Origin of the sequence: Roseovarius maritimus (assembly GCF_043355895.2) — a bacterium.
Taxonomy (GTDB): Bacteria; Pseudomonadota; Alphaproteobacteria; order Rhodobacterales; family Rhodobacteraceae; genus Roseovarius; species Roseovarius maritimus.
Genome location: NZ_JBHFPF020000012.1, coordinates 1 through 57,671, shown reverse-complemented (window position 1 = coordinate 57,671; position 57,671 = coordinate 1). Strand labels below are relative to the sequence as shown.

The 57,671-nt window shown below is 55.7% G+C and carries 45 protein-coding genes and 6 pseudogenes (1 of these 51 running past the window's edge); 26 read left to right on the top strand and 25 right to left on the bottom strand.

All coding sequences use genetic code 11. The features are described 5' to 3' along the window. The 7 genes in view from ACEWPM_RS17045 to rfbH are tightly spaced (at most 58 nt apart) and all read right to left on the bottom strand, a layout consistent with a single transcriptional unit that may run on beyond the window. Positions 1-536, bottom strand: partial view of a glycosyltransferase gene (locus ACEWPM_RS17045; protein WP_393963856.1) — the 5' portion only. The gene continues 454 nt to the left of window position 1, outside the view; only the first 536 of its 990 coding nucleotides appear in the window; its start codon is at positions 534-536; its stop codon lies beyond the left edge, outside the window. Positions 537-594: 58 nt separating this feature from the next. Continuing rightward, positions 595-2,073, bottom strand: a complete 1,479-nt coding sequence (locus ACEWPM_RS17040; protein WP_393963855.1) for a lipopolysaccharide biosynthesis protein — start codon at positions 2,071-2,073, stop codon at positions 595-597. Further along, positions 2,070-2,627 carry a dTDP-4-dehydrorhamnose 3,5-epimerase family protein gene (locus ACEWPM_RS17035; protein WP_393963854.1) on the bottom strand — a complete coding sequence of 186 codons (558 nt, stop codon included), beginning with the start codon at positions 2,625-2,627 and terminating at the stop codon, positions 2,070-2,072. Before ACEWPM_RS17035 ends, ACEWPM_RS17040 begins: the two co-directional genes overlap by 4 nt. Then, entirely contained in the window at positions 2,627-3,547 is a 921-nt protein-coding gene (locus tag ACEWPM_RS17030) for an NAD-dependent epimerase/dehydratase family protein (RefSeq protein ID WP_393963853.1), read from the bottom strand. The genes ACEWPM_RS17035 and ACEWPM_RS17030 overlap by 1 nt, the downstream gene beginning before the upstream one ends. Then, a complete protein-coding gene (gene rfbG / locus ACEWPM_RS17025; protein WP_393963852.1) occupies positions 3,534-4,562 on the bottom strand; it encodes a CDP-glucose 4,6-dehydratase in 1,029 nt (342 codons plus the stop codon). Before rfbG ends, ACEWPM_RS17030 begins: the two co-directional genes overlap by 14 nt. Positions 4,563-4,612: 50 nt before the next feature. Then, entirely contained in the window at positions 4,613-5,383 is a 771-nt protein-coding gene (rfbF, locus tag ACEWPM_RS17020) for a glucose-1-phosphate cytidylyltransferase (RefSeq protein WP_393963851.1), read from the bottom strand. Continuing rightward, positions 5,380-6,696, bottom strand: coding sequence for a lipopolysaccharide biosynthesis protein RfbH (rfbH, locus tag ACEWPM_RS17015; RefSeq protein ID WP_393963850.1), 1,317 nt, complete (start codon positions 6,694-6,696; stop codon positions 5,380-5,382). The genes rfbF and rfbH overlap by 4 nt, the downstream gene beginning before the upstream one ends. A 688-nt stretch (positions 6,697-7,384) precedes the next feature. On the opposite strand from rfbH, the gene nusG reads away from it, so the two are divergent. From nusG to ACEWPM_RS16975, 8 genes are all read left to right on the top strand, one after another. Continuing rightward, complete coding sequence (gene nusG, locus ACEWPM_RS17010; protein WP_393963849.1) at positions 7,385-7,915, top strand: transcription termination/antitermination protein NusG; 531 nt, start codon at positions 7,385-7,387, stop codon at positions 7,913-7,915. A 341-nt stretch (positions 7,916-8,256) separates the two neighbouring features. Continuing rightward, positions 8,257-9,345 (top strand): MraY family glycosyltransferase, encoded by a 1,089-nt coding sequence (locus tag ACEWPM_RS17005; RefSeq protein WP_393963848.1) that lies wholly within the window; start codon positions 8,257-8,259, stop codon positions 9,343-9,345. A gap of 105 nt (positions 9,346-9,450) precedes the next feature. Continuing rightward, positions 9,451-11,565, top strand: coding sequence for a YjbH domain-containing protein (locus ACEWPM_RS17000; protein WP_393963847.1), 2,115 nt, complete (start codon positions 9,451-9,453; stop codon positions 11,563-11,565). Continuing rightward, positions 11,562-12,194 (top strand): YjbF family lipoprotein, encoded by a 633-nt coding sequence (locus ACEWPM_RS16995; RefSeq protein ID WP_393963846.1) that lies wholly within the window; start codon positions 11,562-11,564, stop codon positions 12,192-12,194. Before ACEWPM_RS17000 ends, ACEWPM_RS16995 begins: the two co-directional genes overlap by 4 nt. 655 nt (positions 12,195-12,849) lie before the next feature. Further along, positions 12,850-13,098: a hypothetical protein gene (locus tag ACEWPM_RS16990; protein WP_393963845.1), complete on the top strand. Its 249-nt coding sequence runs from the start codon at positions 12,850-12,852 to the stop codon at positions 13,096-13,098. Then, entirely contained in the window at positions 13,095-14,486 is a 1,392-nt protein-coding gene (locus ACEWPM_RS16985; protein ID WP_393963844.1) for a polysaccharide biosynthesis/export family protein, read from the top strand. The genes ACEWPM_RS16990 and ACEWPM_RS16985 overlap by 4 nt, the downstream gene beginning before the upstream one ends. Before the next feature lie 831 nt (positions 14,487-15,317). Then, complete coding sequence (locus ACEWPM_RS16980) at positions 15,318-16,034, top strand: metallophosphoesterase (protein WP_393963843.1); 717 nt, start codon at positions 15,318-15,320, stop codon at positions 16,032-16,034. A gap of 225 nt (positions 16,035-16,259) precedes the next feature. Continuing rightward, positions 16,260-18,371, top strand: a complete 2,112-nt coding sequence (locus ACEWPM_RS16975) for a GumC family protein (protein WP_393963869.1) — start codon at positions 16,260-16,262, stop codon at positions 18,369-18,371. A gap of 246 nt (positions 18,372-18,617) precedes the next feature. Here the strand turns inward: ACEWPM_RS16975 and ACEWPM_RS16970 are convergent, their stop codons facing one another. Both ACEWPM_RS16970 and ACEWPM_RS16965 read right to left on the bottom strand, forming a co-directional pair. Continuing rightward, a complete protein-coding gene (locus ACEWPM_RS16970) occupies positions 18,618-19,535 on the bottom strand; it encodes an SEL1-like repeat protein (protein WP_393963842.1) in 918 nt (305 codons plus the stop codon). A gap of 1,233 nt (positions 19,536-20,768) precedes the next feature. Then, positions 20,769-21,706, bottom strand: a protein-coding gene (locus tag ACEWPM_RS16965; RefSeq protein WP_393963868.1) for an IS630 family transposase whose coding sequence is annotated in 2 segments (ribosomal slippage) — positions 20,769-21,383 and positions 21,386-21,706 — 936 coding nt in all. Because the reading frame shifts where the segments join, the coding sequence is not laid out codon by codon here. A 1,301-nt stretch (positions 21,707-23,007) separates the two neighbouring features. On the opposite strand from ACEWPM_RS16965, the gene ACEWPM_RS16960 reads away from it, so the two are divergent. Further along, positions 23,008-24,237 carry a response regulator gene (locus ACEWPM_RS16960; protein WP_393963841.1) on the top strand — a complete coding sequence of 410 codons (1,230 nt, stop codon included), beginning with the start codon at positions 23,008-23,010 and terminating at the stop codon, positions 24,235-24,237. A gap of 195 nt (positions 24,238-24,432) precedes the next feature. On the opposite strand, the gene ACEWPM_RS16955 is transcribed toward ACEWPM_RS16960, so the two are convergent. The 5 genes and pseudogenes from ACEWPM_RS16955 to ACEWPM_RS16935 all read right to left on the bottom strand — a co-directional run. After that, on the bottom strand, positions 24,433-29,577 hold the full coding sequence (locus ACEWPM_RS16955) for a RecQ family ATP-dependent DNA helicase (protein ID WP_393963867.1): 5,145 nt from the start codon (positions 29,575-29,577) through the stop codon (positions 24,433-24,435). Between the two features lie 196 nt (positions 29,578-29,773). After that, positions 29,774-29,935, bottom strand: coding sequence for a hypothetical protein (locus ACEWPM_RS16950; RefSeq protein WP_393963870.1), 162 nt, complete (start codon positions 29,933-29,935; stop codon positions 29,774-29,776). 9 nt (positions 29,936-29,944) lie between these two features. After that, positions 29,945-29,992 (bottom strand): annotated as a pseudogene (locus tag ACEWPM_RS16945) (hypothetical protein); the annotation flags it as partial. A 17-nt stretch (positions 29,993-30,009) separates the two neighbouring features. Continuing rightward, the gene (locus ACEWPM_RS16940; protein ID WP_393963866.1) at positions 30,010-30,720 is read right to left on the bottom strand and encodes an IS110 family transposase; all 711 of its coding nucleotides are present in this window, start codon (positions 30,718-30,720) and stop codon (positions 30,010-30,012) included. After that, a pseudogene (locus ACEWPM_RS16935) lies at positions 30,704-31,039 on the bottom strand (transposase); the annotation flags it as partial. The gene ACEWPM_RS16940 and the pseudogene ACEWPM_RS16935, both read right to left, overlap by 17 nt. Before the next feature lie 50 nt (positions 31,040-31,089). Here ACEWPM_RS16935 and ACEWPM_RS16930 point away from each other — a divergent pair. Then, positions 31,090-32,241 (top strand): magnesium transporter, encoded by a 1,152-nt coding sequence (locus tag ACEWPM_RS16930; RefSeq protein ID WP_393963840.1) that lies wholly within the window; start codon positions 31,090-31,092, stop codon positions 32,239-32,241. A gap of 107 nt (positions 32,242-32,348) precedes the next feature. Here the strand turns inward: ACEWPM_RS16930 and ACEWPM_RS16925 are convergent, their stop codons facing one another. Beyond that, positions 32,349-32,492 carry a hypothetical protein gene (locus ACEWPM_RS16925; RefSeq protein WP_393963839.1) on the bottom strand — a complete coding sequence of 48 codons (144 nt, stop codon included), beginning with the start codon at positions 32,490-32,492 and terminating at the stop codon, positions 32,349-32,351. Here ACEWPM_RS16925 and ACEWPM_RS16920 point away from each other — a divergent pair. Beyond that, positions 32,491-33,217, top strand: a pseudogene (locus ACEWPM_RS16920) (tyrosine-type recombinase/integrase). The gene ACEWPM_RS16925 and the pseudogene ACEWPM_RS16920 overlap by 2 nt on opposite strands. Before the next feature lie 153 nt (positions 33,218-33,370). Here ACEWPM_RS16920 and ACEWPM_RS16915 read toward each other — a convergent pair. From ACEWPM_RS16915 to ACEWPM_RS16905, 3 genes are all read right to left on the bottom strand, one after another. After that, positions 33,371-33,736 (bottom strand): formate/nitrite transporter family protein, encoded by a 366-nt coding sequence (locus ACEWPM_RS16915; protein ID WP_393963990.1) that lies wholly within the window; start codon positions 33,734-33,736, stop codon positions 33,371-33,373. Continuing rightward, entirely contained in the window at positions 33,646-33,939 is a 294-nt protein-coding gene (locus ACEWPM_RS16910; protein ID WP_420768038.1) for a formate/nitrite transporter family protein, read from the bottom strand. The genes ACEWPM_RS16915 and ACEWPM_RS16910 overlap by 91 nt, the downstream gene beginning before the upstream one ends. 338 nt (positions 33,940-34,277) lie before the next feature. Further along, on the bottom strand, positions 34,278-34,976 hold the full coding sequence (locus ACEWPM_RS16905; protein WP_393963992.1) for an outer membrane beta-barrel protein: 699 nt from the start codon (positions 34,974-34,976) through the stop codon (positions 34,278-34,280). A gap of 312 nt (positions 34,977-35,288) precedes the next feature. On the opposite strand from ACEWPM_RS16905, the gene ACEWPM_RS16900 reads away from it, so the two are divergent. From ACEWPM_RS16900 to ACEWPM_RS16880, 5 genes are all read left to right on the top strand, one after another. Next, on the top strand, positions 35,289-35,618 hold the full coding sequence (locus tag ACEWPM_RS16900) for a hypothetical protein (RefSeq protein ID WP_393963993.1): 330 nt from the start codon (positions 35,289-35,291) through the stop codon (positions 35,616-35,618). Continuing rightward, positions 35,599-36,621 carry a PAS domain S-box protein gene (locus ACEWPM_RS16895; protein WP_393963994.1) on the top strand — a complete coding sequence of 341 codons (1,023 nt, stop codon included), beginning with the start codon at positions 35,599-35,601 and terminating at the stop codon, positions 36,619-36,621. Before ACEWPM_RS16900 ends, ACEWPM_RS16895 begins: the two co-directional genes overlap by 20 nt. Positions 36,622-36,868: 247 nt before the next feature. Beyond that, positions 36,869-37,111 (top strand): helix-turn-helix domain-containing protein, encoded by a 243-nt coding sequence (locus tag ACEWPM_RS16890; protein WP_393963995.1) that lies wholly within the window; start codon positions 36,869-36,871, stop codon positions 37,109-37,111. Positions 37,112-37,187: 76 nt separating this feature from the next. Beyond that, positions 37,188-38,909, top strand: a complete 1,722-nt coding sequence (locus ACEWPM_RS16885; protein ID WP_393963996.1) for a SulP family inorganic anion transporter — start codon at positions 37,188-37,190, stop codon at positions 38,907-38,909. After that, the gene (locus ACEWPM_RS16880) at positions 38,909-39,172 is read left to right on the top strand and encodes a winged helix-turn-helix transcriptional regulator (protein ID WP_393963997.1); all 264 of its coding nucleotides are present in this window, start codon (positions 38,909-38,911) and stop codon (positions 39,170-39,172) included. Before ACEWPM_RS16885 ends, ACEWPM_RS16880 begins: the two co-directional genes overlap by 1 nt. A gap of 252 nt (positions 39,173-39,424) precedes the next feature. On the opposite strand, the gene ACEWPM_RS16875 is transcribed toward ACEWPM_RS16880, so the two are convergent. Then, positions 39,425-40,102, bottom strand: coding sequence for an SOS response-associated peptidase (locus ACEWPM_RS16875; protein ID WP_393963998.1), 678 nt, complete (start codon positions 40,100-40,102; stop codon positions 39,425-39,427). Between the two features lie 567 nt (positions 40,103-40,669). Continuing rightward, a pseudogene (locus ACEWPM_RS16870) lies at positions 40,670-40,867 on the bottom strand (IS3 family transposase); the annotation flags it as partial. 818 nt (positions 40,868-41,685) lie between these two features. Here ACEWPM_RS16870 and ACEWPM_RS16865 point away from each other — a divergent pair. The 6 genes from ACEWPM_RS16865 to ACEWPM_RS16840 all read left to right on the top strand — a co-directional run bounded on the left by ACEWPM_RS16865 (position 41,686) and on the right by ACEWPM_RS16840 (position 47,218). Then, on the top strand, positions 41,686-42,342 hold the full coding sequence (locus ACEWPM_RS16865; protein ID WP_393963999.1) for a hypothetical protein: 657 nt from the start codon (positions 41,686-41,688) through the stop codon (positions 42,340-42,342). A gap of 603 nt (positions 42,343-42,945) precedes the next feature. Next, a complete protein-coding gene (locus ACEWPM_RS16860) occupies positions 42,946-44,247 on the top strand; it encodes a hypothetical protein (RefSeq protein ID WP_393964000.1) in 1,302 nt (433 codons plus the stop codon). Between the two features lie 85 nt (positions 44,248-44,332). Next, complete coding sequence (locus ACEWPM_RS16855) at positions 44,333-44,821, top strand: tyrosine-type recombinase/integrase (protein WP_393964001.1); 489 nt, start codon at positions 44,333-44,335, stop codon at positions 44,819-44,821. Between the two features lie 517 nt (positions 44,822-45,338). After that, the gene (locus ACEWPM_RS16850; protein WP_393964002.1) at positions 45,339-46,013 is read left to right on the top strand and encodes a hypothetical protein; all 675 of its coding nucleotides are present in this window, start codon (positions 45,339-45,341) and stop codon (positions 46,011-46,013) included. Positions 46,014-46,061: 48 nt separating this feature from the next. Beyond that, positions 46,062-46,307, top strand: a complete 246-nt coding sequence (locus ACEWPM_RS16845; protein ID WP_393964003.1) for a hypothetical protein — start codon at positions 46,062-46,064, stop codon at positions 46,305-46,307. Between the two features lie 107 nt (positions 46,308-46,414). After that, positions 46,415-47,218, top strand: coding sequence for a hypothetical protein (locus ACEWPM_RS16840; RefSeq protein ID WP_393964004.1), 804 nt, complete (start codon positions 46,415-46,417; stop codon positions 47,216-47,218). Between the two features lie 46 nt (positions 47,219-47,264). On the opposite strand, the gene ACEWPM_RS16835 is transcribed toward ACEWPM_RS16840, so the two are convergent. Both ACEWPM_RS16835 and ACEWPM_RS16830 read right to left on the bottom strand, forming a co-directional pair. Continuing rightward, on the bottom strand, positions 47,265-49,073 hold the full coding sequence (locus ACEWPM_RS16835; protein ID WP_420768037.1) for a hypothetical protein: 1,809 nt from the start codon (positions 49,071-49,073) through the stop codon (positions 47,265-47,267). Between the two features lie 68 nt (positions 49,074-49,141). Beyond that, positions 49,142-50,554: a hypothetical protein gene (locus ACEWPM_RS16830; protein WP_420768036.1), complete on the bottom strand. Its 1,413-nt coding sequence runs from the start codon at positions 50,552-50,554 to the stop codon at positions 49,142-49,144. Positions 50,555-50,728: 174 nt separating this feature from the next. Between ACEWPM_RS16830 and ACEWPM_RS16825 the strand changes: the two are divergent. Further along, a pseudogene (locus ACEWPM_RS16825) lies at positions 50,729-51,166 on the top strand (IS66 family transposase); the annotation flags it as partial. 2 nt (positions 51,167-51,168) lie between these two features. Beyond that, positions 51,169-51,390 (top strand): hypothetical protein, encoded by a 222-nt coding sequence (locus tag ACEWPM_RS16820; protein WP_393964006.1) that lies wholly within the window; start codon positions 51,169-51,171, stop codon positions 51,388-51,390. Between the two features lie 218 nt (positions 51,391-51,608). Here ACEWPM_RS16820 and ACEWPM_RS16815 read toward each other — a convergent pair whose 3' ends face one another. The 3 genes and pseudogenes from ACEWPM_RS16815 to ACEWPM_RS16805 form a co-directional block, all read right to left on the bottom strand. Further along, the gene (locus ACEWPM_RS16815; RefSeq protein WP_393964007.1) at positions 51,609-52,004 is read right to left on the bottom strand and encodes a bacteriohemerythrin; all 396 of its coding nucleotides are present in this window, start codon (positions 52,002-52,004) and stop codon (positions 51,609-51,611) included. Between the two features lie 263 nt (positions 52,005-52,267). Beyond that, positions 52,268-52,360: pseudogene (locus tag ACEWPM_RS16810) on the bottom strand (transposase); the annotation flags it as partial. Between the two features lie 716 nt (positions 52,361-53,076). Beyond that, positions 53,077-55,485, bottom strand: a complete 2,409-nt coding sequence (locus ACEWPM_RS16805; protein ID WP_393964008.1) for a hypothetical protein — start codon at positions 55,483-55,485, stop codon at positions 53,077-53,079. 65 nt (positions 55,486-55,550) lie between these two features. Here ACEWPM_RS16805 and ACEWPM_RS16800 point away from each other — a divergent pair, with 65 nt between their 5' ends. Both ACEWPM_RS16800 and ACEWPM_RS16795 read left to right on the top strand, forming a co-directional pair. Beyond that, a complete protein-coding gene (locus tag ACEWPM_RS16800; RefSeq protein WP_393964009.1) occupies positions 55,551-55,715 on the top strand; it encodes a hypothetical protein in 165 nt (54 codons plus the stop codon). Positions 55,716-56,378: 663 nt separating this feature from the next. Then, positions 56,379-57,659, top strand: a complete 1,281-nt coding sequence (locus ACEWPM_RS16795; protein WP_393964010.1) for a hypothetical protein — start codon at positions 56,379-56,381, stop codon at positions 57,657-57,659. Positions 57,660-57,671: the final 12 nt, after the last annotated feature.

Here is a 57,671-nt window from a genome sequence, read left to right as displayed (position 1 = left end):
AGTTCTTCTTGGAACCTATAACTTGAGGGGATGACCTTGCGGTTGTATATTACGGTGGGGCAGATCACACTCATCTTGCCGTTGAGAAACCTGGTAAAGAATTCGTTGCCAGACATCTCTGAGGGCAAATCCAGAGTTCGGTGGAACTGTCGCTTGCCATCTCTGTTGATGATCGTTGCTGCCGAATGAAGAAACGCTGCGCCTTCCGCCCTAGCTATCATGGGAACGGTCGTTGCTAGGAATTCCGGGGTCAACTCGTCGTCGTCGTGTAGGATCAGGAGGTACGGCGCATCACCCAACATCAACGCCCGGTTCCAGTTGCCGACCATGCCGAGGTTTGATGGATTGCGTATGTATGTAACCCCCCGGCTTTTAAACTCAGCGCATGCTTCTTCGGTGTCATCGGTCGAGCAATTGTCAAGCACGTAAAGGTTGAACCCGCCCATGGTCTGTGCCAACGCGCTCTCGATCGCTAACCGAAGCTGACCGGACCGGTTGTATGTCGGGATCACGATATCGATGGTGTTGTTGTCCATGGTCATCACTCTTTCTGTCGCCGCGGGGCGATGGCGCTGTAGGAACGGTGTCGACGTATCACGTATGGTTGCGCACTAGGGACAATAAAGTCGGCGAATAGGAAAGGGCTAGCGCGGCGATGGCGGGCACGAGCATTTCATATGATGTCGGGGTCAAGAACAGTGCGTGGGCCAGAACCTTCGCCAAAAAGAAGGTCGCGGCGATCCAGGCAATTGTGGCAAACGCGCGCAACACCAAACGGATCCGACCGATCCCAAGTACCCGCATGGTGACAGGAAACACGATCACGAGGGGAATGACCTGGCTCGCTGTCCAAACTACGCTCATGCCTAGCGGCCCATAGGTCGGAAGCGTTAGGAGCCCGCCGACCAGGATGGTGCCTGCCATCAAAGCGGTGGACAGGACCGAAATCGACGTTTGGCCGACGGCGTTAGCAAGATTGATCGTGATTGTGCCGTAGATCGACATCGCATAGCCGGCGGACAGCACAGCGAGGAAGGGGTAGACCTCGGCGGCGGTGACGGGATCCAGCCAGAGTGACAGGTAAGTCTTGCCAAAAACTAATAGCGAGAAGATCAGAGGCAGAAACAGGATGCCCACCTTGTCGAAGGCTGCGTTGATAGTTGCGCGAATGGCCGCCTTATCGCTGCGGCTGAAAAGCTTGGCGACGGATTGGATGTAGGGGATCGTGGCCGCGGAGAGAAAATCGGAAATCTTCCCCACCACTTGGAAGGCGATGTAGTAGTGGGCGAAATTTACCACAACCCCAGTGGAGGCGACCAGGATCTTATCGGTGTAGGACGAGACCTTGTTGAAAATGTCGATCGCGAAAACGCTAAACGAATAGTGCAGGATGGCTTTCATAAGCGATGCGTTTTTCGGGATCGCAATCCGAACTCGATTCGGGAAATGTACGACGTAGGCCAGCATCACTACGTGAGCAAAAGTGGACAGCGCTACGACCAAGATCAGCGCTAGAAGTGTTTCTTTAAACAGCGTAACTGCAGCGATGGATGCGCCCCAACGCAACATGTCGAAGGCCACGGTCGTGTTGTAGGCGAACCGGAAGCGTTCCAGCGCATACATGACGCTGACGTAGAGCGAGCGGGCCACGAACAACAACGAGGTGGCCAAAGCGAGGTAGTAGATCGTTCGATTGGACGTCGTCGCCTCAATTCCCATCAGCCATAAGATAGGGTCGGATAGCAACAGACCAATGCCCACGAAGAACAGGCAAAAGACCGCCGTCAGAATAAAGATTACGCTGAAGACTTCGCTCACGTCCTCTGCGAGCGACATCGAAACGAAACGCAGTGTGGACTTGGTAATCCCCAGATCCGCCATAGCAAAATATATGATGAGGATCGAGAAGATGCCGAACAGACCGTAGGTTTCCAGGCCCGCCTGCCAAATAATCACTGGGATCGCTAGGAACTGCAAAACCGCCGTCGCGATCTTAACTGCGATCCCGCCGAACACCCTAAGGTCGAGAAGTGTTGCGTGGGACTCGGCCGCGGTTCGCAGTTTGGGCCTCAAATAATCCTCTCCCAGTCGCTGGGAGGTGAGAATTTGGCGAAGGGTGGATGCTGGGTATCGCGTGCCGATAGTATCGGGGCTTCGTTGGGCCAGTCGAAGGCGAAGCTGTTCCACAGAATGCCCTTGTCGTTTTCCGGGCTGTGGCCCGTTTCGACGAGGTAAAGCAGCGCGCTGTCGTCCGCCTTCGCGTAAAAGCCGTGGGCGATCCCCTTGGGTAGCAGAACAGCGTTCTGGCCGTCGGGCGCAAGCTCAACTGCGACGGTCTCACCATAGGTTGCGCCTGGCCGGAGGTCGAGCAGCACGTCAGTGACCTTGCCGCCCAGGCAGACCACCACCTTGGCATGGTCATCGGGTGGGAGCTGGAAATGCATGCCGCGCAGAACCCCCTTGGCCGAGGTCGTGAGATAGATCTCTTGGGGCAGGTAACCCGGTAAATACATTCCGAAGCCACCAGCGTGAAACAGCTTCTGAAAGCTGCCGCGAGAGTCTTCAAATGTTGTCAGCCGTGCGGAGAAACAGCCGGGCAGCGCAAGTGGGGTGGCATCAAGCTTCATCACGCCTCACAGAAGTAGTCTCTTAGACCGTCATCGAGTGAGATGCGCGGGTGCCAGTTGGGTAGCCGTGGTGCGGTCTCCCAGACGTCGCGCAAGGCGGGATCCTCTTCGGCCATGTCCTTGAACTGCACTGAGAGCTCCGGGGCTATACCATCCTTGAGACGCGCCGTAAGTGCGCCGAGCTTAACCGTCTCGCTGCCCAGCAAGAAGGCGGTCTTGACCGTGTGGAGGGGCAGGTCTTCCGTATGCAAAGCGGCTGCGAGTAGGCCCTCTTGTACGTCGGCTATGTGCAGCAGATTGATCGGCTGCGCCCAAGATCGCAACAGTGCCGCTTGGCCACCGAGCCAGCGGCACTTCAACATCGGTAGGAGCTTGGAGCGGGTATCGTTGCCGCCGTAGGTATCGTTCAGCTTGAGGTTGATGGCGCGGAACGGTGCCTCGCTCGCATAGCTTTCGAGGCTCTTGGCGTTGAAGGCCTTGAGCTGAGCGTAAAGATTCGCTGGCCTCTCGGCGCCGGTGGCGGAGTATTCCCAGCTGGTGCCTATATTGACGATTCGACTGTGGCCGGACAACTTCAACGTCTCAAAAATTAGGAGCGGAAACTCGAGATTACCTGCGACCAAGGGAGGAATATCGGTGGCCACATGACGGCTGACAAAATGGCCCGCGATATTGAGGATCACCGGATTATTGAGTCGAGTGATCTGCTCGGCTAGGTCTTCCGCCCCGATCCATGGCGTTGCGGTGTCTGCGTCCGGCGTCCTGGGTGGGGCCGTGCCGGGACGAGGGATAAGGTAAGGCCGAATACCCGCCGCCCGCAGGGTGGCCAACAGATGGCTTCCAACATAGCCACTGAAGCCAGTCAGGCAAACGGTCGAGTCGGCCAAGCCGTCAGGAACGGTAGGCTTATAGTCTGACATAGCTGTCGATCTGCTCCTTGGTCAGTGCCCGCAACGCATTCGGTGACGGGTTCATATATGCCTTACGATACCAGTCCGCGGTCCACTTAATTGTGGTCTTGAGGTCGAGGACCGGCTGCCAACCGAGGGTTTCGTTGGTCTCGGCGCAATCGAGGTCCAGCGTGGCCGCTTCCTTCCAGTCCTGTTCTGAGTTCGAGATTTCGACCGACGCTGCATCACCCCAAGCCTCGGCGAACATTTTGGCTAGTGTCCCCACCGACTGGTGGTTGCGGTCGCTGGGGCCAAAGTTCCAAGGGCCTTCGAAGGCTCGATCCAGCACCATTGCCTCAATCAGCATCATATAACCATAGAGAGGCTCGACGACGTGCTGCCAGGGCCTGGTCGCGAGCGGGTTGCGCAAGACTAGCGGCGCGCCGCGAGAAAACGCACGCGCGCCGTCTGGCAGCAACCGGTCGATCGACCAGTCGCCACCGCCGACCACGTTGCCGGCGCGCGCTGAGGCCAGAACCGGCCCGTCAGATGAATTGAAGTAAGACGCAGCATAAGCTCCCACCACGATCTCTGTACCAGCCTTGGAGGCGGAGTAGGGGTCATGCCCGCCGAGCGGATCGGTGATCCGAAAGGCGCGGTTCTCGTCGTTGTTTCGGTAGCATTTGTCAGATGAGATCACTAGGACGGCGAGGTTTCCTCCTAACTCGCGGCAAACCTCGAGTAAGTTGACGACTCCCATCACGTTGGTCGCGAAGGTGCCCACAGGATCACGGTACCCGGTTGATACTATCGGCTGCGCGGCCAAGTGCAAAACGACCTCGGGACGGGACGCGATCATCGCATCGCGCAGTGCAACGGGGTCGCGGATGTCACCGATAACACTGTTCATCAAGCAGTCGAGCTGCAACAGCGAATAGAGGGCTGGATCTGTCTCGGGTGCGAGGGCGAAGCCGGTGACTTCAGCTCCTAACTCGCTCAGCCAAAAAGCTAGCCACGCGCCCTTGAAACCCGTGTGACCTGTCATGAAGACGCGCTTTCCGCGCCAGAATTCGGGGCTGACTCGACGCCTTTCCACTACGATCTCCAAGGCGGGTTACCGCTGTCCCAGAGACTTTCGAGATACAATTTATCGCGGAGCGTATCCATCGGTTGCCAGAAACCACCGTGATCCCAGGCCTGCAACTCGCCATCGGCGGCGAGCCGGCGCATCGGGTCCTGCTCCCAGACAGTCTCATCGTCCTTTATGTAGTCTCTTACTTTCGGATTTAGGACAAAGAAGCCTCCGTTGATGCGGTACTGGTCCGAGGCGATCTTTTCGCGAAAGCCCGTTACACGGTTCTCACCGTCGATGTCGAGAACGCCGAACCGGCCCGGTGGAGTAACCGCAGTCACAGTGGCAAGCTTGCCGTGGGCTTTGTGGAAGGCGATTGAGGCTGAAATGTCGACGTTGCTCAGGCCGTCGCCATAGGTCAAGCAGAACGGCTCGTCTGGGGAGACGTGCCCTATCGCGCGCTTAATCCGACCCCCGGTCAATGTGTCTCTGCCGGTATCGACCAGTGTGACCCGCCAATCCTCAGCTCGGTGCTTGTGCACCTCCACTTCTTGAGTGGCCAGATTTACTGTGAAGTCTGACAGCGACGCGGCATACTCGAGAAAGAATTTCCTGACATATTCAGCCTTGTAGCCAAGGCAGACGACAAACTCGTTAATGCCATGCCGGGAGTAGTGGCTCATTATGTGCCACATGATAGGACGCCCACCAATTTCGACCATCGGTTTGGGCCGAACGTCCGTTTCTTCAGCCAGGCGGGTGCCAAACCCACCAGCTAGGATCATTGCTTTCATTTTAGATTTTCCCGGATTACGGCCCCTAAGGTCTCCACCATGTAGTCAAGCATTCCTTCGGTGATCCCCGGCCAGACACCGATCCAGAAACTATCACGCATCGTCTTGTCAGTGTTGTCGAGATTTCCGACCACGCGATGGTCGATATTTTTGAAGGCAGGTTGGCGCAGCAAGTTACCGGCAAAGAGAAGCCGCGTACCGACCTTCCTTTTTTCTAACTCTTTTACGATCGTAGTACGATCAAGACCTGCTCCATCGCGCAATGTCATGAGGTATCCGAACCACGACGGCTCAGAGTTCGGTGTAGCTTCAGGCAGATGCAGATACTCTTCGAGTCCTGCCGCTTTGATCCGACGCGTGAGGCCATTGAAATTTGCATTACGTTTGGAGATGAACATATCAAGCTTGGCGAGCTGGCTACAGCCAATTGCTGCCTGCATGTCAGACACCTTCAGGTTATATCCGATGTGAGAATAAATGTACTTGTGATCATAGCCCTTTGGCAGATCGCCAAGTTCCCACTCGAAGCGTTTGCCGCATGTGTTGTCGCATCCGGGTTTGCAGTAACAGTCGCGCCCCCAATCGCGGAAACTCTCTGTGATCCGGGCCAAGCGAATGCTGTCCATCAGCACGGCGCCGCCTTCACCCATAGTTATGTGGTGCGCCGGGTAGAAGCTCAGAGTAGCCAAGTCACCGAATGTGCCGACACCTTTGCCGTCAATCTTCGCGCCGAAGGCGTCACAGCAGTCTTCAACCAAATAGAGGTCGTGCTCGCGGCACAGCTCTGCAATGCGGACCGCGTCGAAGGGATTGCCTAGGGAGTGCGCGATCATGATCCCCCGGGTTTTGGGCCCGATGGCTGCCTCAATTCTGTTGACGTCTATATTATGGGTCGCCAGATCGATATCCACGCATACCGGAACACAGCCAAATTGTACTATTGGCGCGACGGTGGTCGGAAAACCTGCTGCAACCGTAATGATTTCATCGCCTGGCCGAATTCTCTTTTCGCCCAGTTTCCACGAGGTGAGCGTAGAAAACGCAAGGAGATTGGCTGCGGAGCCAGACACTGTAAGCTTCGACATTTTACGGCCGAACTTCTCGGCTAGTTTGCTTTCGAATTCATCCGCATACCTACCAGCCGTGAGCCACATATCCAAAGCGGCGTCGATCAGATTAACACCATCTTGGGCGTCCAGAACTTTGCCGGAGGGTGGAATGTATGTTTCTCCTGGCACGAACTCTTTTGGTGCAAGTGTCTGCTCCAGGTACTCGCGGCTCGTTTGCAGAATCTGGTTTCGATCTATGTTCACAGAGGTCTCCAATTTTTAATGCCTTTGTCATAAGAGCTTTTCAGAAAAGCCCATCAAGCGCTTTTTTCGATCTTCCACAAACGCTAGAATCCAAGCGCATGCCGTTTAGGTATTTTACCAACTTGGAGTCGATAGCTGTGGTCACCCAAGCGGTAAGAGGGAAAGCTATCACCTTGTCATTTCTGAATCCTTAATACGCCAAATTTTCATAAACAACATTGGATTTAGAGAGCTTTTACAGGGATGCTCACCGCTACATGATGCCCCCGATAACACAGAGCCCAAACCTTCAAATGCCCGATAACGTTTACTCCCGGGGCCATTCAGCGCCGATGCCGGTCAGGACGGGCTCCCCCGCGTCACAAGAGGCCGAAACCCCAAAGCTCACTTCCCAAAACTCGGCCAGAGTACCGCAATGACATGCGTACCTGCCGAGGCATCCGATCATCCTGACATTCGCGCAGGCTCACGCATGGCCACTCAAGCGGTTTTGAGCGGGTCACCCGTTCGGCGCCGTGTTTTTCAACGACACCCAACGGTCACGCGGGCACCCGTAGCTGACAATATGCAGCGTTGAAAGCCGAATTTTTTAATGTGTGCTCGGCACGAAGTTGCGCGCAAGGGTTGCGCCGAACCGATGACTTGACCATCTGTGGCTCAGTCACATTCCTCCAAGGGTGGTTTCTCCATGACCTCCGATCACTCGACTCAAGACATGATAGCCGATTGGCATCTGTTGCTGTGCAAGCCCAACCAGAATCATATCGCGTTCAGGCATCTCTCTCGCCTGGACGTGGATCTCTTCATGCCGCAGCACATGGTGGAGCGCCGGTGGCGGGGGCAGATTCGGATCGAGCAGCGCCCCGTTTTCGCCGGATATATCTTCTTCAGCAAAAACGGGGCGGGGGTGCACTGGTCCCAGCTTCGCTCAACGCCAGGCGTGTCGCAGCTTGTCGGTTTCGGGCAAAACGGTCCGGCCTGCGTGCCGGGAGAAATCGTTCGTGGCCTCATGCGGCGCTGTGACGAATTTGGTGTCTTGCAAGCGGATAACGATCTGGTCGCAGGCGATGACATCCGCATCACAAGCGGGCCGTTTGCAGACTTCGTAACGACGATCGAGCACATAGATGACGAGAAAAGGATCCACGTTCTGTTGGACCTTCTGGGCGCCCATACAAGGGTGACGCTGGACCGTCAGCGCGTTGTGCGGCAAGAGTGAAGGCCTGCGCTGACATGTGGAGCGACAAGTCCGCCACTCCCTTTCCATGATAAAAACTGGCCATGAAAACATCACCGAACCGCTTGCCATATAAAATAATCTGTGAGATGACACTTCATGGTTGTGATTGCATAAGACGTCAGTACGAAGAGCAAGTCTCGCGCGCTACTGATCGCTCAGCAGTGGCGATTTCGTTACTAAGTGGCGCGACTTTTCGCATGTGGATCGAGCGGTGGCCGCACGATTCACTCAAAAAAGCACCAGAACGTTTCAACGTCGCCCTCCGGGCTGTGCGAAATGCAGCGGCAGTGGTGTAGGGCTAAAGTGATGGTGGTTTTCGAATGATCTATCTTACTCCTGCGGCTGTCGCATTTTTAGCAAGCTTTGTCATCGCTGTGCTGATCGTCGCGACGGAAAAATTGCATGGATATCTCAGCCATGACCACGATCCCGGCGTTCAGAAGCTTCATCAGAAACCTGTTCCGCGAATTGGCGGCCTGTCTCTTGTGATTGGATTTGTTGCTGGCGGTTTGGCGTTGGTGCCAGACGCATTTCACTTGTGGCTGCTGACATGTGTTGCTGCTGTTCCCGCTTTGGGATCAGGTTTGATAGAGGACATCACTAAAAGAGTAAGCGCCAAATGGCGTCTTTTGGCAACGCTCTGCGCGGGCCTTATCTTCATTGCATTGACCGGTTACTACATAGACCACACGGATGTTTTGGGTCTGGATTGGATGCTGGCCTACAAATGGTTTGCCATTCCCTTCACAGTCATCGTGATTGCGGGAGTTGCCAATGCCTTCAATATTATTGACGGGGTCAATGGTTTATCATCCGGCACCGCCTTGATTATTCTAACCGGGTTTGCCGCTGTTGCGGCATTAGAAGGGGATGCGACGATTCTCTCCCTCTGCTTGGTGTCAATCGGCGCTCTGAGCGGTTTTTTCCTGCTCAACTTTCCTTTTGGTAAAATCTTTCTCGGCGATGGCGGCGCCTACATGACGGGCTTCCTTCTGGTGGTTATTGCGCTGATGCTGCCTCTTCGCAATTCGGAGCTCTCGCCTCTCATCGGTATCATGGCCCTGTCCTATCCCATCATCGAAATGCTGGTCTCAATACGGCGCCGTATGGTGAGGCGGAATGCTCACCCCGGCAAGCCCGATCGGTTGCATCTCCATAGCCTTGTCTACCGGGGTCATGCCAGAAGGATCGCGGCACAGGCTGCGCCTTTGGAAAAGCTGCGTAACCCCATCACAGCGGCGCTCGTGTGGCCACTTCCGTGCATTGCCGTGTGCTTGATGCTCGTGTCGCGCACGAATTCTGCGGGCATCCTTGTGAGCCTCGCGATCGTCTTTATACTTTATATTCTGACCTATCGGCGCGTCGCTCTGATGCGGCGGGCTGCGGGGCGCCGGCAAACCGCCGCCTGACATCACGTGCGCTGATGTGGCTGAAAAATGACGTGCTCTCTCAAAAAGGAATGGGCACATATGCTAGGGATGCCTTCGAGCGAAAAGCAGGCTAAGCAAGGCATCATGGCAGTCAGTATCCATAAAGCGCTTCAACCAACCGTCGCGGTCATAGTTTTTTCCATTACGCCGTCGCTCTCGAAGTCAGAGGCCGATATTGCCACCGGATATAACAGCTACGGCTATCCCGGCATGATCGACATGCCAGTTGCCACCAGTCGACCCGACGGAGAACTTGCCTTCACGACGAGCAATTTCTCTGGGCAGACCCGCAATACGCTGACTTTCCAAATGTTGCCGCGCCTGTCAGGCAGTTTTCGCTACTCGGTCCTGGAGGAGTATGGCGGTGGAGGCACGCTCTATGACCGCAGCTTCTCAGTGCACTACCGTTTCATCGACGAAATTGAAGGCGGCTGGCGTCCGTCAGTTGCCATCGGGCTCAATGACTTTCTCGGGACGGGTGTCTACTCCTCGGAATATGTCGTGGCCACCAAAACCCTGACGCCGCGCCTGCGGTTCAGCGCTGGTATTGGCTGGGGCCGTCTTGGCACAAGTGGAGGCTTCACCAACCCCCTGTCGATCTTTGGCGAGTCCCTCAAGACCCGCCCGTCGCGAGACTTTGCGTTGGGCGGAGAAATCGAAGCCGATCAATTCTTTCGCGGTGACGCAGCCTTCTTCGGGGGCCTCGAATGGCAGGCCACGGATCGGCTCAAGCTCACGGCAGAATATTCTTCTGACGCGTATCCGCAGGAGAGCCGCTCCGCTGTTGATCTGGCCTCCCAAATGAACTTTGGGGCAACTTACGCGGTTCACCCGGGTGTCGATTTATCTTTGCGCTACCTCTACGGCAACGAGATCGGCATTCAGCTCACCGCAGCCTTGAACCCCAAAGATCCGCCCTTCCTAGGCGGATTTGAGCCGGCGCCACCGCCAGTTCTTCCACGAACATCTGCTGCGCAACTCTCCTGGTCGGAAATCATCGCGTCGCGTGACACCCTGACTGAAAAGGTGAGTGAAGCTTTATCAGGACAAGGAATACGCCTGCACGGGCTCGATCTCGATGGGGCCTCGGCGCGGCTCGAAATAGAGAACACGGCCTATCTGCAGGAAGCGCAGGCCGTGGGCCGGAGCGCGCGCGTTCTATCGCGCCAGATGCCGTCGCGCATCACCGCCTTCAACATCGTGGTTGTCACGGGCGGTATGCCCGTCTCCGAGGTGCGGATTAGCCGCAGTGATATGGAAGACCTCGAGCATGAGCTTGACGGAAGCTGGCAAAGCTTTGCCCGTGCGGCTATCGCGTCCCCCTCGGCTAGAACCTCGCCCACAAAGGACCGTTATCCTCGGTTCGACTGGTCGCTCTCGCCTTATCTGATGCCAAGTCTTTTCGATCCTGACAATCCAGTCAGAGCCGATTTCGGAGCTCACCTGTCAGCGACCGTCGAACCTACAGCCGGCTTGGAGTTTTCAGGTGCTCTGCGCAAGAAAATCGTAGGCAATCTTGATGAGGCAACACGCAAATCAAACTCTGCATTGCCGCGCGTGCGCAGTGAGTTCCCTCTTTATGACAAGGCAGGCGATCCGACGATCCCCTATTTGACCGCCGCTTACTACTTCAAGCCAGGGCGTGATTATTACGGCCGTGTGACCGCTGGGTATCTGGAGAGGATGTTTGGCGGAGTTTCCACGGAAGTGCTCTGGAAACCCGATGACAGCCGTTTCGCGTTGGGCGTCGAAGTGAACTATGCCCAAAAACGCGACTTCGATCAATTGTTCGGTTTCCAGGATTATGGCGTGACCACCGGGCATGTGTCAGCCTACTGGGACATGGGCAACGGATTTCAGGCGCAGGTTGATACCGGGCGCTACCTTGCCGGAGATTGGGGCGCGACCTTCTCGCTCGACCGGGAATTCAATAACGGTTGGAAAATTGGAGCATTCGCGACGTTGACCGATGTCCCATTCAGTACTTTCGGTGAAGGCTCGTTTGATAAAGGAATCAGGCTGACCGTCCCGATCACATGGCTTACCGGTGAGCCCAACAAATCAAGCTATAGCACAACGATACGCCCCCTTACACGCGATGGCGGCGCGCGGCTCAATGTTGGAGGACGGCTCTACGATCGCGTTCGGCCCCTCCAGAAACCTGCTCTACAGGACGGGTGGGGGAGATTCTGGCGATGACAACAACCGACAGGAAATTCCTCAAAGCCCTATCGCTTATCATGGCCTCGTTCGCACTTCTTTTTCCAAGCGCTTGTGACCGTTTGACTGACGGCTTGGGCGTAACGGGCCAGGTTGAGAAAGTTGCGCCCAAACCGATTGGTTCTAAGCGACTGCGCGTTACCTTGCCCAACCTTGGGACACAGGCAACGCTGGCTCCCATAACACAGCGACAGGATGTGACTGTCTGGCAGACCTTGGATGGGATCACCCTGGCGTTTCGGGATGGGGTTGTGATCCAGACAAGAGGGCTGGGCAATGATTTGATGTCCAGCGATGTTTCAGAAAATCTTGATATGCTCGGTGGCACTAAGGTTAATGCCTATTATCCACATATCCGATCATATCTTGACGGAGAAGATCGGTTGGTTTTTCAAGGCTATCAGTGCCGCCAACTCGGTCGCCAAACCCACCAGGTAATGGTTGGAGGCAGATCATTGCCTGCCAAGCAGGTTGGGGAGACTTGTAAGTCTCAAAATCACGAGTTCTCGAATACGTATTGGCTGGATCAAGGTGGGCTTGTCATCAAATCTCGTCAATGGGTAAGCTCGAACGTCGGATATATGGAAACCGAATACACCGTCTGGTAGCCATCTGATGATCCGATGATGTGACCGCGCTTCGATGAGGACAATTTGTCAAGGTGCATTTCAGGGGTTTCTCAAGGAAGGGTGGTCATGTGGGAGATCATCACGGTCGAACTCGATCTGGCGAAGAATGAGTTGCAAGCGCTTGGGGGCAATTCCTCCGGCTGGGACATGCTGCGCGAAAATCTGTGACGGCCGCAGGCTCATGAGGTTTCGGATGGCTGTTTCTTGCGGCTTTGCGATAGACGTCAGTGACGGTGCGCATTCCTCGGCCAGTGAGATAGACAAACTCGGCCATGTGCTGGGGGTCATTCCGCCGGACTAAATCAAGCCTTTCGTGAAGCAGAGATAAACGGTGCCGCGGATGCCGAGGCGATCGGCGAGTCCATGCTGCATTCGATGACCTGCATCAAGCCTGTGAAGAGCTAAGGAATGCAGGGCGCGGCGATCCGGTGCCGCGGGCACGGACTTCTGATCCGACCGCGGATGCAAGCAGTTTGATGAGGCATTCGCCGATCTATGGGCCGGGTTAATAAGCAACGGCTATCACTCCCTTTGAATTGGATGCTTTAATTGGTGCAAGTCATGTGATATTTGCGCATTATCCTAAAAGCCAGCAGAGTAAATCGGCGGCGCGAGGCAGTAAGAAGAGTGGTCTATGAAAACTCGGAGCCGAGACTCCGCCCGGCTGGGCTTGTGGGTGTTTGCATCGGTCTGTACCTTGGGCAGTCTCTCGCCCGGTGCGGCGTTGGCAGCCTCCTCAGACATGGGTGTAGGCGGCTCAGCGGGCGAATTCGTGGATGCCGATGCGTTTCTGCCAGCCTCCATGGAGCAGGTGGTGACGCTCTTTAGCGCTTTCCAAATGATCGAGCATGGCAAGATCTGGATGTCGGGGAACACAACATGAAGACCAGCAAAGCTACGTTTCGAGGCCATGCAATGATGCGTTTTACTCTCTTGGCGGCGCTCGCTCTCCCCTCAGCATGCGGGGTCATCTATACCAGCCCAAAAGTCAGCAGCGCCGCTGGCTCGAATATGGATGTTCGAGAGATCGAACTTACCCCTGAAAGCATTCTACTGGCCAACCGGGCCCCGTACAGCCCACGGGATTTGCCTGACGAATTCTTTAGTGTTGCTTCCGGGCGCCAGGGCCCCGGGCTTGGCGCCTTGCCAAATCCGCCATCGATACCCGATGAGAACCCGACGCGTCTCGAACTGCGACTCCCGCCTGAGACGCCTTCGCAACCGTACCGTCTCGGCGTTGGTGATGTCGTTCTTTTGGCGACAAAGAGTGTTGGGACAAGCGTGGAGGCATTAAGCGGACTTCTCGCTGCAGAACAGCAGCGTCAAGGCTATACGATTTCTGATAATGGAACAATTTCCATTCCAGATATCGGCCGCGTCGATATTGCCGGCCTTACCTTGCAGGAAGCTCAAGACCGTATCTTTAAATTTCTCCTCGACAATCAGGTGGATCCTGCGTTCTCTCTGGAGGTGGCGGAGTTCAACTCGCAACGCGTTACTGTCGGCGGCGCAGTTCGCAGCGCTGCACGTGTGCCTATTACTCTTACCGCGCTCAGTTTGGACGAGGCATTAGCTGCGACAGGTGGTGAAGTTATCCCTGATGAACAATACGCTTCTATTCGCATCTACCGCGATGGAAGTCTGTATCAAATACCCTATGAGGACTATCTTTCCCGCCCTGACTTTCAAACCCTGCGGCTCAAGGCGGGTGACGCAATATTCGTGGATACGACCTATAGCGTTGATCGGGCCTTCGAATTTTACCGGCAAGAAATAGACGTAATTCGTCTGCGTAATAGTGCGAGAGTTGAGTCCCTTGCGCTAATGGAAGCGGAGGTCGCGCTGCGTCGTGGCATGCTGGAAGAAAGGCGCTCAAACTTCCAAGCGAGAGAAAGCCTTGGGGCTGAGGGCCGTGACTATGTCTACCTCACAGGGGAAGTGCGTGAGCAAAGCCGAGTTCCCCTTCCGTATGAACAGCATGCAACGCTCGCCGATGTCATCTACGGGAATAGCGGGTTCCGGACGGAGACGGGTAATCCAGCACATATCTATGTTTTACGTTCTTCGGCCAACCCCTCAGAATTCGGAGCGGTGACTGCCTGGCATCTAGACGCGGGAAACGCGGTGAACCTTACGCTAGCCACAAAGATGCAAATGCGGCCAAATGATATTGTTTTCATAGAAGAACAGCCAATCACCAAGTGGAGCCGAGTGGTTCAGCAAATCGTGCCGTCTATCCTCACTACAGCGACAGTTGCTGCCGCTAATTGATGATTTGCTAGTCCTATCTCCCTCGAAAGAGTCCTGAGACAGGTGTAATATCTGTCAACTTATCAACGATGAATGGGTCCCGGCGAAGTGACGGAGCTCTGACAGACTGGTTTAAGTTCCAGGTAGGAATTAGGCGTAGCGCGGCGACAAATTGGACTGCCCCATTGGTCCAAGTTAATTGCTGCTGAATGATTGACCGACCTATCGAGAGGGCACTCTCAGCTGTTGGGCGCCTGGGCGCGGGAGCACGATGTTTTCGACGGTAAGGTGTCAGAAATGGCCTCCGGCGAAACCTGCCTGTAAGGCCATGGCCAATGGTTTTTTGACCCTGCGATTGTAAGTTTCGGATGGTCACTTGTCCCACGGTGAGACGGGCGAAGGGCTGAGCCGGTATGCTCTCGCTTTCGCGCAGCGGTTTCCCGAACAAGACATTAAGCTGCCTGTTTATTGGTTTTCGCTGGCCCGACGCCCGCAATCCCTAGTTGGAAACGCGCCCACGGTCAGCGTCCATGAAGAGTGAAGGGGTGGCTCGGAATGTTCACGATTTCGTGGATTTTCCCGTGGCCTCGACTATGCAGTAAGATTTCACAATCAGAAAATCCTGCTTCTTTTCCACTAGTTGGCCGAAAAGCGTGTCAATGCGCGCCATTTCGCAACTGTAGCAGGCACATTGGCTTTTGGCTTGTGGATGATCAGAGCGCAGCGTATCCAAGCTGGGGTATGCATCCGACGACTGCGAGCTCTAACTCGCCTTAAAGGTGAGCTATGTTAAATTTCTTAACCCGGATCATAGCGGGCACACCGACCCAGACAGCGCGAAAGAGCCCTCGCTTGCCGCCAGCGCCGACTGAGCCGTTCCTTGCGATTGGTGATGTGCATGGTCGAGCAGATCTTCTTATCGAATTGGATAGACTTATTGAGATTGATCATTCCGATTGGCCTGTCGTCTTCCTTGGCGATTACATCGATAGGGGAGAAGAAAGTTGCCAGGTTCTAAAGCTCTTGATGTCAGCTACGGCCGACGTCGATTACTCCGTTACGTGCCTAATGGGTAATCATGAACGAATGCTACTGGATTTCCTTGATGAACCATCACGTTATGCTCGAAGATGGTTACATAACGGTGGCTTGCAAACCCTGGCCAGCTTCGGTGTCGCACTACCTATTGGCAGCCTCGAGGAACCAGAAGAGCTCGAGCTGTTGCGTGACCACCTTGCCACAGCTATGGGGCCGGAGATGATTGAATGGATGAGCGCTCTCCCTCTTGCGTGGCATAGCGGTAATGTCTGGGCAGTCCATGCTGGCGCATCTCCAACCTGTCCAATGGATGAGCAGGACACAGATGTGTTATTGTGGGGACATCGGGAATTCTCGCATCAGGTGCGCGTGGACGGCCAATGGATAGTCCATGGCCATTCTATTGTGGACGGGCCGCAGGTCCACCAAGGCCGAATTTCCGTCGATACCGGAGCTTACGCCACGGGAGTCTTGACGGCGGCTGCCATCACACATGACGGCATAACATTCCTTCAAACCGGCGGTATGTGATCGGGGCTCGAAAGAGACACTAAATGATACAGCCTCCCTATGGCCTTGCCAGCCCAGATGCGCTAACTGCGCTGTACCAAAAAGCTCCACGGAAGCTTATTCTTCAATTTGGGAGTGTATCGAAGAAAAATAATTCTTCGCTGCAGCGATAGCACAAAAATTAAAGATAGGTTCAATGCATCTATGAAGCGGCCGGAGGTAAATACGGGAGTGTCCAGAGTGGATATGCGACAAATGGAAGTCGATGGCAATGAAGATGAAGTCGATTTGATGGAGCTTCTACGCGCTCTCTGGATTGGCAAGTGGACTATCTTGCTTTCCATGTTGATCGCAACCTTAATGGGCGCCTTTTACGTTTTTGGGTGGGCTGAGCCAAAGTACACATCCACAGCGCAGATGACATTGGAGATGCGCTCTAAGCAAGTGGTGGATATCGAAAGTGTGATATCCGGTGTCTCCACCGAACAAGCCGCGCTCAATACTGAGCTTGAGATCATTCTGTCCCGTAGGGTTTTAGGAGACCTTGTGGATGAGCTTGACCTGGTGAATGACCCAGAATTTAATTCCCAGCTCAATCCTCCCTCACTTATCGGTCAAGTCAAAGGCTTTGCCGCCAAACTCATTGCGCCAGCAGACAGCGAACAAGAAGAAGCAACGCCAAAGTCACCTCGTGACCAAGTGATCAATAGGGTGAGGGGTGTTCTTTCTGCCTCCGTCAAGCGCGATACTTATGTTTTTTCTATCAGTGCCACCACTAAAGATCCTGATCAGTCAAAGAAAATAGTTAACGCGCTCGCTGATATTTACATAAATGAACAGATAGCGGTGAAGTTCGAGGCTACTGAAAAAGCGGTCGCGTGGTTGTCGACACGTGTTACTGAACTTGAACAAGATTTGCGTGAAAAAGAAGAAGAGCTTAAGCGTCTCAGGGCTGAGACCGAACTGACTAATCCTGAAGCACTAGACGGCCTTAACCTCCAAGCCAAGGATCTGCGCGACCGACTACAGGAAATGCGGAATGAAGCTGAGAAAATAGAAATAAATCAGACGCGGATGCGTGAACTTCTGGATGCGGGTGAGCTCTTAGAAGTAGCGCAGATGACGCAAGACCCCACGTTGCTCCGGGCAGCGCGCTTGATGCGTGATGGTGATACCGAAGCTAGTGAAGTCTTTGATCAGCGGTTCGATTTACTCATGCAGAGCTCTACGAATGAGCGAGAACGTATGGCCAGTCAAATTGCAGCGTTGTCCGAATCTTATCAAAAGCTTCAGTCACGCATCGACCGTCAGTCCACCGACTTGGTGAGGATTCAAGAAGCGCAGCGGGAGGTCGAAACGACGCGCACCCTTTACGAAACATTCTTGACGCGGCTCAAGGAGACATCCGTCCAGAGGGGCTTGCAGCAAGCCGATAGTCGTGTCTTGTCCGACGCGATTTCGGGCGAGCAAGTGGCTCCACGTACATCTAGGATGCTTGCACTATTTATGATTTTGGGCGGTTTGGTTGGTGCCGCGATAATTCTTCTTAAGAATATTTTGAACAATGTTTTTCGCACGCCTGAGGATCTGGAGGCAAGCACCGGAATTTCAGTGTTGGGCCAGATTCCCAAAATGCCAATTAAATCACGTGACCGTTTGATTCCATATTTGAAAGAAAAGCCAACTTCAGCTGCGGCTGAAGCTGTTCGCAACCTCCGTACATCTATACTTCTTTCAAATATTGACTCGCCTCCTAAAGTCATAATGCTTACGTCATCGCTTCCCAATGAAGGTAAAACAACTCAGGCTATTGCTCTGACGCAGAACTTAGCTGGATTGGGCAAGAAAGTCCTATTGATGGAGGCCGATATCCGTAGGCGCACCTTCTCTAACTATTTTCAGTCACAGCCAGCCGGTGGTTTGATTTCAGCTCTATCTGGTGAGGCAGCACTCAATGAGATTGTTTTCTATGATGAGGAGCTTAAAGCTGATGTGCTGATGGGGGAGGCCACCAGTATCAATGCCGCGGATGTATTCTCCTCGGATCGCTTCAGTGAGCTTCTAGGGAAGGCTCGCGAAGTGTACGATTTCGTAATAATCGACACGCCGCCAGTCTTGGTTGTTCCCGATGCGCGAGTAGTCGGGCAGCATGTCGATGCCATATTACTTGCGGTGGCCTGGGACAGCACGCATCGCAGTCAGGTTATGGCGGCCTTGCGCGAGATCGACTCGGTGAACCTGCGTGTTGCAGGGCTGATTCTGTCACAGATCGACCCCAAAGGTATGCGCCGATACGGCTATGGTGGGAAACACGGGTCCTACTCGGCTTATGGCAAGGGCTATTATGATGCCGAATGATAGCTTCTAAGCCTACGATCTTATTACATTCGACTGTTGGGCTTTTCCGATCTAAGCCACGATCCTCCCTTGCGTTTATAAAACTGAGCTACTCCCCCTAGGTTGAAGCAGGCCCGAGATCAAACGGGATATACATACGTGCCTTAGGTCACAGATGGGTCCGGCGCTCCAGAAACCCGCTTGTGATCGGGTTTCGATCCAGTTTCAGGATAAAGCTAGTCGATACGCTATGTCACGCTTGAGGAGTCAATCACAGTTTTTGTAGCCAGAAGACATGCACATTCTTGCCTGATCTGTTGCTTTAGAAATCTGTTCGGAAGTCATCCTAGTTTCTACGTTATCGCGGCTCTTCAGTGCATCATCATGGCCATTAGCGCCCGCTATGTTGAACCACATATGCGCAAGTTCAACATCTTTCTCCACTTCTTCGCCATACGCATACATCCAGCCTAAGTTGTTCTGGGCGCCAGAGTCGCCTTGTATAGCGGCTGATCGATACCATCGCACAGCTTCAGCTTTGTCCTTCAGCACACCCTCGCCATTGGCGTACAACAGTCCGAGTTTGGCCTGAGATCGCGGATGTCCCTGTTCGGCAGCAGTGCGGTACCATCGCACTGCTTCAGCGGAGTCCTTCACAACGCCCAATCCATTTTCATACATGATACCGAGGTCAAATTGGGCAAGGGCATTGCCCTGGACGGCTGCCAGGTGAGACCATTGTGCAGCTTCGGCTCTATCCTTGGGTTGTCCCACGCCGTTGGCGTAAATGATGCCGAGGTCAAACTGAGCGAGGGCATTGCCCTGTTCGGTTGCGAGGCGATACCATCGCGCAGCTTCAGCGCTGTCCCGCAGCACACCGGTGCCGTTGGCGTACATGGTACCTAGGTTAAACTGGGCAAGAGCATTTCCCTGATCGGCAGCCAAACGATACCAGCGTACAGCTTCCTCGGCATCTTTTGTTACCCCCTTGCCGATCTCATACATGACTCCAAGGTTGAACTGGGCGAGGGCATTGCCTTTGTTGGCTAGTGGCTGCCATGCACTCAACGCGGCCGCGTAGTCTCCTGCATGAGCCGCATCTAAACCTTGCTGCAAATCTGCGGCGCGTGCAGAAAAACTTGAAAACGCAACTACAATAAGCGCGACAGATAAACGTTTACCCATAGAACAACCTCTGACGGGATGGCCTCAAAGGTTAAACTGCATTATTGGGGCTGCCCGCACAACCTGCTCTTCTATCTTTTGCCGAGCGCGTGGATTGACGATCACAAGAGGTGAGTAGGTCCTTCTAATGGGCTGCTATCTGGACAACATCTGAATCGGGTGAAACTGGCCGCTCTGGAACAGGAGGCTTTGTGCCTAAAAGGTATAAATGCTGGCTTCCCAGCTCGCCACATTATCCGAGACTGGATTGCCTTTCGTAACACAGACCGCCGTCACTTAGCGCTCATCGGCTGACGCAGGACGACGCATATTGATCAGGCTTGGAGCAACGACACTCAGCGTCGAAGCAAAAACTGCGGCATCGTAGAAACGCTTTGAAGCTGTTGGCAAAGGCGGGCATACGTTATCGAGCAGGCTCCCGGCTGAGTGCGCTCAGCCAATAGGAAACTCATTGTCAGAAATGTCAAATCTGCTCAGACAGCATTGAGACCGAGGTGCCAGTGGGGCAAATCATAAAATTGACAGCAACAGTGGAACGAGCGGCATCGAAAAAAGCCGCTGGTTCCACTGCTCTTTAGCCAGGATGTGGCCGAGAACTCGCAGGAAATTAATGGATTTATATAGCCACTAGTTTGTGCCAGTCGTGCCAGTCGTGGTGGTCGTTGCCCCGGAGGAACCACCGCCGCCGCCAGCGAGCGCAATTGCAACCAAAAGCAAGCCGCCACCTGCCGCGGCAAGTCCGCCAGTTCCTAGCCCGCCAGCCATACCGTTGGGATCGGTAACCGCTACTCGAGGGCATTGAACGTTCAAAATACGTCCAGTTTGATCAAATTCGGCAGATACTACGTTTGCGCCCGCGCAAGCGTTTATTCGCGTAGCATATTGCATCGCGGTTTCGGAAGGCAGAGGCTGAATAGTCGTCTGCTGCTGTGCACCTGCAGAGGATGCGACCGCCAAGCTGGCGGCGAACGCCAGCACTGATACCTTGGATACTTTAGGCGTCTTCATGATAGTTCACCTCACTCGTCGTTTTGACAGGCTTTGAGCCTAGTTGAGAGTTCAACACTACGCATGAGCATATCAGAGTTGTTAGGCATCATCTAGCCGCATATCATTACGTGAAATAGATTGATCGGACTCCGCAAACTCAACCGTTCGAAGCTGGGGTTTTACACTGCGTGGTCCGACTGTGAGCGATACCTGAACCGCGACTCTTGTTAAAGCGTCCCGCCTTTAACCTGCGACATATCCGGCAGCTGTGAAGTAGTTCCAGCACTCGTCGGGTGAGTAGAGGCCGTAAATTTCGGCAATTGCGTTGAACATGTCGGTGAAGGTGCGTGCGCCGATCCGGCCCAGGTGTGCTTTGAGCTTGGAGAATGCCATCTCAATCGGGTTGAGATCAGGACTGTAGGGCGGCAGGAACAAGAACCAGCATCCTGCCCTGTGCATCGCCTTCGCCGCTTCGGCGTTTTTGTGGGTGGCGAGAGTGTCCAGGATGACGACGGTTCCGGGGGAAAGTTCCGGCACCAGCACCTTTTCAACGTAAGCGGCGAAGGCGGCGCCATCCATGGCCCCTTTGATCACCCAAGGGGCGATCATCGCATCGGCACTCAGTCCAGCTATGAAAGTCTGGGTGCCCCATGAGCCAAACGGGGCATCCATGATCAGGCGGTTTCCACAAGGGGCCCATCCCCGTTGCCTTGTCAAGTTTGCCTTCACCGATGTTTCATCAATAAAGACAACGCGTTCCGGGTGCTTCGATACGGCTGGAATACGGTGCTTGAACCAGTCTTCGCGCTGCCGCCTTACCTTGGCACGGCGGTGTTCGGTGGCGACCAGTGACTTTTTTTATACGTGTAGCCCAGCTTGCGAAGGAATTTACCGATGGCGTTGGGGTGCGCCTGAACGCGCGTTGCGTCAAACAGAGCTGCACTCAGCTCGGGCATCGTGATGTCGCCATCTTGCTCGATAATTTCGGCAAAGAAATCCAGATGCGGGTCCAGCTTGCCCTTGCCTTTCGGTCGACCTTGCGGAGCCGCCTCCGCACGGCCCGTCTGGCGGATCGCAAGCGCCCATCTCGCTCCCGTGGCTGGCGAGAGTTTCAAGCGCAATGCCGCCGCGCGACCGCTTAACCCTTCCTCAATATATCGCTGAAACCGCCCCGTCAGCAGCCTCGGCCAAGGTCGCTGACGGGGCCAGCATAACAAAGTGGAGATACAGAAGGGTCAGGGTAGGGGCCGAGTGCGCACCGACTTTGATCCGTCGTCTGCGAACCTCCCGAGATCGAAGCACGGCAAGGAACTGGGTTGGTTAAAGCAGACCGCTAGAGGTAACTTACCAACTCCGTCGAACCGAAAGCTGTCCGCCGCTATAGTGGTTCGAGGCCGGTCGATGGGGTGGGTTCATCAGTTGGGTGGGGCTGGACGTCAAACGTTCGCCAACGCGGTCCGAGATCAAGGTAGAAGACGCCAAATCGTGCAGCCGAGCAAAGAGCGTGAACTCACCGCGAATTCATACCAGACCCTGAAAAACCTGCCTGTAGGGATACAGCTGAGGCACTGGCTATCCGTTAGTCACGTAAAACTACCTAATACGATCATCATTGCAGAAATGCAGACAAGCCGCAACGCGTATAGGCGGCGGCGGCGATCGCGCAGGGTTCGCTGAGATGGTGGATCGAGTACGAAGTCTGGCTGATCTCCATTATGTTGCCAATGCAGAACCGAACCTGGCACTTCCGACTTGGATATGAGGCTGTTCTGTACTTTCATCGAAGCGGGCTCATTCCGTTTGGCAACACAAACTTGATAGCGAAATTTCTATTGGAGGTCTTGGTGAAACTGATGCGGAAACAAAGTGTTGATGCCACATTTTAGTCAAGATTGGTAAATTACCACCTTCTGCCTTGACGAGCAGTTACTTGAAAAACCTAAGGACTAGGCCTGCGGCACATGAGCAAGTATCAGCGGTCTGACAACGCCGGTCGGACATTGGATACGCGGTTCAGCGTAAGGCCATTTATGATTTTTTCGGCTTCCTAGACGGCCCAGCTGTTCTGTGGACATGTCATCCAAACATCGCATTCACAGGCTGTATTTAATTCCGAAAATTCAGCGGTTTGTGCTCTCCGCAGCAAACCTTGGATCGAACCGACGCCACGAGTATCTTACGGCCCATAATTGATATTGTTTCCGCGCTTTTTAAGCAGATCCATGAGGATTTGACTTGAAAAGCAAATGTAGGGCACCGCCGCCAAGTAGCTGATCTCCAGCGGTTCTGTTACGGGTGCCGCAAGTTGTCATAATTGTCAAAATTTCACCTTAAAATTGTGCCTTTTCTTCCATATAGCCCTGTCAAACAGGAGTCTGAACTTACAAAGTTCCTGCCGAAAGCTTAGCCACCGCGAAATTGATGATCCATCTAGTCGCAGTCGTCTCCTGGCTTTTTTAAGGAAACCGTTGGGAATAACAACATGTTAGCTGGGTATATTCTGCTAGGAGCTTTTGTAGGTTCGCTCGCATCCATTGCTGCCGTTGTAGTTGGAGCACCGTTGTGGCTGGCGTTCGCCGTTTATGCCTTGGTCGGCGCCACCTCAGTAATTCTACTGGCCCTTGCTCGGATGTGGTTAAGCGCTGTCGCTAGTCACGAAAAGGCTCCCTCTGATGCAATGAATGATAGTAGATCGGGAGGTTGGCTCACAACCGATACTTTGCCAAAGCAGCAGAATACAGGTATAAGGGAGTTGACCAATATTCTCGTGGTCGATGACGACCCTTTCATCCTTGAGATCGTGCCGAAAATCACTGCGGAAGCCGGTTTTCGGAAAGTTTCAGCTGCCGCATCAGGTGAAGAGGCGTTGAGATTGCTGGCCAATCCCAACATGATTTTCGATTGCCTCCTGCTGGACGTCAACATGCCGGGCATGGATGGCATTGAACTTTGTAGCCGCGTTCGTCAAATACCTCAGTATCGCGATACACCGGTCGTTATGCTCACAGCGAAAAGGGATATACAAAGAATGAGTGACGCGTACCGAGCCGGTGCGACAGACTATTCTACAAAGCCATTCGTCATCAGTGAACTATCTACCCGCTTACGACTAATTGAAAAAAGCAGCCACCTGCAACGAGCCTCCAGCCGTGTCGAGGAAGAAGGCCCAGGGCACGATTTGAGCAGAGTACGCAGCTCGGGCTTGAAAGCGTCGGAAGTACAACGACTTGAAGCTGTTAAGGGCCTCATAGATCAAGTAGCGTTCTACAATTACTTGACCCAGCTGCCGCGTTTGCAAGCAACCGATATTCAAGTTTTTGCAGTAAGTATAGATTGTATCGAGTTAAAGCGGACTCAATCCTTATCCAAGGACTTCGTTCCACTATTGCAGAGTGTTGCATTAACGACGGCTGATTGTCTCGGAGTCGATCAAACTCTTATGGCTTACACCGAAGATGGAACCCTTTTAATTGCTCTAAATTCTTCAAGTTTACTACCTCCAGTTATTATTGAAAAAAATATTGAAAAGTCACTTAACAGAAGTATTTCTGATCGTAGCAAACTTTTAGGCCTATCGGTCGGAGGGCCGATAAGACTTCAAGATAACAAAGCAAATCGCGCCAGATCAGCTATTGATCACGCAGTTGGCCTGGCAAAAAAGAGGGTGGAGGATAAACATGGAGTAGCGGCTCCAAGGCTTGTTAAAAAATAGCTCCTGAAGCGCTATCAATTTGGTAGGTATGAAACTGGATATCCTTTAAAAAACTGCTCTCAAAACTCATAGATCGGTGTCGCATGGGGATGGAGCGCCGGTCCTGATCTCATGCAAACAGTTCATCTAGGCGAGGGAAGTAACCGCCCATAGCCGTCCTATATTGCAAGTGCGGCGAACGACCGCTTAACCAACCTACTTGCCGTTCTGATTTTTTCTGAAATCCCTTTCAGCCCCCTTGATCTCTTCGAAGACCAGTTCAGGCACAACGACCTCCCAATTCGCGCGTTTCAGCAGATGATGAAAACGCTCATCGGCATCCTCTTTGCGCCAATGTATGATGGCCGCGATCTCGCCGGTGACGAATTTCGTGCCGATCGGTGGCGCGAATGCTTTTGACATCCGCCCGAGGGGCCGCCCTTGAACATCTTCGATCTGCCAGCGATCCCCGACACTGGAGAGCCTGACTGGCGCGCCGACCTGTGCTTCGGCGATCGCGTTATGAACAACGTGCCGATCACCTTGGCGTCCTGCGAAAGACAGGTCGACCATCTTCATTTCGGGCGATTGAAAGAACCGGCGCGGGCCGGGGACTGTCGCGAGGTCGGGCACCACGTGCCGCGTGACCACGGAAGTCGACGCGGTGGGAAGATATTCGTGATTGTCGTTGCTCATGACGACCAAATTGCGCCGCGCACGTGTCATGGCAACATAGAACAATCGCCTCGGCGCGTCCTGATCTTCGTTTCGCGAGGGCCGTTCCCAACCGCCATCCATGATCACGACATCGTCGAATTCGAGGCCTTTGGCTCGGTGCGCCGTCAACAATTTGAGGCCGCGCTGCTCGCCCCATGAATCCTTCGACCATTCAGCAAACCATTCGATCACGTCAGGGTTCGGGAGCGCTTTCCCGTCAACTTCGCGCGCAAGCTGGCCAAGTCCCTCGCCGATCCGGTCGGTCCAACGGCTTGCGGGTATCGTGTTCAGGGTTGCGGTCAGGTCGTCCAAGCCGACCATGGTTCCGTCCCTCTCGCGCAGGCCACCGATAAACGCCTGCATCTCACGGGTGCGCCACACACTTGGCAGGTTCTCGTTCGCCATTTCGACGGGAATTCCATGCGCCTCGGCAAAGTCGCGAACCGCCAAAAGCTTACGCCAGTCACGAGAAACGATTGCTGCCCCCTTCCAGCTCCACTCTGAGATCAATTTTGACAGGCGGATCATCTCGCCCACCGCCGCAAGGGCCTGTGCGTCATTTCCAGCCGGGCAGCCAAGGATTTGGACCCGCCCCTGTGCAACCGGGTCGAGGCTTTCCATGATACCCCCGGCCGGGTCCTTTTGCCGCGATTGGTCGACGGTAATCCCATGCTCTGTCTTCATACGTTCCCGAGATCCTTCGATCACGGCGTTCGCTGCGTTGATGATGTTCTTGGACGAGCGGTAATTGTCGGTCAGAAAGACCGGCTTGGCTGAATAATCCTGTTCGAATTGCCGAATGTGGCGCACCGATGCACCGGCAAATGCATAGATATTCTGGTCGTCATCGCCGACCGCGAACAGGCTGATCCGTTGATCGGGATCGTCGATGCTGCGACCGGCCACCGCAGCGATCAAGGCGTATTCCTCGGGCCCCACGTCCTGATATTCGTCCACGAGAATCCAGCGGAACCCTTGGATCAAGGTCTCTCGCAAGGCTTCGGCCTCGACTTTGTCCAGCCCGTCGCCACGCAACAGATGTGCCGCATCGGTCAGAAGTGTCTTGAAATCCGGCTCATCGACACCTGCGTGTCCGGCGAAACTCGCGCCAACCAACCGCATGGCCAAGGCATGGATGGTCAAGACCGTCACGAAGCGAGCATCTTCGCCGATCAGTCGACGCAAGCGTTCCCGGATCTCGGCGGCCGCGTGACGATTGTAGGCGAGCACCAGAATACCGTTTGGATCTTCGCGCTTGATTCTGACCAGATAGGCGACACGATGGACCAGCACGCGTGTCTTGCCCGATCCGGGCCCCGCGAGCACAAGCACATTGGTCTGTTCACGGTCGTCACGCACGATCTGCTCTTGTGTCGTATTCCCCAGATTGTCGACAATCTCAGCATAGGACTGGGGCGTTGCCTGCCGTCTGAACTCCGAAATTCTCCCCGGCATCCAAGCTTTCATGAAGTCGGACTGCTCCATCGCGAAATAGTCATGCGCGAGCCGCTGCGCCTGATCGATATCGTCGATGCCTTTGGTCGCATAGGCCGCCATCACGTGAGTCTGGACAGTCTGTTCGCTGTAGTGGTCTTCGAGCGGCGCGAAATGCTGGGTGGTAAAGCCGCCGCCTTTCGGATTGATGTACAGTGTCATGGCCGAGCGGAATACGGACAATCCCTTGCCCAGAGTCACCACCTGCTGTTCGTGCAGCCACAGAAGCGCGCGGTCCATGAGTTTCGACGGGTCATTCACTGACGCGCGCAAGAGCGCATCGCTGTTGATCGCTGCAAGAAGGTCGCCAAGCGTGGTCTCGACAGGAATATCCTTCCCTTGGAGGCCTGCCTGAACCTCGTCGATCAAGTATGACACCAAACGTTCCGCCGCCTGCCGGCGCAGCTGAGCGGTCTGTTCGATTACCGCCCATGATCTTTGCAGTCGCACCATGAGACTGCCTTTGGAGGCCTTGCGCAGGCCGATATTGCCTTTGCCGCCATCCATGTCGCGGCCATCCTGCGAAATCCCGCGGAGCAAACCCTCGACAATATCGGGCCGCACGGAGGCGTGTCCCTGCTCTCGCAGGGCCTGCGCCACCGAGGCCAGATGACACGGCCAAGCCTCGCCGATCTCCGCGTCTGGCGCTTGCTCTCTCATGATCGCGATCAGGTCGGCTTCCAAGCAGGATGCCGCCTCGAACCGTTTCGGCGAGGCATTCTTGATACGCACATGCACGAAGATTGTGATGTTTGTATCATCCTTTGCTATCCCCAGGGCCTCGAGATCCGCCAAGGCCTTGCGCACGCCCGACACCGTCAGGCCACTGACCCCGCAAAGCTCGTCCGTGGTGATGCCCTCTTCCTGCGGCGCGTTGATGATGTGCTGCACGATGGCGGCCAGATCCTCGCGCCGCCGCTCGGTAATCTCGGCGGAGGCAAGGATCTCGCGGACCTCCTGCATGCTCTTTATCCGGAGCGAGGCGGGAAACACCTGCACCCGGTTTTCTTCGCGGTTCAGAAGGTGCGCCTCTTCCAGCCAGGCGACGGCCGTCTTTACCCGCGTATCGTCGGTATTGCTGTCTCGCTGGAAATCCCGGTCTTTCTCCTCGTGGACAATCTCACCCGGCGTAGCAACGATCTCACCACCTTTTCCGGTCCTTGCATCAAGGCGCCGAAGCGCTTTGAGGATCGCACCGATTTCGTGCCGCGCAAGCCGTGACCGCGCGCTGAGGCTGAACTGACGATCGACGTCTTCGGTGTTATAGAGAAGGACGCAATTTGCAGGCGCGCGGTCCCGTCCGGCGCGCCCTGCCTCCTGCAGGTAGTTTTCCAGCGACCCCGGCACGTCCCCGTGAACCACCAGACGGATGTCCGGCTTGTCGACCCCCATACCAAAAGCGTTGGTGGCCGCGATAACGCGCAGATTGCCGACACGGAAATCCTCCTGGATCTCACGTTTGTCATCGGCGCTGAGGCCGGCATGATACCGTTCGGCAGCGATGCCCTGTTGTTTCAAGAACTCCGCCACGCGCTCGGTAGCGTTTCGGGTCGCACAATAGACGACCGCCCCCGACACGCCCTCGCGCGGAAGCTGGGCCTCGATCGTATCGAGGATATCGGTCATCTTGGTGGCGCGCTGCGTTGGCAGCACCTGGAAGCTCAGGTTCGACCGAGATGCGCCACCGTCGATCAAGGCCAGCTCGGACCCCAACCGCTCTTTGAAATGACTGCGGATGTCCTGCACGACGTCCGGCTTTGCCGTTGCCGTCAAGCAAAGCACCGGAGCAGGTTCGTCGTCTGAGCTTTCCTTTATGAACCGCGAAACGTATCGATAGTCGGGTCGGAAATCCTGGCCCCACTTCGACACGCAATGCGCCTCGTCCAGCACCCACAGCCCCACCTCGCGCTGTGCCAGAACGGACCGAACTGTTGTGCTGCGCAGTTGCTCGGGCGAGATCAACAGGATCGCTGCATCCCCAAGCCGAACCTTGTCGAGCGCATCCTGACGCTCGGGCAAAGACAATAGCCCGTTAACCGTAACCGCCAAGGAAATTCCGGCCCGCACCAAGCCCTGAACCTGGTCTGCCATGAGCGCCACGAGCGGCGATATGACGACGGTCAAGGCCCCGGTCTTGTCGAACCGAGACAGCGCGGGGATCTGATAGCAGATGGATTTGCCTGTGCCCGTCGGCAGAATGCCCAACAGGTTGCCGCCGTCCATGGCCGTCGCCACGATCTTTTCCTGAAGCGGACGTCCGTCCTCGTCGACCGGTTCCGGGCGAAAACTCGGAAAGCCGAACCAGCGTTCGAGGGCACGGGTGGGATCGTTGTGCTCTGCGCAATAGCCACAGTGCGGATCACGACAATTCGTGTCCCTCAGGTCTTTGACGAGCCGGGCTGCGTCCCGGAACTGCGCCCGCACCCAGGGTGGCATGACAGAATCCCCGCCAGCCACCGAAATCCAGGCAAGAGCATATGCCATCGGCCAGCCCAGCCCAGTGTCCGAGAGTCGCTCGAGCACGGCCTCCACCTGGGCGCCGCAGGCTGCCTCTTTTAGCAGCGCCCGAAGAGCCCCGTGCGCTTCGGCTTCGGTCGGGATGGACGCTCCACGCAGATCGCTGAACAACCGATCGAACCCGTCGCTCCCTGGCCCTCGGCAACATAGCCAGTGATAGGCCAGCATCATCTCTGGCGACGACGTGTTCAGCGATGAAAGGGCGTCGATCTGGTTGCGAAGGACCTCGAATACAAGACGCGCGTCAAACTCGGGATCGTTGACGTGACCACTTTGAAGCCGCCCATCATGATAGTGTTTGACCAGACGGTGATAAGGATTGCGCGGAAAAGCCAAAGGGTTGAGCCACAGCGTGTCGATTGGTCCGTCCGCGAGCTTTGCGAAGCGCGGCGACACCGCCATGAGATGCGGTAAGTCGTGGCGCATGACATTGTGCCCGATGACATGCGCGAACCCAGCGCAGAACAGGTCGAGCTTTTCAAGCGCAACCCTCGGATCACCTTTCCGATGAACGATCCCCTTTCCTTCACCTTCCGGCACGGCGGCGAAGGCGAATATCCGGGCTTCTTTGGGATCGACCTCTAAATCAATCGACAGACAGCGCGACAAGATTTCGGATTGGTCCCGCGGCATTTGAATACCTTTATTGGTCGGCGGAGCAGCCTTTGATTTTTCAGGCTGCTGTGGTCGACCGCGGGCAAGGGCTTTCGATATGCCTCGGGAAATTATGTTTTTCATACTGGCAGGTTTATTCCCAAGGAGTGAGATCTTCAGTAACCATTTGACCAAAGATGTTCTCTCGATGCCATGCCAGATTTGCCGGGTGCGGTCAGTTTCTCTCGTCTTCGGGCATCCAGAATTTTCCATCCGGACGCAAAAGCCGGTCGACGACGTCACCGGGCACTTTGTTGCGCGACACGAGGATTGTCTCGCCGTCATCGGCGACCGAGATCAGCCCACGATCGAACATCCAATGCAATGTACCTGACATCGCCAGCCCGTTTCTCACGGAATCGCTGTTGTTGTGTTCGACGGGGCGGATAGGCATCTTAGCAACTGTATTTCTCAGGCGGCCTGATTGGTCCATTTCAGACGAGATTTGCAAAGCGCGTTCGCGATTGTGACGAGCTTTCGAGCAACTGCTGTGATGACAACCTTATGTGGTTTTCCGGCGGCGCGAAGACGGTCAGCAGAAATCTTCAAGATTGGGTTGTGATGGCTGGCGACGGGGCCGATTCCGGGAACGGAACGCAGGATTCCGGCAGTCGTAGCCAGTTCATCATCAGAGGCCATGGCCTGCTCAATCTGCACCTCCAACTCTGCAACCTGGCGATCCAGAAGGTCTTTCAACTCAGCGTCCATGGCATCAAACATATCTGCCGATCCCAGCTTCCCATGCGCCTTAGTCTGCGCCAGAAGCCGTTTGCGTGTCTCGACCAGCTGCCCACGCTTTGACGTCAAGGCCCTGAGAAATCGCAGCTTTTCATGTGGCAAGACGCGTCCCGCATCCGGTCGAAACATCATGAACCGCGCGATGAGCTCCGCGTCGATCTGATCCGTCTTGGCCCGCGTGCCCCGGCTCGCAGCGAATGCTTTGATCTGGGCGGGTGGCAACTGCCGGGTCGCGATCCCGGCAATATCGAGGGTGGACCACAACCGCCATTCCCGCCCGCCAGTGGCCTCGAAGCAAACTAGTGCGTCTAGTTCAAGAGCGAGTTGAGCGACTTGCTCGTGACCTTCAACCTTGTTCGGCGACCGCGCCCCTTTTTTTAGCAGTTATGCTGGTCGCCGTTCGATGTGCCTTCAGATATGTCGCGTCGATCATCACGGTCGTCTTCTCACCGTGTTCCGCAGCCAACCCCGCCATGATCCGCGCGAAGATCCCTTTCTCGCTCCAACGCTTCCAACGGCTGTAGAGTGTCTTGTGCGGACCATAGGCGGCAGGGGCATCCCGCCACCTTAACCCGTTGCGGTTGATGAAGATAATCCCGCTCAAAACCCGCTTGTCGTCGACCCTAGGCTTACCGTGCGACTTCGGAAAGTAGGGTTTCAGACGCGCCATCTGCGCGTCCGTCAGCCAGAAAAGATCGCTCATGTCACCGCTCCGTTTTCAGAGCCCTGAATCATGCAGCGCTTGAGAAATCAATGCATCCTGAGTCTAAGCCGTCGATCGCTGCGCATTGTTTGAACGACCGCTCGTGGACTTGCCGCCATTCGCTGCTCGGGAGCGGAGGCATTGACGGTTTCCCTCAGTGTCGTTCTCAGCGATGGTTGGCTGGTGGTTTTGGCCAAGCAAACAAGGGAACCCAAATGACAGCTTCTGTCGAAATACACGCCGCCTACCGTCGCGAAGCCGCCGCGGCTCACATGGTGACCAACATTCCTCGCGCAAAATTCGACACGCCCGTGGATCGGGTGATCGAGGCCCTTCGGGGGCATCTCTACGATTGCGCTGATACGGTATTTGTCACAGATAGCGCGGACAAACTGATGGGCATTGTTCGGATCAACAACCTGTTTGAAGACGGGGCCAAGCGGATTGGCGACATCATGGAGGAGCGGCACGAGGCCGTGCGTCCCGGCGACGATCAGGAAGACATCGCTCAACTCGCGATACAGCTCAACATGATTGCGGTTCCCGTAGTCGACGATCTCGGCCAACTGATCGGCGCTGTCCCGCCCGAGGCGCTCTTTCGTATCCTGCGCGAAGAACACATGGAGGACCTGCAGCGCCTCGCAGGCATTACCATCCATGAATACGGCGCAGAGGCGGCGCTCGACGCCTCGATCATGAATCGGTTTGCGCGCCGGATGCCTTGGCTGATCTTTGGCCTCTTTGCCTCGTCGCTTATCACTCTGGTTATGATCGGATTTGAGCATACGCTTTCGCAAAACGTCGCGGCTGCGTTCTTTGTCCCCGCGCTGGTCTACATTGCGGGCGCAATCGGCACTCAGGCCGTGTCGGTTTCGGTCCGCAGCCTTTCTATGCAAAAAATTGCCATTGGTCCGCTCTTGCTAGATGAACTGGTCATCGGCCTCGGTATCGGAGCCGTTTTGGGTCTTTTGGCAGCGGCGGCGGTTCTGGCGTTCTTCGGCCAACTGCCTCTGGCGATTGCTGTCGGGCTATCTGTTCTGGGTGGCGGTGCGGTTTCTGCCCTCACGGGCTTCTCTCTTCCATGGGCCTTCATGCGGCTGGGGTTTGATCCCGCGCTTGGCTCAGGACCAATCTGTACCATCATACAGGATGCCGCCAGCCTAGCCCTGTACTTCGTACTGGTGACCGCTCTGGTCCTTTGAGTTCGATGGGATGGCAAGCGCGAGTCGGCTCTAACTACTATATAATGTGGCAAGTTTGAGCTTGGAGCTGTCGTCTTTGCAGTCATTGGCGCGATTTGCCGCATCGGTCATTTTGGGTTCGAAGCGGTCATGCGGCGGTGCGGCAGGCCCGGCACGCCGTGATCGTTCCGCAGCGTAGTGGATTTGCTATGCTCGGCCGTCGGCATGGTGCCGAAGACGAGGCAGGCGTGGTGGATTGGAGGAACCACCATGCCGACTACAAACCTGCCAGCCATCCGCGCCTGCCGTCCCGCTTGGCACAAGGGCCGCATCGTCGGCCAGAAGCGTCCGCTCGAACCGAAGCATGTATGGGCGATCCGGGTCCGCCTCGAGATCGCACAGCGGACTCGCGAGCTGGCGCTTTTCAATCTCGCCATCGATGTAACCGCCGGACGTAATCTCCCCAAAAGCGCCGTTTGAAAATTCCCCGAAACGTGAGCGGTGTCGCCAATTTCCGGACCTTTTATATCCGGAAATTGGCGACACCGCGGGATGCTGGCCTGATGCCCCAAACAGAGGAATGGGGGCGTGCAGATGCAGGGACTGAGGGAGATCGTCCAGGGCAAAACCCGGACGCCGATCAGCTTCGAGATCACTGAGGGGACGTGAGTGAAAAGCCATCGCGACTTGGCTCGAGGCTCCGCTGATGGTCGGGTCGGAGCATCTCTGGCCGGGGCGCTTTCACGAATATCAGCATATTTCGACAAGGCAATACGCTCGCCTCCTGCGGGACTGGGTGACTTCAATCGGTCTCGAGCCGAGCGCCTATGGCACCCACTCCATGCGGCGGACCAAGGTGGCGCAGATATATCGCAAAGCTGGCAACCTCCGTGCGGTGCAGCTACTGCTCGGCCACACGAAGATGGATAGCACGGCGCGCTACCTCTGCGTTGAGCTCGAAGATGCGCTCGCCATCCCGGAAGTGGTGGAGCTCTGAGCAGCAAGGCCGGACGGTAGGGGCCGGCCCATTACAGCCACTCATCGCTGTCTTCTGCAGAGCAGTGCAGCCTTCCCAGAGCAGACGTTGATCGAAGGCGCAGCATTTGGGCATCGATAGCCGCCCTGCCGAAAAGAAGCAGATGTCGTTCTGTCAGCGACTGCATCTGCCGAGGTAAGCAAAGTGATATGCCAGCGCGACGCCGCCCGCGCCCCCTACAATATTCCCTAAGGTGACCCACATCATGTTACCCAATGCATCTATCACCGACACTTTGGATGCGGCCAACCATTCCTGAGGAAAGAAATACATATTTGCAATAGAGTGTTCAAGGCCCAGCAATACGAAGGCACTGATTGGCCAGAGGATTGCCAAAATCTTGCCGGTTACCGTGCGCGCAGCAAAAGATAGCCAAATCGCAAGACACACTAACGCATTACACAAAGCGCCGCGCATAAAGGCCTCAAACGGCAGCAAAGACGCCTTCGCGAGAGGGATTTTTGCTGCGACGACGCCCATTGGGCCATCCAGAAGGCCGGTGGAGCCGAAAGCAATAGAAGCCCAAATGCGCCCACAAAGTTTCCGGCATAGACCACGGCCCAACTTCGCAGCAGCTGGCGCATGGAGATTTTCCTCTCAACAGCCGCCGTCACCATCAGCGCATTTCCGGTAAATAATTCCGCTCCGCCAACGATAACCAGACTTAGGCCCAGTGATAACACGACGCCACCAAGCAGCCGCACGGGTCCAAATGTAGGGCCGAAGGGGTTAAACCCGACTGGATCGGACCCCGGCAATCGCCTTGTATATCAGTGCCTAACGTGACACGCGCTCAATCCGGCTGTCCAGCGTGTGTACCGGATTGTGCTGCAAAAGATTGGCTTACGCAAAAACTCCGCTGAAAACGTCAAGAAAAAAAACCTATTGTCACAGGCGGCATTTGCGTTCCGTGAAAGACCGGCACCGAGAAAAGAAGCGCTTCATCGGACAAGTCTCGTATTAAGCGCTTCGGATCGACCCAGAATACTGAACCGATCCGCCGCGCAACCTACCGCATCGCTCACCAGCGCTTTTCAATCCCAATTGAAACTGTTGTCATATCCATGCCAAGGTCGACCGGAGCGGGAACGTCAGAGATGATAGAGCCGGAACCGGCTGAGAGGTTATAATACGCAACTTCACCACGCAGCGCCCAGCCTGACTGCAGCATTTTCTGAACACCCGCAGCGACTGTCCAGCCATCAACCCCTGCGCTGTTGTCCCGAAAAACCGGTCCGCCAGCATTTCTCGCGTCAGCTTTGGCATTTCCGAACGCGTAACCGGCGGCCCCGTATACCAAAAAGTCGTTGAGCGTGCGGCCATAGCGGCCCCGCACCGACCCGAAGTCTTCCAATTTGGATGAGCAAGTAAATGCTGGGTTCGGACATTCTGTCGATCCGGTGATATCCGAGAAATTGTATGACAGATCGAAACCAAAGACGTTCGCACCGGACTGGAAATCGTAGCCGCCATAAATACCTCCAAAGGTCCCGTCTATGCTATGGTCGGCTGTATTAGAGTTGTTAAGGAATTTGAAATCAGTGTTGCCAAAGCCGCCGCCAAATTGCGCTCCGACGAACGGACCCGACCAATCGACCAACGCCGAAGCAATGACCGGCGTGGGCGTCGGGGCTGGCTCTATATTACCCGCCAAAGCGGCGCTTGCGCTTACAGAAGCCAAGGTGCCTATTATGGCGCTTGCACTTTTGATAGACATCATTGTTCCTACTCATTTTGTTTCTTGTGGGTATTTGTAGGCGTTACAAACTAAAACTCTGTCCCGCCCCGTCCGTTTGGAGGGGGATCAGATTAAAATAGCCATATTTCACAAATTCTCTTAGATTTGACGTCCTTTTGCACTAAAATCTGAGGCCCCGAAATTGACCGTTGATGAACTGCAGGTACCCCCAGTGGGCTAGCATGGTCGTGGTCAGGATCGTGTTTAGCCATGCCGCACCAGTCGCGCGACCCCATCGTGATCGGCACCGCCTTGGTGCAGCAGTTATAATCGGTCGTCAGCCGCAACACCCCGTTGACCAAGCCGATCGTGCTCTCGGTCACCAAATTCAACGCGGGCTCGGTTTATAATGTGGTCCCAGACGATGTCACCATCGCGGGCACGATCCGCTATTTCCACCAAGACGTGATCGACATAGCCGAGGCGCGGATGCGCGAACTCTGCGCCGGGATGGCCACGGCTTATGGCATCGAGATCGAGGTCGACATTCGCATGACCTCATCGGCACGCTCAGTTCCGCGCTTTCTTGCGTCGTCGCTTGTGGCTTGTGGCTTGCGCCAATCAAAGGGAATTGCCTTAATCATTGCGGATTGGATATGCTGTGATGATCATGACACAGAGTGAATCTTCAGAACTCGACGCTCCAGAAAGCCTTCAACAGCACCTCGCCGCGATCGTCGAGGGGTCGGATGATGCGATCATCACGAAGGGGCTCGACAGCATCATCCGGAGTTGGAACCCGGGCGCGGAACGGCTTTTCGGATACACCGCCGAGGAGGCTATCGGTCGGTCGATTACGTTGATCTTCCCTGATGACCGCATGGACGAAGAAGCCGGTTTCATCGCTCGGCTGCGTCGGGGTGAGCGGATCTCGAACCTGGAGACGGTCCGGAAGCGCAAGGACGGAAGGCTCGTGCCGATCTCGCTCACCGTTTCCCCGGTGCGCAATGCCAACGACAAAATCATCGGCGCGTCGAAGATCGCAAGGGATATTACCCTGCAACGCCAAGCCGCAGAAAGGCAGCAGCTCCTTCTTTCCGAGATGCGCCATCGGGTCGGAAATTCCTTCGCGGTGGCCGGCGGGCTTCTGTCCATCGCCGCGCGGCAGGCGGACAGCGTCCAGGAGCTTGTCACAGTAACGCGCCAACGCCTCCATGCATTGGCCTCGGTCCATGCGCGCGCCGTTGATGATCCCGCTGGAGCAAGGCCGGAGGGCACTGCTCTGGTCCAACTCGTCAACTCGATCCTGGAACCCTTCAGCGGGGGCGCTTCCGTGACACTGAATGTGCCGGAGCTCAACGTCTGCCCGGCCGCCATCACGCCCCTGTCGCTGGTCATTTTTGAGCTGGCGACCAATGCCGTCAAATACGGAGGCCTCTCTGAAGCAGGAGACGGCGTCGCGATCCGGGCGGAGCAGCATGGCGATCGGCTGATTGTTCGGTGGACGGAAGACTGCGCCACCAAGCCCGCGTCTGGCGAACCCGGTCACGTGGGTTTCGGGACGCACATGTGCCAGAACACGGTTGGCTCGTCGCTCGCAGGGAAATTCTCCAGGGACTTCAGCCCGAACGGCATGACAGCGACGCTGGACCTCGACCTGAGAGCCGTGACGGGCTTGCAGGCGTAGGAGCCCCAACTGGCCTCGCTGGGGAAGTGCGCCGAAGTATTATGAGGCTGGACAGGCTTGGTGACGCGCGTCCCGGCTCAATGAAATGAAGCGGGGGTCAGATCAATGGTTTGCACTGGTTTTTTTGAGACTTTCGAACCTTTCAAGCGTCGGTCGCCGCAGAACGAAGATGTTTGAAACATCAAAGATAATCCTCTAAGTATCGTTTATAACATTTCAGATAGGCGCTATGATCACAGGCCCACAGATGCGCGCGGCGCGCGCCCTTCTCGGCATTGACCAGAAGACGCTGGCCCAACTGGCGGGACTTTCCGTCCCGACGATCCAGCGCATGGAAGCCGGCAGCGGCAATGTGCGCGGCGTCGTGGAAAGCTTGACTAAAGTCGTCACAGCACTCGAGCACGCCGGCATCGAGCTGATCGGAGAAGGCTCCGTCAGCACTGCTATCGGGCGCGGTGTGCGTCTGAAAGCTCCTCCGCCAGAACCCTGATCCTTATACCCGCGACGGCGACCGCCGACACCAAGCCGACGATCCCGCCGCTTCCTTCCCAAAGGTGCGGCCACACATGAAAAACACGACAACCGGGCAGAGCGACGCTCCCAGGTTCTCCGAACTGTTCACCCCCAAGCTCGTCACCGTCCTGCGCGAAGGCTATGGCCCGGTGCAGTTGCAGGCCGATGCGATTGCCGGACTGACCGTGGCCATCGTTGCGCTGCCGCTCTCAATGGCCATCGCCATAGCGTCGGGCGCGACGCCGGCACAGGGACTTTACACCGCCATTGTCGGCGGCTTCTTGGTTTCGCTTCTGGGTGGATCGCGCTTCCAGATCGGCGGCCCGGCCGGAGCCTTCATTGTTCTGGTCGCCGCGACCGTGACACAGCACGGAATGGAGGGGCTGATCCTCGCCACCTTCCTCTCGGGGCTGATGCTGACCGCGGCAGGACTTTTGAGGCTTGGCGCCTTCATAAAGTTCATCCCCTATCCGGTCACGGTGGGGTTCACCGCCGGGATCGCCGTGATTATCTTCGCCAGTCAGGTCAGGGAGTTGTTCGGCCTGGTGCTGGAGAATGAACCAGGCGAACTTCTGGAAAAGGTCCCGGCTCTCTGGGCCGCACGGTCGAGCCTGACGCCAGCCGCGGTCGGCCTTTCTGCTGCAACGATCGCCGTGATCCTCGGTTTGCGACGCTGGCGCCCGCACTGGCCGGGAATGCTGATCGCCGTCGGGTTTGCCGCCACTGCGACCGCCATGCTCTCGTTGCCGGTGCAGACCATCGGCACAAGGTTCGGCGGCATCCCGTCGACGCTTCCGGCGCCCAGCCTGCCTTCACTCTCGATGGAGACCATCCTCGCGGTCCTGCCGGCCGCAATCTCCTTCACCTTGCTGGGTGCCATCGAGTCGTTGCTGTCTGCCGTCGTAGCGGACGGCATGACCGGCCGCCGCCACCGGTCGAATTGCGAACTCGTGGCGCAGGGTGCGGCTAACATCGGATCGTCCCTCTTTGGCGGGTTCTGCGTGACCGGCACGATCGCGCGAACCGCGACAAATGTGCGGGCCGGCGCGCATGGTCCGGTGGCCGGTATGCTACACGCCGCGTTTCTGCTCTTGTTCATGCTGATCGCCGCACCGCTCGCCTCATACATTCCACTTGCCGCGCTCGCCGGTGTGCTGGCCGTCGTTGCCTGGAACATGATCGAGAAATCGGCCATCACGATTCTCGTCCGCTCGAGCTGGGGGGAGGCGACGGTTCTGGGCGCCACCTTCTTCCTGACCATTTTCCGCGATCTGGCCGAGGCCATCGTGGTCGGCGTCGCCCTCGGCTCGGTCCTCTTCATTCATCGCATGAGCCGCACGACAGATGTTGAGGCAGACAGCGCCTTCGTCGCTCGCGACGAGGCCGACACCGCCCACCCGCGCGGAAACTACGATGAAGAGCAGGCCCAGAACCCCGACGTCGTCATCTACCGGATCACCGGTGCGCTGTTCTTCGGCGCGGCCGCCTCCATCGGCTCCGTGCTCGATCGCATCCAGGATATCCACAAGGCGCTGATCGTCGATTTCTCGTCCGTGCCTTTCCTCGATTCTACCGGGGCCAACATGATCGAGGGGCTGGCCCACAAGGCGCAGAATCGGGGTGTCGCGCTGTGGCTAACGGGGGCAAGCCGAGAGATCCAGCATGTCTTCGCCACCCACGGCCTGGAGCCCCCAACGGTCCACTACGCCACAACGATCGACGAGGCAGTTGCGGAGGTGCGCGATGCCGCCGTAACCGAGCGGGAGGCCACTTGATGCCCGGAACCAGCAGGGTAGCAAGTCGCCCGGCACGGCGCCGGAACGGTCCGGCCGAGGCCCGGCTGCGCTATGTTCTGAAGGCTCTCGAGCGTCCGCGAACCCAGGCGGAGTTGCGGGATGCGCTCGGGATGAGCAACAGCGGTATCCTCCATCTTCTGCGGCGGATGGAGCGCGACGGACTGGTTCGTCCCGCCGAACGGGTCGCGTGGACACGGATCTGGGAGCGCGCAGTCACGTCGACGACGGATGGACGTCGATGAGGCCAGAAGCTAAGATTTCCCGGGCTGAGAACATTGGTTGGCTCAACAATATCCGGCATTACGCCCTCGGACGAGGGATACGGTCATCCCGCAGGTCAGGGCTCGCGCGGGTTTCGATATGGGTATGGCCGCATCGAGCTGAGGAGCGGTCATTCGAGAGGCCTCGTTTGAATGACTTCTAAGGGCCGATCCAGTTCTTTTATCCGTTAAGGCATGGATGGCCTTCTTTGCGGAGACCCGTGACCCAAGCATTCAGTCTGCGCCTTCGTCGGACCGAAGATCAGTCCCCTCCTGCACAATCCTCATCCTTTCCGCCGGGTACGGCTGAAGCAGCATATGCGCCTCTTCGGCGTTGCCGTGGAGCCAAGTGTCGTAGCTTTCGGCATCGAGGATAACGGGCATCCGTGACGGGTGAACCGGCCTGACGATCTCATTGGGCGTCGTCGTGACGAAGGTGTAGGTCTCGGCGCGCTCCGGTCCTTCCTTGGTTTCGTACCGTGACAACTGCCACATGCCAGCGAAGGCAAAGGGCGGGCGCGGTTCCTCGCCCTTCAAGGCAAACCAGTGATACGTTGCCGGGTTGCGTCCCTTCGCTTCACAAAAGCTCGACGCGGGCACCAGGCAGCGACGATTGATGAAGCTGTCCTTCCACAGCCCCGCGGTACTGAGCTTGTCATCGCGGGCATTGTTCCAAGCGCTTGGCTTAATGATCGCGCCGGTTTTTTTCGACTTCTTCGTCGTTCGAAAGCCCCAAGGCAGGCTGACCAACTCTCGCTCTCCATCGTCGGTTAGACGAACCACCGGACCATCATAGTTTGGGTAAATTGCGGTCAGCGGCTCGGCATTGCCAAGCTGGTCGTGATCCGGCGCCACCTGAAAGAGCTGGCGCATGGCCTGTTGCGCGGTAGTGTTCGAGTAGAGATTGCACATGTGGATAAGCTATAGCTGAAATGTGGTATCGGGCCAGATTTTTTCGAGCCAAAGCGATGCTTGGCAAATGCTACAAGGTAACCAGGGTCTGCTTCGAGCCCACTTTGAACGATGCTGCATTGTGTATGAATGGCTGCCATCACCAGTGAGGTAAAAAAACTCTCAACGACTGTCTGGATTTTGACGTTAAACTACGTCGCTTCTTCGGCGTTCACGGGCCGGAGGAAAATTGACAGACTCAGCAGGGAAAAGACGAACTCGTAGACCTCCCACTTGCGATCCATGTCGACGGAGAGCATCACCAGACTGGCGATTATGGTCAGGAGTACATGTCGCCTTCCTGGCACCGGAACGGATAGGATGCGAGCAACTCTCTGCACCCATCCGGCCCGAGGATAGAGCAGAGGGAAAACAGCGAGTAGAGCAGCAGGACCAGTGTCAACGCGGGACCGAACAGTGTCTTCGTAAGTTGTTTTCCACCTACCACTAGATTGTGTCCGTCGTCATATAAAATGGGACATCAGAGCGGATTGAGCAGTGGAGGCTCTGGCTCGTTCGTGTGATTGATTATGCGGCTTGTTTCTGGTGTTGCAAGCGGCGCTGTCGGATTGTCTGTTTCTTGATCTTCTCCCTTTCCCTGAGAATGGCTTTATCGCGGCCGAAGTAGACGTCGGCGGGTGTGACGTTGTTCAGAATCTCGTGGTATCGTTGGTTGTTGTAATATTCGACGAAGGCCCCGATCTGCTGCTCGAGATCGCCGGACAGCGCTGACGAGTTGTCATAGTATCCCATCTCCTCCGCCACTCAGACTAATGTCGTAATTAGTTATATAAATGAGTCACTTAAATGTGGCGCGGAACTTCCAATCACACACATTAACCACACACACTGGCCACACTCAAAAACCCTTCCATCACTGGTTTGGCGTTTTCACCAATCCTTGCTCTCCACATGATTTGCTGACGGTGCTAAGCGACGGGATGGTCAGGAGCACTAGCGAGCCAGGTTTGAGCAATCTTCGGCTTACCTTGCTTTCACTCAGGGAGACGATGAGCCAAGTGGTAGCTAGAACCCGGAGCTGAAGGTTACTATGGCGGAATGGGGAAAGGACACCCCCGTTGCGGGCTTGCAGGGTATCTCAATCGCCTTTTCCCATTTCTGTCACATAAGGACTGCCTTGGTGGGCGCACATCTTATCTCTCACGCGGATGACGTGCCTACGAGTTTTCTGTTCACTGAATAGGAGCTAACGTTGTAAGCTTTGAGGCTAAGCTTGGGAGTGAAGATCATGTACTCAAATGAGTAATCCGCGTCCATTTATAGGACCAAATGGTCAATCACGTGACGGTAGGTTAAGTAGGCGTGCGTTCTTGTATGGAGCGGGAAACATTTCGATGTTTTGTCTGTTAGGATCAAGTTCTGCACAGGCGACCGGATTTCAACCGTTTTCGACGAGGGTTATTCTATCCGGCCACTCATTAACCGATCCAATCGTGCCGGTTTTGAGAACTATGGTCGCTGCCGCAGGTCAGCACGAGGCTCGCGACAGTATTATAGACCGTTCGACTATCCCAGGCAGCCCAATGGACTGGCGCTGGAACCATCGAAATGAATATATGCCAGATGCTCGTCATGACATTGCGGATTATGACTTGCTAGTAATCACCGAGCGTGCATCCCTCTCAAATACTGTGCTGTGGCACGACTCTGAAAACATGGCCTTACGATGGTTCACCCATGCATGGACCGAGGGCAGTGATGGCGCTGGGGCCGAGACCATCCTCTATGCTACTTGGATAAATAACGACAGTGGGCCGGAATTCGACAATCCGTACAATGATCCAGAAGGACATCTAACGTTTCGTGAACGTTTGCCTCTGGAGATGGCACGCTGGCAGGCTATTGCGGATCACGTCAACGCCAACCGCCCGACCGGATCGCCACGGATGCGAGTCATTCCGGGTCCTTTAATTATGGCCGCCGTGCATGATGCTATCGATACCGGGCAGGCGCCGGGACTTGATAGAATAGAGGACCTCTTTTCAGACACGATTCATTTGAATGGACAGGGTGCTTATTTAATCGCCCTAGCGCATCTTGACGTAATCTACGGTTATGATTCTCGAGATTTGCCAAGCGGTCTCGGTCGACTTGAGGTGCCGTCACCCGCTACAGCAGCCTGGATGAAACAACTGGTCCATGATGTTCTGCGAGGCTATCCAGACGCTGGTAGAAGCTGAAACTTTCGTAAAAGTAATAAATGGGCTGCCGTCCTCTGTCGGCCGCTTTTTTCTTGCTGTTAGCTGATTGGATCCAACGATGTTGAGCCAGTACCCTCGTGCGAACTTGTTAGTTTGCATAACGAATTTTTAATAAAACAGCGCTTCTTAGCAGACTTCCCCTTACCCGGACTGGTTCATCCGACAGCTTCTGTGATGGGGATGCCAAGGACGGTGTTTCCGTTCATGGCGGAGATGCGGACTTGGACTCCCGCAACATGACGGGCGAAGTCCCGTGCCATGAGGCAGTAGTTTCTCGCGCCGCGGTCGGCGGTGGTGTCGTGGCATCTGCGCGTACCATCGGCTCCGTGGGCCGTGACGGTGCCGATCTGTTCATCCGCAGGAAGCAGTCTGATTAGATCGAGTAGGACGAATGCGTCGCCGTTATGATTGGCGGTGATTCCAACAACTTGGACTCAGCCGGTGAGACAGAGCTATCTCCGAGTGCAAACAAGTTCAGTGATGTTGCCCGAACAAAAAAATTACTATAAGATTTAATACCAGTAAATTTGGTATACCTCGCCTAGTTATATCGAGAATTTTTACCGGGGACGCCGAGATTTTATGAAAACTTTTTCCTCTATATTTAATACTCTCAATAAACCCTTGATTGTTGCAATCGTGGTACTCGTAATTTTTTTACGAGCTCCGAATTTATTTTATGATCCTAGATTTTGGGCTGAGGAAGCGTTTGTGTACTATGCGACAGCTCATAAACTAGCAGGCTTTGAAGCCCTTTTGGCCCCCCATATGGGATATTATTCTTTGTGGTCGAATATGGCGGGCTACCTGGCAAGTCTCTTGCCTATGGCGCAAGCGCCCTACGCAACACTGCTAATGTCGCTGTTAGCACAACTGATTCCCGTTGCCCTCATTCTTGCTGCCCGTATCCCGGTTGGCCTATGGGCTCGTTGTCTGATGATTGCCGCATATGTGTTGGTCACTCCAACGGGAGAGGTTTGGTTGAATACCATCAATAGCCAATTCTTTTTCGCGATCTCCGCGGCTTTGATGATAGCTCTACCTGACCCAGGCAAGCAGAGCAGAGTTCAGGTTGTTTTGCTTTTTCTAATGGGGCTCAGTTCGCCAGTAGTTTGCTTTTTGGGGTTGGTCGCACTTATTGCATTTTTACAAGAACGTTCTCCGTATAGATTAGAACAATTGTGGGCATTGGGTCTGGCTACCTTGATTCAGATTGGAGTCATCGTGTCAGTCCCACAAGGCGGGCGTATAACAGAATTTGATCTGGCAACATTCTTCGTTTACGGGGTCCGCCAGATCACGCTTCTATTCACAGGGTTTTTCCCCGCACGTCTTCTGGTGGACTTTGCTGAACCGCAGTTGGCCGCAGGTACGTTTGGGATAATCAACACAGTTATTTTTGCGTCTGTGTATTGCGGATTTACTTTTTTACTTTACAAACTGACGCCGTACTACTTACGTAGAATAGTATTAGCCTCGGTGATATTGTCGTTCTTTATGAGTATCGCGGCGCTCGGTGATCAAGCCCTAATTCTTACGATTTATGAGCGTTACTACACCCCCCCGACGCTACTTTTTGCAATCGCGCTGGCGAGTGTTGCCGTAACCCAGAGCGATTGGATTGGCTGGATCGCCGCAGCAGGTCTGACATGTGCTGTTGGAATAGGATCGCTACACTATTTCTTTGGTGGTAAAGAGCTCTTTAGCGGGCCATCTTGGGCTGCAGAGGTTGAAGACTACGCCCATAACCCACTAGACCCAATCGTTATCTGGCCCAGTTTCTGGGTTTTTCGACCCGAAGATCCCATAAGTGAGGTTGGGAGTTGGCCATCCGTTGAGGAAGTCCGCCAATTCGGTGCGACCCGGCTGGACGGAATGCAATGATCTAGTTTTTCGATCCAACGGTTTTACGGTGTGATGCAGTGCCAATAATTAAAGCGGCAGCGCTAAGGGACAGGTCGTTTCTCACGTGATCGAAGCCACGTTTGGGACGCCAAATGCAAACCCGGTTCTCAGCTTCTCCAAGAGACATGTCAAGGAGCGGGAACGGGTACAGTGGCTCAGGCCCAAGGAGTACGACTGGATCCTCGAGTCCTGCACCAACCAAACACAGCGCGCACTGATCCAGACCGCGGTCCATACCGGAATGCGGCGCGGCGAACTGGTCACGCTTCGCAAGACGATGATCGATTTCGATCGGAAGGAGGTCACACTACATGTTGATTTGACGAAGTCGAAGCACGGGAGGGTTATTTTCCTGTGCGACACACGGCGTCAGGCGCTGGAAGAGCTGTGTTCAGAAACTCCAAGAGACCTAGTCTTTAAACCATATGGACCATGTGAGCGACAAGTGAAGGGCCTACACCAGTTTCAACAGATCCTAGGAAGGTATCCCGAACGAGCCGAGCTCGATGACGTGCGTTTTCAATACCTTAGACACACTTTCACTTTCTGCTAGGTTCAGTCAGCGGGAAATCTCCTACACCTTCGCGACATCCTGGGTCACTCCAGTTTGCAGATGGTGCAGCGATACGCTCACCTGAACCTAGCAGCCTATCACGAGGAGATTCGAAGGGTCTTCGGACACAGTTTGGACACAGGGTAAAATAACCGCGGACACAGCACCTGACTAAGTCATTGAAAAATGGTGAACCCTGCAGGATTCGAACCTGCGACCCACTGATTAGGTCCAAGTGGCCTCAGCCCTCCAATGCCCTGGAAACGGACCTGTTAGACACATTCAGCGCTTTTGCCACCTCTCGCTTGCTTCCCCCCTGAGCAACCATGTGTCGTATCTCAGGGGCTTTCTCACGGGCTGTGGGACGCCTTGTGGGACGCTGGTGTGGTTTTCGTGTCGATGTAGCGGGGGAAGACGTAGCCATTGATGGAATGCTTTACGGCTTGCTTTACTGCCCACAGCGCGACCCCACCAGAACAGTATTGCCCGACGGCATTCGCCGAGGCATAAATCGAATATGAAAAACAGGATTATCCGCACCGGTTGGATGATGGCTTTCGCCCTCATAGCCGCAGGATCGGACGCAACCGCCGACCCGAGTCATGGCTCTTTCACTGCCGAGCAATCTGATCCCCACGGACCGAAGGTCCAGATCGCGTTGGACGGTATTCGCGCTGCCGCTGCCGCCGGTGACGTGGCCGGCTTGCTGGCCTGGTTCGATCCGGACGCGACATTCAGCTTCGGTACCGAGACGGGGCACGACGCCTTTCTCGAGCTTTGGCAGGACGATGGCGACGATACCTTCGGGCGGTTTCTGGCGGCTTTCGATGCCGCCGTGGTGCCCGGCGGGATCCGGCTTGAGAAGGACGCGATGCGTTTTCCCTATCACACCCGGATCGTGGCCGAGAACGTCGATCCCTACTTCGTGATGCACGTCGCACCGGGCGAGTTGCGCGCCAGGCCGGCACAGGATGCGGCGCGGGTGGATATCATCCCCTATGCTTCGGTGCATTGCGTGGACCCACTGTGCCTCACCGATGAGGCGGGCGATTGGCTCACGGTGCAGTTAGCCGATGGCAGCCGCGTCTACGCTCCGCCCGATGCACTTCGCTCGGTTGTGTCCGAATACCGTCTGATCCTCGAAGAAAGCGAAGCCGGATATCGCGTCACGATCTTCGTGGCCGGAGACTGAATTCCCGGCGCTCTTGATCCAGACGCCGCGATGGGCTTTGCTTGGTGCATGTGGCTGCAAGAACCGACACCGCCCGACAACGACCCGACCCCCTGGCGCGCGGGGCTCGCCGTGTTCGCACTTTTTGCCGGGTCCGAATACATGTTCGGTGGCGGGATGCTCCTGCTCATCATCGGCGGCATCGTCTCGGCGGTGGTCGGGATAATCATTGCAGACCACCTGAAAGCCCCGCCTGCGCGGAAGAAGGACGACAAGAGCGGGGAGCCTGATGCGCCACCGAAAGACAGACCGTGACGGTCCGGTTGCGCAGAGGGCCAGGATTCGCCAGCACCCTGTGGCCAAGTCGACGCCGCGACAGCCCGACCCCGACAACCCTGAAGCGTGTCGGCAGCCTCTGCGCCATGCTGACCGCGCTGCTGTCGCCCACGACGTTCAAGGCCGAGCCGCTGGACCGGTTCGTCGCCGGAAAGATCGCAACGCCGGGGCGATCGATGAGGCTTGTCCATGAGGCGGCGGGCCCAGTCCTCCATGACGGCCCTGACCACCGGGTGGCTGTCGATGGTGGGCACTTGGTTCTGTCTTTCGACACGCTTGTTGTCTTCCATTCCGAGGGCGGCGTGCGCGCGGAGATCCCCCATGACGGCCTGCAGATGGGTGATCTGCTGCACCGCATGGCGCAGGTCGAGGCATTTACCGTCATGCATAGCCTCGATACGCGCCAGACCGTGGCGGCGAAATTGGATTTCGTCGGTCTGCCTCGTAGCGCTAAGGCGCTAACCCGGCGGATCGCCGAAGATCGGCCAGAAATCGAGGCGCGAGATGACACTGTGGCGATCCAAGACGCCATTGACCGGCTTGGTGAGGACTTTCTGCGCGGCGACGCGCGCGTGCTTGAAAGCGCGCGCGCCTATCTGATCGGGTTCGGGCCACCCTCGGCTGGTGCTGCGCCGGACGCAATGATCGCGGCCGATCCCGCCAAACCGCTGTTTCTGTCGCCAGATGCCGATGCCGCGGCGACAGAGACGCTGGGGGAGCGGCTGATTTTCGCGGCCCCCGAGCTCGCCACAGCGCCGGGCCGCCGTGCTATTTGCATTCCCTTGGGTGGCTGCGGCTGGGGCGAGATCTCGGCCCTGACCGAGGTGCGCGCGGATTGGCTGCGCATCGACAAGGCAACGGGGCGGATCGAGGCCATAGTACTGCGCTGAGTTGCCGACGCTCTCGCCAGCCCTCACTTTCAGGTTCTCCAAAGCATCATTGCGCCGCGGCGGGGCACCCTTCTTTGCACTTGCCCCTCGTGGCGCGTTCTAGCCGTGCTTTCTCTTCGGCCTCGGCGCGCCGCCATCTTTTCTCGTCTGCTTCAGTGCAGGGGTTTTCGTGGCCCGCCGGAGCGTTACTGACGCAAAATTCAGGGTACGCAAAACTTCGGGTATCTCCGGATACAATACCTGAGCCACTTCTATGGGTCGCGGATGACGACACCCCCGTGTACTCCCCCGTCGCCGCGCGCGCCCGAATTCCCTGCCAGAATTCTGAATTCGGATCCTGCAATGGGTCTCCGTTCGAGACGCTGCGCTGCATCTGCGTCAGGCCCCACACCAATGCTTGCGCGTCGGCTTCCCTCTGCGCGCGGTCAAGCGCCGCCTCGCGGCGCCGGTTTTCCTCGGCCAGCTTTGCGGCGCGTCGTTCGGCACGGCGCTGTTCGCGGACGGAATACAGATTTTGGAGTGATCTGTTTCGCGCCGCCGCAGCAGCATCCCATGCCGCGTTGGCGGCGTCGATCTGTGTGCGGGCGGCGGCAATCTCGGAATTGAGCCGGACTGCCTGATGGTCGACCGCTCTTGCGATGGTCTCGAATTCGTCGGCTGACAACGAGGGCGCGACCGCCTCTATGATGTGTTCCAGCCGGGTGTTCAGCCCGCGGATCTCGACCAGCTGATCTTGCAGGTTGGCCGAGGTCAAGTTTAGGCAGGATTTTATGTCGTTCATCCGGGAGTCGAACGCGTCGAAGACGGCCCGCTCGTCCCGGACCGGGGTTCCGGGAAGCGACCCACAGGATTTTAGGGACACGGAGGTTGCGGCGAGGCGGTCAAAGATCGGCTCGAAGTTCTGAGCAATGTCGTCGATACGCTGCTGTTCCTCGTGCTGCTCTTTCGACATGAAGGTGGGAGCGTATCCGGATGGGATGTTGTCAATGTTCAAACCGCGCGGGGTCCAGTTTTCGCGCTGGTCCTGCGTCCGCTCGAACACGAGGCGCGCATCCGCCATCGCAGTGCGGAACGGCGCATGGTTGTCGCCTTGGGCAAATCGCGGTGGCATGGCCTCCAATCGGTCGAGCCAGGCCTTTGCCGCGTCAGTCATCTCGGACCATGTCGCCTCGGACAACATGCCACTGACCGTTTCCAGATCGCGCCAGTCCGCTACGAGCGATGCCTCGTCCGGGCGGTTCGGTGCCTTCAGTCCATAACTGCGCGACAGCCCGTCCTCGACCCGGTCAAGCGCGCTGCGAAGCGCGTCGTAGCCGACACGGTCATGGTCCTTGGCGTATCTGAAATGCAGCGTCCAAAGCGACAGCCGCGCGTTTTCTATCGTGGATGACACCAGCGCCGGGTTTGCTTGCCAGACCTCCCTCGCGGCGTCTGCGGACAGCCAGTCGCCGCCCTTGCGCCGGAAAAGCCTATCCCATTCAGGCGAACCCGGAACATTGAACGCCCATTCCCCATTCCATCCGGTCGATCCGGCATTCGTCACCAGTTCGACCTTGCCGCGACCGGGAACCTCGAAAAGGTGCCGGATCTGAACATCGTAGAGGCGAACATAATTCTGGTACCGATCCGGCAAAGCGCCAAAGCGCACCGTTTCGTAATGTTCGTCTACGCCGCCCAGAATGGGCAGCGTGACCAGTCCGTCGCCGATTACGTATTGAAATTGCTGAGAAATGACCGGCTCATCAATCAGAAGGCCCATCTGAAGCTTGCCCTTCCAGGCGAAATCCAGCCCCGCGCCACGTTCGGATGTGCCATATCCGATTGCGTCGTCCCGGCCTTGGTGCAGAAATGACATCGTTTGAGCCGCGCCCTGCCCAGTAAGGACCGCAAGCCATACGGTCATCGTCAAAGCCAAATGGAACATCATTGCGCAGTGTCCTTTAACCATGTCTCGAACGCGGCCTGTTGCAGGGACTCTGGCGCGGGTGCTACGCCGCTGTCGACATCCGCAAGAGGGGTGAATCCCATCTCTACCGTCGGCGTAAAAGGGATCTTGCGATAAGCGGCGGCACGCTCCGCCCAAGGCGCCAGCCACGGATCGATCCAGTTGCGCCACGTGTCGTACCAGCCCACGCCCACGACGATCGTGCCGATAATCCCTGCCATGATCGCAAGTCCACTCTTGTTGATCCGTCTTTCTGGCTTGGGCTCAACCCTGGACGCTGCTACTCGGGTCGACGAGCCGGGGCGATCCTTCGCGGCGCGGCGCGCAGGTTGGCCTCGTGTTACCGAGCCTGTCCGGGCCGTTACGGCTTCTTCGGTGACGATCCGTTCGACCAGGTGCCGCACGGCGGCGACATGCGCCGCCCGCTCGGCCGCGTGCGCGGCGGCCATCCAAGTGCGGACCCCTTCGCTATCGAGGCCTGCGTAAATTCGATCTGCGCGGGTATTAAAAAGGCGCCGGATTTCGGGGGTATTGAAACACTCCATGTCCTCGAGCCGGAATCGCCCGCCATCGACCTCGGCCTTGATCGTACCTTGTTCCATCGCACCGACGAGAACGAGTGGCATGATCGCATTGGGCACTGGCACAGGCCGCTCGGAAAGCAGAACAAAGCTGCAGGCATCTATCGCTCGGCCCAACTCCGGAATTTCTGCCTGGATGGCCGCGAACAACGCACCAAACCCCTCATCCTCGCAGCCGGATGCACATTTACCAGCTTCAGAGAGGGCCAACAGAGCTTCGAATATGCCTTTTGTTCGGTGCAACCCGGCGATGATGTCAAAAGGTGCCATACCGGTCGCCTGACCGCTGATCAGGTCCAACCTTTCAGCAGTTTGCGGCATGATTTCGCGGGATGGGCCGACGGGTGGGGGATCCTTGGCTCCATTGGTGGCGGCCTGCTGCGTGTCGCCGGAGTCCCGCTGTTTCGGCCGTATTTCGGCGGCGCACTTATTGCCGTTTTCAATACGCTCCCGGATTGCACCATCGGCTTCGTCGACATCGGCCCTGGAAAACCCTTGAAGGCTGAGATCGCGGCGCATGGCAAATCTGAGCTCGGTCTCTGTGGAAGACCTCCTCACTGCCAGCGTATATGCCGCGTCAATGTCACCATCGGTCAGCGAAGGTGCGGAACGCATATTGGCCAACCGCTCTTCGATCAGTTCTTCCGCGGCAGCCATCGACTGTTTCAGATCGAAATTGGTCATGCCACGCGACAAACAGAGAGCGCGGTATTCCGAAAGAACTCTGAGCTTTAGCGCCTCGCGATTGCCCGCCGCGACCCTGCCTGTCAGTTCGTCCAGCAATTTTTTCAGTTCTGGATCAACACGCATAACATCGTCCGAATAAGGCTCTTACAACACAGATTAGCATCGAGAACCTTTTCTGTCGCCCCGAGGGGCAAATTATATTTCAGTCTGGCCGCTCGGTAAGTTTGCAAAACACCTTACACATAAATGCGTAGCGTGAGCTACTTCCCATCTCTTGGACAGGATCTGGCGTATGTTAGGCTTGCCGCTCGCCAGAACCTGTCTCTGCCCTTGGTGGACAATCTCCATGACTGGCTGCAGGAAGAGCGCGCGAAACTGTTCAGACACAACAAGGTGGCCAAGGCGATCAATTACATGTTCGAAAAGGAAGGCCGTTGGCGGGCCTTCACGGCAATCCTCGATGACGGGCGCATCTGCCTGACGAACAATGCAGCCGAACGCGCTCTGCGTGGCGTGGCTATGGGCCGAAAGTCATGGCTTTTTGTTGGCTCCGAGCGCGGCGGGCACCGTGCCGCGGCCATGTATACCCTCATCGTCACCGCTAAAATGAACGACATCGACCCGCAGGCTTGGCTGGCCGATGTCCTCGCCCGGCTGCCCGACATGCCCGTCTCGCGCGTGCATGAACTTCTGCCTTGGAACTGGAAAACCCTGTCCTTCGCCGAGGCGGCATAATCATGCAGCTCAACAAGGTGCATTCCGTAAAGACCATCGACCGCGTTGCAGCTGAACTGGGCGAAACCGTCGACCAGATCTTCGATTTCGCCATCGACATGGAAACCGAAGATGGCGTGATCTGGGTCTATGGCCCTGGCGACGACAGCGTCATCTCCTTCACTCCGTTCGGGATTGAAAACCTGCAAGAACTCATCGAAATGGACCGTGAGCACGCGCGTTGACCTCGCTGTGGCCTACGCCGGATGCTTACGAAACCTGTCCGCTTCGAAATCTTAGAAGGCACGCGCAAGTCTCTCGACAGATCGATGCAAGACCCGCTGATGGTTGGCTCCGAATATCTCTGGCCTGGCCTGGACCACCCGATGGGGGCACTCCACTTCGAACTGAAGTTGAAATATGATGGGAAACGCAGGAGTGCGCGAAAGCCGCTCAGCAAGCCTCAGGCTTTAGGAAGATAGTCTTTCAGCTGAATATCGATTCTTCCTATGTGACTCTCGAGCCAGTTGTCGATCATGCCCAGCAGGCGTTCGGCTTTTGTGCGGACAAACCCTTCGGAGGCGAAGCGTTCGTTTTCTATTAGAACCAGGCGGCTAAAGTGTTCATGCTCGCGCTTATTTTGCCCCGCTGCGGGACAAAGATGGGCGAACATGCACTCTTCTTCGTAAGAGAAATGCGTCTCGACGAATAAGGTGAGTGCCTCCAGAAACAGGTCATATGTAGCTTCGCCGGCATTTGCCTCCAAAACTTGCCGGTACTGGTTCGTGGTGTCGAACAACAACTTGTGCTGCTGGTCGATTGCTGTATCGCCCGTTTCAAATCGCGCTTGCCACTTCATGCACATCCCCTTTCAACGCTAATCAAGAGATCAGAATCCGCGATCCAAAACGACAATCTGGGATCCATATTTAGGTTCTTAACTAACTTTCACCAATTGGCCTTACAATAGAATGAATATTACACGTATAGCATCTGCGGATCAAATGAGTTCGCTTCTTTGTTGGCGCATCTGCCTCGTGAGCGCCAGCAGTTGGGTGTATCGAGCTGAGAGAGCCCTTTCATAGACGGATGACGTAGAAGAGGTTTTTCAGCGCCTATAGCCCGCTTGGCACGCGACACTTCCATGCCGCCAGAGTGCAACTGCCATTTGTAGAAGGTCGCGTCACTGATGCCATGCTTGCTGCACAACTCTGAATCGTCATGTGATAGCGTAGAGACCCACTCTGCTCACGGCAGTCGAAATGTCGGCGGTGGCGTATCGGGCTTGGACAATGCGGGAACGCAGCTTACGTCCGGTTTCCGCTGATTCTGTGGAAAAACACCCGTTCGCGAGCGCAGATTATTGGGCCTCGTGAATGGCGCAGCTTCCTTTCCTGTCAGGCTTTGCGCGTTCGCTGCGGTGCAGGAAATATCTTCGCCAGCTTTCTGAGGTTCTGTGCGGTGGCGGCGAGGAGGAATTCATCGTTGGCGCCGCATGGGCCACGTAATCGAAGCCGGCCGAGGCCAAGGAGGGGTCTGCGATGATCCACAAAGGAGGACGATCACATCATCAAAGCTTCTTCCCGCTCTCAACACATTTATATGTATGAGATAGCGCCGAATATTTACACCGCCTTAATGGTTTCCAGGTAAATAGTTCTAAACATATCCGTACTTTTTAAGACACATGCAACATCATCATTCATAACGATGACATTGATAGCAAAAAAGCTTATGTTTTTGGTAGCAACATTTTGCAACCAGTTAATACTTTGTGTGGGAAAGATTTAGTTACCCATCGAATAGGCGGATTAGAATATAAAGATGATCAACGGAACCAGGATCACTCTGTTATCCGCCGAAAGGCGGCTTGATCTCAAAACGGTCTAAGATTCTAGGTTCCTGGCGATTGATTTCGGCGGGAACCTTTTTCAGAAGTTTGGAGCAGCCGGTTTGCGCGCGTGCGCAGGCAGGCGGCGCCGCGGTGGCATCTTGGGGTCCGGAAGCGCATTTGTATGGAGCTCACGGCGCAGGTCATTGTGGTCTCGACCGGCAACAAACATTGTAGATCTTGCGTCAAAGTGCTCGGTTTCGAACCTCTCGATCATCTGTTCACAGTTCAGGAATTCCAAGGCATCTATGCGGGAACCTAGATGCCTATCCGATCCGAGAATGATGCCCTGGTTGGGGTCGATGGCACACATGCGCTGATCTTCGGACAGCTTGAGATCAAGGATGTAGATCCCGTTCTCAGTGTTGATGACGGGCCATCCGCTCAGCCATTCGATGTGAACGCCCGGTATTGCGGTGTCCTGAAACAAACATTTGCTTCGGTAGTCACGCAATAGGGCAGGGGTGGCTTCTGTGGCTGCGCGGACCTCGCGCCCAATTTCTTCTGACTTTGTGGCTTTCACAGATGCGGCGTATTTGTTTGCATCGATGACGAGCTTACACCATTTTCCGCGCGGGTCGAGGCCACCTTCGATGATGCCGTATTCGTCCAGATGGGCTTGGCTTGTAATCTTTTCTGGATCCTCGAAGGCGGCGATCATGGCATGATGCGCTGCGTAGTTTAGCGTCTCAATATGGGCTCCCAGCGGCGTGTCCGGATCTGGATCGACTACTTCATCCGCAGAAAGCGGCTCAAGCCATGGTTGCCTGTTGTATATAGCAAACAGGTGCGCGTTGACGATTGAGCGCAAGAATTTGAAGTGATCAGTTTCTTTCGTTGCTGCGTGCATAGCATGTCGATCACCGACCAGTTGCAAGGCCGCGACCGCATCAGAAATCAATCCACCACCATCTCGATAAGCACGCATCTGGTGGCTGGCTGTAGACTTGCTGGAGGGTCGGGACGACCTATTGATCTCCGCATTCTTCAGGCGGGCGGACTCATACTCCGCACGTAGCAAGCCCGTATCGAGCACCGACTCCCCCTCAACCACCAGCTTCCGGCGTCCGGCAAGAGGGTCGTCAGCGCCGACAAATACCGGATCTCCATAAATCGGCTGGTTTGCCGAGTAGAGGGCGCCGTCGACCAGGTCTTTGTCGATCTCGACCATCATTTTCTTGAGTTCAACAGGCTCTATCGGCTCATCGAGCTCGAACCAGAAGCGACCTCGAAATCGTGTCACATTCGGATCGTATGAATACGACTTGTCATGCTCTGATCCGGACCCGTGCATGCCTGCTGAGCTCGATAGGCTGCCAAGGTAGCGGACGCCTTGAAATGCATGGGGCAGGGCGCTTCTAACCTCTTCAAAGGCAGCTCCAAGCTCAGTCTCGAGGTTGTATTCGCGGGATAGTTCAAAATCATCGATATCTAGGGGTAGAGCGCGGATCCTCTGGTCGAGGATCGTGCCCATCGAGTAGGTTTTCGCGTCCAGCCACGCAACGCAGCTTCCATCCTTCGTTCCGAACGCAGCCACGCACTTGTCTTTGACCGATTTCATCGGCTCTCGACGGTTGCCCTCTGGACCGAATTTGTAGATCTCAGTCTTTGTCTCTTTCCGTCTCAGGCCTCTGAATTTCTCGAGGAACACAGGTTTTCCAACCGTCGTGAACGAGCCCGATCCGAAAATCTGATCGACGGCCTCATCTATCGACGGGGCTGAAATTGGGTTGAAGAAGAACGTTGATTTTTGCGAGTTCTCGCGCTTCGCGAACCTACCATCCGGCAGCGCGAAAAACGTCTTGGAGTAGGGCAGGGCGCTCCAGATTTTGGTTGAGGTGTCGAAGTCAGCTTCCTTCATGGCACTCAGCACATGGCCACCAGTTGAGCCCAGATATTTCTGTTCGAGGCCTTCCTTCATTGCTGCTCGGATGGGCTCGGACCGAGTCTTCAGATCGGCGGTTGTGGGCTTGTGAAAGAATGCAGGCTGCTCTGCTGACGCTGTTTCGGGGATCACATCCAGGTCGCGGTAGAGGCCCGATCTGATCTCATCATGCAGGTGATCGTTAAAGCCAGAAATATGCTCTCTAAGGAAGTCGCTACTGGCTTCAGGGCAGATCATGCAGGCTGGGATCGCGATACCCGACATCCCGATGAGTTCATAGAGCATCTCTTGAGCTTCGTTTTCATTTTTTCGGAAAGCGACCCGGATCTGTTGACTCGACATGAACTGAAAGAAGTCTTTTGCGTACTTGTCCGAGCTCCGCGCGTCATCGAGGAAATGAGCGATCCGCCAGGCCAGGTGCCGGCAGGTCTCCCTAACATCAAGCAGTCGGGTCTCTTGTTTGTCTCTGTCGAGATAGAGAGCGTAGTCACTCGGATCGAAGCCGGGTCCAGTTGGACTACTTTTAGATTTCTTTCTCTTTCCGGTTTTTGGAATTCTGGCCATCTGTAAAAACACTTAATCCTGATTGTAATACACAATCGCAGGCAGAGGTGAAAGCGGAATTAAAGATGAGAGATAATCCCAAACGAATATTTTACTTGATGCTCGCCACCTATGCGATGGTGTTCCTAGAAGGATTTTCCGGCTTCGCTTTCAATGCGATCGCGTGGCTGATCACACATCATTCTGTTGCTCCTGCCGCGCACGGCTCCATTGCTTCAGCCGCAGAATGACAGGCTGTTTTAGGTAAATCGGGCATTCTCATGCTCGGTGCTCCGCCGAGGATAATGTTGAGCCGGTCGCTCGATCTGCGAGCTTGTCCAAGGATTGTTCGAACCGTCTCATAACACGTTTCGTCGTGCGACCTCTTTTGACGGGTCTGAGCAGATCCACATGGTATCTGCCACTTGCAGCTGATCGCGGGGACGGCGCAGGGCAGCCATTTACGACGGTATCTAAGCTGCGGAGCTGGCACTTCAAATCAGGCAGCGTCCCACGGATCTGATAGTCTCCGGCCGTGATGGCGGCGGAAGTGTTCTTCGCGTCCATCAAGAATATGCGAATGAACCTGTCGAGCTCATCTCGCGCCCGCGTGTCGATGGCCGCGAACTTGATGTCAAGCTGTTCGGTCTCTTCATCTTCGAAAAACTGGATATGTCCGCGGATGTCATCCTTGCCGCAGAGCTGATCGACGGCATAGCCAACAAAATATGCATCTTCTAGTGCGGGTCAGCACTCCCCGATGTTTAGATCTCCTTCTCTTCGCATATGCGCGAGCATCCATAGCGCCGCAAGGCTTCATCTGAATTTAATTTTAAGCAGATATAATGAGAGTAGTTAAAATACTTTTAAATAAAATAATGGCGAAGCAAAATTAATAGTGAAGAAAGAATAATATGAAGCATTCACAAGCAGCTTTTGCAAAAAATGGTGTTGTTTACGATAAAAATCTGAAACCTCTCGACTCTATTCTTGCTGCGCGCGGGGACCGGCTTCTCGATGTTTCTAGCAGCTTCGAGACAGTCCCCGCGAGGGCCACAGAAGGTCCGGCTTTCGAATTCACGAATGATGCGATGTCGACAACGATCCAGCTGTTGATCGCGTCTAAAGCTGACCAGAAGCCGCTGGCACATGTGGCTCACGCACCGGCAGGCATCGGCAAGACGACGTCAACGATTGAAGCGATTTCAGAAAAAATCAGAAATGGGCTGATCACAAATCATGTCGTCCATTTTGTCATTAATCACCGGCTAGCGGATGAGACGCGTGCTGCCTATCTCGCCCACGGCGTCGAAGCGAAGGAAGTCGTCATCTGGAAAGGGCAGGGGCATGCTGACATGTGCCAAAAGCATGAGACTGTTCGCAAGCGACAGTCGATGTCTTTGCGAGCTCGAGATCTCTGTAAAGCGTGCGAATACCGCTCTGACTGTGCATTCCTGCGCATTCGCAGTGACATGGCGAAGATGGCGCCACCCAAGATCCTACTTGCACCCGTTGAATATATCCGTTCCGGAGGCCTGCCAAAGCGCGTTCTCGAAGGCGATACAGACCTCGTCATCATTGATGAGGCGGTCCATCAGACTATGATCGATCATGGGAAGATCAACCTGTCGAAATTCGGTGAAATCTGGAACCGTTCATACGCAAGCAGTGCTTATGACAACGACGCGCCGGATCTGATGCATGATCTTTCGATGCAGATTGCCAGCACGATCACCGAGCATAATGTGGTTGGAGGACTGATGCGCGGGCACTCGAGCCCCGATGGGCTGATCGAGGACGTCGCAAAAATCATTGACTACAGAGAAGCCGAACTATCTGATCTTGTCCCCCTCGATGGTGACTATCTGGGACAAGAGATGGCTCGGAAGCAGGTGCCAAATTATGTCGAAGAAGACCTGAAAATCTGGAACACGCTGCTCAAGCAGCTGAGGGAGATCAACAAGCCGGCGTCGAAGAAGACAGCGTGGATCATGAAGCGGACGGACAGGAACAGCACATTCATCGAATACGTCAACAAAGTTGAATTCCCATTCCAGAATACGCCTGTTTTGCTGCTGGATGCGAGCGCCGACAAGGCGATCCACAGTGCTCTCTTCGGTTCCACGCATGAGTGTCAATCAGCATTCAAAATTGACCCCTTATCGGCGTCCAATACTGACCCCCTCTGGTTCTGAGCTGGCCCGCCG

Excerpts from the sequence above, each read along its gene's own strand:
- ACEWPM_RS17035 (WP_393963854.1), bottom strand. The coding sequence starts at position 2,627 with ATGAAGCTTGATGCCACCCCACTTGCGCTGCCCGGCTGTTTCTCCGCA.
- ACEWPM_RS17030 (WP_393963853.1), bottom strand. The coding sequence starts at position 3,547 with ATGTCAGACTATAAGCCTACCGTTCCTGACGGCTTGGCCGACTCGACC.
- rfbG (WP_393963852.1), bottom strand. The coding sequence starts at position 4,562 with ATGACAGGTCACACGGGTTTCAAGGGCGCGTGGCTAGCTTTTTGGCTG.
- rfbF (WP_393963851.1), bottom strand. The coding sequence starts at position 5,383 with ATGAAAGCAATGATCCTAGCTGGTGGGTTTGGCACCCGCCTGGCTGAA.
- nusG (WP_393963849.1), top strand. The coding sequence starts at position 7,385 with ATGACCTCCGATCACTCGACTCAAGACATGATAGCCGATTGGCATCTG.
- ACEWPM_RS17005 (WP_393963848.1), top strand. The coding sequence starts at position 8,257 with ATGATCTATCTTACTCCTGCGGCTGTCGCATTTTTAGCAAGCTTTGTC.
- ACEWPM_RS17000 (WP_393963847.1), top strand. The coding sequence starts at position 9,451 with ATGGCAGTCAGTATCCATAAAGCGCTTCAACCAACCGTCGCGGTCATA.
- ACEWPM_RS16995 (WP_393963846.1), top strand. The coding sequence starts at position 11,562 with ATGACAACAACCGACAGGAAATTCCTCAAAGCCCTATCGCTTATCATG.
- ACEWPM_RS16990 (WP_393963845.1), top strand. The coding sequence starts at position 12,850 with ATGAAAACTCGGAGCCGAGACTCCGCCCGGCTGGGCTTGTGGGTGTTT.
- ACEWPM_RS16985 (WP_393963844.1), top strand. The coding sequence starts at position 13,095 with ATGAAGACCAGCAAAGCTACGTTTCGAGGCCATGCAATGATGCGTTTT.
- ACEWPM_RS16975 (WP_393963869.1), top strand. The coding sequence starts at position 16,260 with ATGCGACAAATGGAAGTCGATGGCAATGAAGATGAAGTCGATTTGATG.
- ACEWPM_RS16970 (WP_393963842.1), bottom strand. The coding sequence starts at position 19,535 with ATGGGTAAACGTTTATCTGTCGCGCTTATTGTAGTTGCGTTTTCAAGT.
- ACEWPM_RS16960 (WP_393963841.1), top strand. The coding sequence starts at position 23,008 with ATGTTAGCTGGGTATATTCTGCTAGGAGCTTTTGTAGGTTCGCTCGCA.
- ACEWPM_RS16955 (WP_393963867.1), bottom strand. The coding sequence starts at position 29,577 with ATGCCGCGGGACCAATCCGAAATCTTGTCGCGCTGTCTGTCGATTGAT.
- ACEWPM_RS16950 (WP_393963870.1), bottom strand. The coding sequence starts at position 29,935 with ATGTCAGGTACATTGCATTGGATGTTCGATCGTGGGCTGATCTCGGTC.
- ACEWPM_RS16930 (WP_393963840.1), top strand. The coding sequence starts at position 31,090 with ATGCATCCTGAGTCTAAGCCGTCGATCGCTGCGCATTGTTTGAACGAC.
- ACEWPM_RS16925 (WP_393963839.1), bottom strand. The coding sequence starts at position 32,492 with ATGGTGGTTCCTCCAATCCACCACGCCTGCCTCGTCTTCGGCACCATG.
- ACEWPM_RS16915 (WP_393963990.1), bottom strand. The coding sequence starts at position 33,736 with ATGGGCGTCGTCGCAGCAAAAATCCCTCTCGCGAAGGCGTCTTTGCTG.
- ACEWPM_RS16905 (WP_393963992.1), bottom strand. The coding sequence starts at position 34,976 with ATGATGTCTATCAAAAGTGCAAGCGCCATAATAGGCACCTTGGCTTCT.
- ACEWPM_RS16895 (WP_393963994.1), top strand. The coding sequence starts at position 35,599 with ATGATCATGACACAGAGTGAATCTTCAGAACTCGACGCTCCAGAAAGC.
- ACEWPM_RS16890 (WP_393963995.1), top strand. The coding sequence starts at position 36,869 with ATGCGCGCGGCGCGCGCCCTTCTCGGCATTGACCAGAAGACGCTGGCC.
- ACEWPM_RS16885 (WP_393963996.1), top strand. The coding sequence starts at position 37,188 with ATGAAAAACACGACAACCGGGCAGAGCGACGCTCCCAGGTTCTCCGAA.
- ACEWPM_RS16880 (WP_393963997.1), top strand. The coding sequence starts at position 38,909 with ATGCCCGGAACCAGCAGGGTAGCAAGTCGCCCGGCACGGCGCCGGAAC.
- ACEWPM_RS16875 (WP_393963998.1), bottom strand. The coding sequence starts at position 40,102 with ATGTGCAATCTCTACTCGAACACTACCGCGCAACAGGCCATGCGCCAG.
- ACEWPM_RS16865 (WP_393963999.1), top strand. The coding sequence starts at position 41,686 with ATGGACTGGCGCTGGAACCATCGAAATGAATATATGCCAGATGCTCGT.
- ACEWPM_RS16860 (WP_393964000.1), top strand. The coding sequence starts at position 42,946 with ATGAAAACTTTTTCCTCTATATTTAATACTCTCAATAAACCCTTGATT.
- ACEWPM_RS16850 (WP_393964002.1), top strand. The coding sequence starts at position 45,339 with ATGAAAAACAGGATTATCCGCACCGGTTGGATGATGGCTTTCGCCCTC.
- ACEWPM_RS16845 (WP_393964003.1), top strand. The coding sequence starts at position 46,062 with ATGTGGCTGCAAGAACCGACACCGCCCGACAACGACCCGACCCCCTGG.
- ACEWPM_RS16840 (WP_393964004.1), top strand. The coding sequence starts at position 46,415 with ATGCTGACCGCGCTGCTGTCGCCCACGACGTTCAAGGCCGAGCCGCTG.
- ACEWPM_RS16835 (WP_420768037.1), bottom strand. The coding sequence starts at position 49,073 with ATGTCATTTCTGCACCAAGGCCGGGACGACGCAATCGGATATGGCACA.
- ACEWPM_RS16830 (WP_420768036.1), bottom strand. The coding sequence starts at position 50,554 with ATGCGTGTTGATCCAGAACTGAAAAAATTGCTGGACGAACTGACAGGC.
- ACEWPM_RS16820 (WP_393964006.1), top strand. The coding sequence starts at position 51,169 with ATGCAGCTCAACAAGGTGCATTCCGTAAAGACCATCGACCGCGTTGCA.
- ACEWPM_RS16815 (WP_393964007.1), bottom strand. The coding sequence starts at position 52,004 with ATGAAGTGGCAAGCGCGATTTGAAACGGGCGATACAGCAATCGACCAG.
- ACEWPM_RS16805 (WP_393964008.1), bottom strand. The coding sequence starts at position 55,485 with ATGGCCAGAATTCCAAAAACCGGAAAGAGAAAGAAATCTAAAAGTAGT.
- ACEWPM_RS16800 (WP_393964009.1), top strand. The coding sequence starts at position 55,551 with ATGAGAGATAATCCCAAACGAATATTTTACTTGATGCTCGCCACCTAT.
- ACEWPM_RS16795 (WP_393964010.1), top strand. The coding sequence starts at position 56,379 with ATGAAGCATTCACAAGCAGCTTTTGCAAAAAATGGTGTTGTTTACGAT.